This window comes from Sphingobium sp. TCM1, assembly GCF_001650725.1.
Lineage (GTDB): Bacteria > Pseudomonadota > Alphaproteobacteria > Sphingomonadales > Sphingomonadaceae > Sphingobium.
In genome coordinates this window covers 399,540-455,426 of the sequence record NZ_LXVX01000039.1, presented here as the reverse complement: position 1 = coordinate 455,426, position 55,887 = coordinate 399,540, and the positions used below count along the sequence as shown (strand labels likewise).

The 55,887-nt window shown below is 66.9% G+C and carries 55 protein-coding genes and 1 riboswitch (2 of these 56 running past the window's edge); of the genes, 25 read left to right on the top strand and 30 right to left on the bottom strand.

Annotation, left to right across the window (positions count from 1 at the left end; translation table 11 throughout):
* Positions 1-919, bottom strand: partial view of a phage shock protein operon transcriptional activator gene (pspF, locus tag A7Q26_RS22825; protein ID WP_066864965.1) — the 5' portion only. The gene continues 116 nt to the left of window position 1, outside the view; only the first 919 of its 1,035 coding nucleotides appear in the window; it begins with the start codon at positions 917-919; the stop codon falls past the left edge of the window.
* A 183-nt stretch (positions 920-1,102) separates the two neighbouring features.
* Between pspF and A7Q26_RS25760 the strand changes: the two genes are divergently transcribed.
* The 8 genes from A7Q26_RS25760 (at position 1,103) to A7Q26_RS22790 (ending at position 3,973) form a co-directional block, all read left to right on the top strand.
* Positions 1,103-1,276: a hypothetical protein gene (locus A7Q26_RS25760; RefSeq protein ID WP_198163023.1), complete on the top strand. Its 174-nt coding sequence runs from the start codon at positions 1,103-1,105 to the stop codon at positions 1,274-1,276.
* Positions 1,277-1,362: 86 nt separating this feature from the next.
* Positions 1,363-2,031: a phage shock protein PspA gene (gene pspA, locus A7Q26_RS22820; RefSeq protein ID WP_066864962.1), complete on the top strand. Its 669-nt coding sequence runs from the start codon at positions 1,363-1,365 to the stop codon at positions 2,029-2,031.
* A 4-nt stretch (positions 2,032-2,035) separates the two neighbouring features.
* Positions 2,036-2,302: an envelope stress response membrane protein PspB gene (gene pspB, locus A7Q26_RS22815; protein WP_066864960.1), complete on the top strand. Its 267-nt coding sequence runs from the start codon at positions 2,036-2,038 to the stop codon at positions 2,300-2,302.
* 1 nt (position 2,303) lies between these two features.
* Positions 2,304-2,684, top strand: a complete 381-nt coding sequence (gene pspC / locus A7Q26_RS22810) for an envelope stress response membrane protein PspC (RefSeq protein ID WP_066864957.1) — start codon at positions 2,304-2,306, stop codon at positions 2,682-2,684.
* A 38-nt stretch (positions 2,685-2,722) separates the two neighbouring features.
* Positions 2,723-3,013, top strand: a complete 291-nt coding sequence (locus A7Q26_RS22805; RefSeq protein WP_066864954.1) for a hypothetical protein — start codon at positions 2,723-2,725, stop codon at positions 3,011-3,013.
* Positions 3,014-3,042: 29 nt separating this feature from the next.
* Positions 3,043-3,354: a hypothetical protein gene (locus tag A7Q26_RS22800; RefSeq protein WP_066864951.1), complete on the top strand. Its 312-nt coding sequence runs from the start codon at positions 3,043-3,045 to the stop codon at positions 3,352-3,354.
* Positions 3,355-3,393: 39 nt separating this feature from the next.
* Positions 3,394-3,645, top strand: a complete 252-nt coding sequence (locus A7Q26_RS22795) for a hypothetical protein (protein ID WP_066864948.1) — start codon at positions 3,394-3,396, stop codon at positions 3,643-3,645.
* 88 nt (positions 3,646-3,733) lie between these two features.
* Complete coding sequence (locus A7Q26_RS22790) at positions 3,734-3,973, top strand: hypothetical protein (RefSeq protein WP_066864944.1); 240 nt, start codon at positions 3,734-3,736, stop codon at positions 3,971-3,973.
* A gap of 49 nt (positions 3,974-4,022) precedes the next feature.
* Here the strand turns inward: A7Q26_RS22790 and A7Q26_RS22785 are convergent, their stop codons facing one another.
* Both A7Q26_RS22785 and A7Q26_RS22780 read right to left on the bottom strand, forming a co-directional pair.
* On the bottom strand, positions 4,023-5,231 hold the full coding sequence (locus A7Q26_RS22785) for an FAD-dependent monooxygenase (RefSeq protein WP_066864941.1): 1,209 nt from the start codon (positions 5,229-5,231) through the stop codon (positions 4,023-4,025).
* 95 nt (positions 5,232-5,326) lie between these two features.
* The gene (locus tag A7Q26_RS22780) at positions 5,327-6,418 is read right to left on the bottom strand and encodes a branched-chain amino acid aminotransferase (RefSeq protein WP_066864938.1); all 1,092 of its coding nucleotides are present in this window, start codon (positions 6,416-6,418) and stop codon (positions 5,327-5,329) included.
* Between the two features lie 156 nt (positions 6,419-6,574).
* Between A7Q26_RS22780 and A7Q26_RS22775 the strand changes: the two genes are divergently transcribed.
* Together A7Q26_RS22775 and A7Q26_RS22770 are read left to right on the top strand one after the other, a co-directional pair.
* Positions 6,575-7,594: a threonine aldolase family protein gene (locus tag A7Q26_RS22775; protein WP_066865334.1), complete on the top strand. Its 1,020-nt coding sequence runs from the start codon at positions 6,575-6,577 to the stop codon at positions 7,592-7,594.
* A complete protein-coding gene (locus tag A7Q26_RS22770; RefSeq protein WP_066864935.1) occupies positions 7,587-8,483 on the top strand; it encodes a DMT family transporter in 897 nt (298 codons plus the stop codon). Before A7Q26_RS22775 ends, A7Q26_RS22770 begins: the two co-directional genes overlap by 8 nt.
* Here the strand turns inward: A7Q26_RS22770 and A7Q26_RS25755 are convergent.
* The 11 genes from A7Q26_RS25755 to A7Q26_RS22720 all read right to left on the bottom strand — a co-directional run bounded on the left by A7Q26_RS25755 (position 8,480) and on the right by A7Q26_RS22720 (position 16,573).
* The gene (locus tag A7Q26_RS25755) at positions 8,480-8,644 is read right to left on the bottom strand and encodes a hypothetical protein (RefSeq protein WP_198163022.1); all 165 of its coding nucleotides are present in this window, start codon (positions 8,642-8,644) and stop codon (positions 8,480-8,482) included. The genes A7Q26_RS22770 and A7Q26_RS25755 overlap by 4 nt on opposite strands.
* Positions 8,645-8,721: 77 nt before the next feature.
* Positions 8,722-9,519, bottom strand: a complete 798-nt coding sequence (locus A7Q26_RS22765; protein WP_066864932.1) for an NAD(P)-dependent oxidoreductase — start codon at positions 9,517-9,519, stop codon at positions 8,722-8,724.
* Between the two features lie 20 nt (positions 9,520-9,539).
* Positions 9,540-9,899 carry a HesB/IscA family protein gene (locus A7Q26_RS22760; protein WP_066864930.1) on the bottom strand — a complete coding sequence of 120 codons (360 nt, stop codon included), beginning with the start codon at positions 9,897-9,899 and terminating at the stop codon, positions 9,540-9,542.
* Positions 9,899-10,363, bottom strand: coding sequence for an SUF system Fe-S cluster assembly protein (locus tag A7Q26_RS22755; protein WP_066865331.1), 465 nt, complete (start codon positions 10,361-10,363; stop codon positions 9,899-9,901). The genes A7Q26_RS22760 and A7Q26_RS22755 overlap by 1 nt, the downstream gene beginning before the upstream one ends.
* Positions 10,364-10,367: 4 nt before the next feature.
* On the bottom strand, positions 10,368-11,594 hold the full coding sequence (locus tag A7Q26_RS22750; RefSeq protein ID WP_066864927.1) for a cysteine desulfurase: 1,227 nt from the start codon (positions 11,592-11,594) through the stop codon (positions 10,368-10,370).
* Positions 11,591-12,343 (bottom strand): SufD family Fe-S cluster assembly protein, encoded by a 753-nt coding sequence (locus A7Q26_RS22745; protein WP_066864924.1) that lies wholly within the window; start codon positions 12,341-12,343, stop codon positions 11,591-11,593. The genes A7Q26_RS22750 and A7Q26_RS22745 overlap by 4 nt, the downstream gene beginning before the upstream one ends.
* The gene (gene sufC, locus A7Q26_RS22740; protein WP_066864921.1) at positions 12,340-13,086 is read right to left on the bottom strand and encodes a Fe-S cluster assembly ATPase SufC; all 747 of its coding nucleotides are present in this window, start codon (positions 13,084-13,086) and stop codon (positions 12,340-12,342) included. The genes A7Q26_RS22745 and sufC overlap by 4 nt, the downstream gene beginning before the upstream one ends.
* A 4-nt stretch (positions 13,087-13,090) precedes the next feature.
* A complete protein-coding gene (locus A7Q26_RS22735; protein WP_066864918.1) occupies positions 13,091-13,546 on the bottom strand; it encodes a hypothetical protein in 456 nt (151 codons plus the stop codon).
* A 40-nt stretch (positions 13,547-13,586) separates the two neighbouring features.
* The gene (gene sufB, locus A7Q26_RS22730; RefSeq protein ID WP_066864915.1) at positions 13,587-15,071 is read right to left on the bottom strand and encodes a Fe-S cluster assembly protein SufB; all 1,485 of its coding nucleotides are present in this window, start codon (positions 15,069-15,071) and stop codon (positions 13,587-13,589) included.
* Positions 15,068-15,511, bottom strand: coding sequence for an RrF2 family transcriptional regulator (locus A7Q26_RS22725; RefSeq protein WP_066864912.1), 444 nt, complete (start codon positions 15,509-15,511; stop codon positions 15,068-15,070). Before A7Q26_RS22725 ends, sufB begins: the two co-directional genes overlap by 4 nt.
* 117 nt (positions 15,512-15,628) lie before the next feature.
* Entirely contained in the window at positions 15,629-16,573 is a 945-nt protein-coding gene (locus A7Q26_RS22720) for a helix-turn-helix domain-containing protein (RefSeq protein ID WP_066865327.1), read from the bottom strand.
* Between the two features lie 348 nt (positions 16,574-16,921).
* On the opposite strand from A7Q26_RS22720, the gene A7Q26_RS22715 reads away from it, so the two are divergent.
* Together A7Q26_RS22715 and ggt are read left to right on the top strand one after the other, a co-directional pair.
* Positions 16,922-17,974: a quinone-dependent dihydroorotate dehydrogenase gene (locus A7Q26_RS22715; protein ID WP_066864909.1), complete on the top strand. Its 1,053-nt coding sequence runs from the start codon at positions 16,922-16,924 to the stop codon at positions 17,972-17,974.
* Positions 17,975-18,058: 84 nt separating this feature from the next.
* Positions 18,059-19,762: a gamma-glutamyltransferase gene (gene ggt, locus A7Q26_RS22710; protein ID WP_066864906.1), complete on the top strand. Its 1,704-nt coding sequence runs from the start codon at positions 18,059-18,061 to the stop codon at positions 19,760-19,762.
* Positions 19,763-19,844: 82 nt separating this feature from the next.
* Here the strand turns inward: ggt and A7Q26_RS22705 are convergent, their stop codons facing one another.
* On the bottom strand, positions 19,845-22,496 hold the full coding sequence (locus A7Q26_RS22705) for a M1 family metallopeptidase (protein ID WP_066864903.1): 2,652 nt from the start codon (positions 22,494-22,496) through the stop codon (positions 19,845-19,847).
* A 254-nt stretch (positions 22,497-22,750) separates the two neighbouring features.
* Entirely contained in the window at positions 22,751-23,224 is a 474-nt protein-coding gene (queF, locus tag A7Q26_RS22700) for a preQ(1) synthase (RefSeq protein ID WP_066864901.1), read from the bottom strand.
* 88 nt (positions 23,225-23,312) lie between these two features.
* On the opposite strand from queF, the gene A7Q26_RS22695 reads away from it, so the two are divergent.
* From A7Q26_RS22695 to A7Q26_RS22675, 5 genes are all read left to right on the top strand, one after another.
* Complete coding sequence (locus A7Q26_RS22695; RefSeq protein ID WP_066865324.1) at positions 23,313-24,629, top strand: hypothetical protein; 1,317 nt, start codon at positions 23,313-23,315, stop codon at positions 24,627-24,629.
* Positions 24,630-24,795: 166 nt separating this feature from the next.
* Positions 24,796-25,653, top strand: coding sequence for a 3-mercaptopyruvate sulfurtransferase (gene sseA, locus A7Q26_RS22690; RefSeq protein ID WP_066864898.1), 858 nt, complete (start codon positions 24,796-24,798; stop codon positions 25,651-25,653).
* Positions 25,650-26,864, top strand: coding sequence for a cystathionine beta-lyase (metC, locus tag A7Q26_RS22685; RefSeq protein ID WP_066864895.1), 1,215 nt, complete (start codon positions 25,650-25,652; stop codon positions 26,862-26,864). Before sseA ends, metC begins: the two co-directional genes overlap by 4 nt.
* Before the next feature lie 4 nt (positions 26,865-26,868).
* Positions 26,869-28,116: a mechanosensitive ion channel family protein gene (locus A7Q26_RS22680; RefSeq protein WP_066865322.1), complete on the top strand. Its 1,248-nt coding sequence runs from the start codon at positions 26,869-26,871 to the stop codon at positions 28,114-28,116.
* Between the two features lie 45 nt (positions 28,117-28,161).
* Positions 28,162-28,683 (top strand): sterol desaturase family protein, encoded by a 522-nt coding sequence (locus A7Q26_RS22675; protein WP_066864892.1) that lies wholly within the window; start codon positions 28,162-28,164, stop codon positions 28,681-28,683.
* Here A7Q26_RS22675 and A7Q26_RS22670 read toward each other — a convergent pair.
* The 4 genes from A7Q26_RS22670 to acs form a co-directional block, all read right to left on the bottom strand.
* On the bottom strand, positions 28,652-29,149 hold the full coding sequence (locus A7Q26_RS22670) for a hypothetical protein (RefSeq protein WP_066864889.1): 498 nt from the start codon (positions 29,147-29,149) through the stop codon (positions 28,652-28,654). The genes A7Q26_RS22675 and A7Q26_RS22670 overlap by 32 nt on opposite strands.
* A 52-nt stretch (positions 29,150-29,201) precedes the next feature.
* Positions 29,202-29,606: a SufE family protein gene (locus tag A7Q26_RS22665; protein ID WP_066864886.1), complete on the bottom strand. Its 405-nt coding sequence runs from the start codon at positions 29,604-29,606 to the stop codon at positions 29,202-29,204.
* Between the two features lie 43 nt (positions 29,607-29,649).
* Complete coding sequence (locus A7Q26_RS22660; protein WP_066864883.1) at positions 29,650-30,165, bottom strand: cytochrome b; 516 nt, start codon at positions 30,163-30,165, stop codon at positions 29,650-29,652.
* A gap of 98 nt (positions 30,166-30,263) precedes the next feature.
* Entirely contained in the window at positions 30,264-32,207 is a 1,944-nt protein-coding gene (gene acs / locus A7Q26_RS22655) for an acetate--CoA ligase (RefSeq protein ID WP_066864880.1), read from the bottom strand.
* Between the two features lie 184 nt (positions 32,208-32,391).
* Here acs and A7Q26_RS22650 point away from each other — a divergent pair, with 184 nt between their 5' ends.
* Positions 32,392-33,063 (top strand): glutathione S-transferase family protein, encoded by a 672-nt coding sequence (locus tag A7Q26_RS22650; RefSeq protein WP_066864876.1) that lies wholly within the window; start codon positions 32,392-32,394, stop codon positions 33,061-33,063.
* A 20-nt stretch (positions 33,064-33,083) separates the two neighbouring features.
* Here A7Q26_RS22650 and A7Q26_RS22645 read toward each other — a convergent pair whose 3' ends face one another.
* Both A7Q26_RS22645 and A7Q26_RS22640 read right to left on the bottom strand, forming a co-directional pair.
* Positions 33,084-34,241 carry a GGDEF domain-containing protein gene (locus tag A7Q26_RS22645; protein ID WP_066864873.1) on the bottom strand — a complete coding sequence of 386 codons (1,158 nt, stop codon included), beginning with the start codon at positions 34,239-34,241 and terminating at the stop codon, positions 33,084-33,086.
* A gap of 70 nt (positions 34,242-34,311) precedes the next feature.
* Positions 34,312-35,190 (bottom strand): LysR substrate-binding domain-containing protein, encoded by an 879-nt coding sequence (locus tag A7Q26_RS22640; RefSeq protein WP_066864870.1) that lies wholly within the window; start codon positions 35,188-35,190, stop codon positions 34,312-34,314.
* A gap of 336 nt (positions 35,191-35,526) precedes the next feature.
* On the opposite strand from A7Q26_RS22640, the gene A7Q26_RS22635 reads away from it, so the two are divergent.
* The 4 genes from A7Q26_RS22635 (at position 35,527) to A7Q26_RS22620 (ending at position 41,331) form a co-directional block, all read left to right on the top strand.
* Positions 35,527-37,812 (top strand): CDC48 family AAA ATPase, encoded by a 2,286-nt coding sequence (locus A7Q26_RS22635; protein WP_066864867.1) that lies wholly within the window; start codon positions 35,527-35,529, stop codon positions 37,810-37,812.
* A gap of 130 nt (positions 37,813-37,942) precedes the next feature.
* Positions 37,943-38,590, top strand: coding sequence for a class I SAM-dependent methyltransferase (locus tag A7Q26_RS22630; RefSeq protein WP_066864864.1), 648 nt, complete (start codon positions 37,943-37,945; stop codon positions 38,588-38,590).
* A gap of 109 nt (positions 38,591-38,699) precedes the next feature.
* Positions 38,700-39,800: a helix-turn-helix transcriptional regulator gene (locus A7Q26_RS22625; RefSeq protein ID WP_066864861.1), complete on the top strand. Its 1,101-nt coding sequence runs from the start codon at positions 38,700-38,702 to the stop codon at positions 39,798-39,800.
* Between the two features lie 265 nt (positions 39,801-40,065).
* Positions 40,066-41,331, top strand: coding sequence for a glutamate-5-semialdehyde dehydrogenase (locus A7Q26_RS22620; protein ID WP_066864858.1), 1,266 nt, complete (start codon positions 40,066-40,068; stop codon positions 41,329-41,331).
* Positions 41,332-41,358: 27 nt separating this feature from the next.
* Here A7Q26_RS22620 and kdsA read toward each other — a convergent pair whose 3' ends face one another.
* The gene (gene kdsA, locus A7Q26_RS22615; RefSeq protein WP_066864856.1) at positions 41,359-42,195 is read right to left on the bottom strand and encodes a 3-deoxy-8-phosphooctulonate synthase; all 837 of its coding nucleotides are present in this window, start codon (positions 42,193-42,195) and stop codon (positions 41,359-41,361) included.
* 5 nt (positions 42,196-42,200) lie between these two features.
* Positions 42,201-42,494: a hypothetical protein gene (locus tag A7Q26_RS22610; protein WP_066864853.1), complete on the bottom strand. Its 294-nt coding sequence runs from the start codon at positions 42,492-42,494 to the stop codon at positions 42,201-42,203.
* 22 nt (positions 42,495-42,516) lie between these two features.
* Here A7Q26_RS22610 and A7Q26_RS22605 point away from each other — a divergent pair, with 22 nt between their 5' ends.
* Both A7Q26_RS22605 and A7Q26_RS22600 read left to right on the top strand, forming a co-directional pair.
* Positions 42,517-43,650 (top strand): hypothetical protein, encoded by a 1,134-nt coding sequence (locus tag A7Q26_RS22605; protein ID WP_066865319.1) that lies wholly within the window; start codon positions 42,517-42,519, stop codon positions 43,648-43,650.
* Complete coding sequence (locus A7Q26_RS22600; protein ID WP_066864850.1) at positions 43,647-45,017, top strand: cytochrome P450; 1,371 nt, start codon at positions 43,647-43,649, stop codon at positions 45,015-45,017. The genes A7Q26_RS22605 and A7Q26_RS22600 overlap by 4 nt, the downstream gene beginning before the upstream one ends.
* A 61-nt stretch (positions 45,018-45,078) precedes the next feature.
* Here the strand turns inward: A7Q26_RS22600 and A7Q26_RS22595 are convergent, their stop codons facing one another.
* The 6 genes from A7Q26_RS22595 to A7Q26_RS22570 all read right to left on the bottom strand — a co-directional run bounded on the left by A7Q26_RS22595 (position 45,079) and on the right by A7Q26_RS22570 (position 55,091).
* A complete protein-coding gene (locus A7Q26_RS22595; protein ID WP_066864847.1) occupies positions 45,079-45,567 on the bottom strand; it encodes an immunity 26/phosphotriesterase HocA family protein in 489 nt (162 codons plus the stop codon).
* Between the two features lie 190 nt (positions 45,568-45,757).
* On the bottom strand, positions 45,758-46,648 hold the full coding sequence (locus tag A7Q26_RS22590) for a transglutaminase family protein (protein WP_066864844.1): 891 nt from the start codon (positions 46,646-46,648) through the stop codon (positions 45,758-45,760).
* Entirely contained in the window at positions 46,645-49,110 is a 2,466-nt protein-coding gene (locus A7Q26_RS22585; RefSeq protein WP_066864842.1) for a circularly permuted type 2 ATP-grasp protein, read from the bottom strand. Before A7Q26_RS22585 ends, A7Q26_RS22590 begins: the two co-directional genes overlap by 4 nt.
* 10 nt (positions 49,111-49,120) lie before the next feature.
* Positions 49,121-52,495 carry a transglutaminase family protein gene (locus A7Q26_RS22580; RefSeq protein WP_066864839.1) on the bottom strand — a complete coding sequence of 1,125 codons (3,375 nt, stop codon included), beginning with the start codon at positions 52,493-52,495 and terminating at the stop codon, positions 49,121-49,123.
* A 164-nt stretch (positions 52,496-52,659) separates the two neighbouring features.
* A complete protein-coding gene (locus A7Q26_RS22575; RefSeq protein ID WP_066864836.1) occupies positions 52,660-54,783 on the bottom strand; it encodes a prolyl oligopeptidase family serine peptidase in 2,124 nt (707 codons plus the stop codon).
* Positions 54,780-55,091 (bottom strand): hypothetical protein, encoded by a 312-nt coding sequence (locus tag A7Q26_RS22570; protein ID WP_066864833.1) that lies wholly within the window; start codon positions 55,089-55,091, stop codon positions 54,780-54,782. Before A7Q26_RS22570 ends, A7Q26_RS22575 begins: the two co-directional genes overlap by 4 nt.
* Before the next feature lie 37 nt (positions 55,092-55,128).
* Positions 55,129-55,239, top strand: a riboswitch (TPP riboswitch).
* Between the two features lie 37 nt (positions 55,240-55,276).
* Between A7Q26_RS22570 and thiC the strand changes: the two genes are divergently transcribed.
* A protein-coding gene (gene thiC, locus A7Q26_RS22565) for a phosphomethylpyrimidine synthase ThiC (RefSeq protein ID WP_269747281.1) crosses the window boundary here: on the top strand, positions 55,277-55,887 show its 5' portion. It continues 1,321 nt past the right edge of the window; only the first 611 of its 1,932 coding nucleotides appear in the window; the start codon lies at positions 55,277-55,279; its stop codon lies beyond the right edge, outside the window.

Below are 55,887 nucleotides of genomic sequence, written 5' to 3'. Positions count from 1 at the left end.
TGATCGCCGCCTCATGCGCGTCCACGGCCATGCGCAGGTCGGTGATCTCCTCGAACAGCGTCGCCGGTGTCGACGGCGCGGGAGCGGCGGGGGCGTTGCCGGCGCACGGCTCCGCCACCGACCGGGGCATCAGCGGCCTGGGCTTCCAGGGTGAGGCGAAGGGGTCGAAAGTCAGGCGGCTGATCGGCCGCGTCGGCTCGTCCCAGCGATAGACCGCGCGCTCCACCACATTGCGCAGCTCGCGCACATTGCCGGGCCAGCCATGACCCTCCAGCTCCGCCGCGCAGGCCGGCGTGAAGCCGGGCCATTGCGGCCAGTTGAGTTCCGCCGCCATGCGTCGCCCGAAATGGTCGGCCAGCACCGCGACATCGCCCTCGCGGGCGCGCAGCGGCGGCAGGGTGATGACCTCGAAGCTCAGCCGGTCGAGCAGGTCGGGGCGGAAGCGCCCGGCATCGGCCGCCGCCGGCAGATCCTCGTTGGTGGCCGCGACGATACGCACGTCGACTGTGACCGGCCGCGACGCGCCGATCCGCGTCACTTCCCCATATTCGATCACGCGCAGCAACCGTTCCTGCGCGGCCATCGACAGCGTGCCCAGTTCGTCGAGGAACAAGGTGCCGCCGTCGGCCTCCTCGAACCGGCCGGGCCGCGCCCGGTTGGCGCCGGTGAAGGCGCCCTGTTCATGGCCGAACAGCTCCGCCTCGATCAGCGTCTCGGGCAAGGCGGCACAGTTCATGACGATCAACGGCTCGCCCCAGCGCGGGCTGAGATGATGCAGGCGCTCGGCGATCAGCTCCTTGCCGGTCCCGCGCTCGCCGATCACCAGCACCGGCCGGTTGAGTTCGGCCGCGCGGCCGGCCTGCTCGACGGCGTCGAGAAAGGCGAAGCTCTGGCCGACGAACTGCGTATTTTTCTCCATGTGCCAACTTATGGTGAAATTTCCCACCTCTTGGCAAGCGTCATATCGCCGCGCGCCTGTCAGATGACCGAAAAATGAACGAAATCCGCCAATTTTAGAAATTGGCACGGCCCCTGCATAGCTATGGGCAATCCGCAACGAAATGCGGAACCACATGAAGGCCAAGGTTCAGGGAGTAAGATAATGGAACATCAGACCAACAGCGTTCGCGAAATCGGCCAGCTGATGTCGGTCGCCATCGCAGCCGTCCTGTTCGGATCGACCATGATCCTCTCGGCGGTCGGTCCGGCCCGCGCCAGCGAAACCCCGGTGCTCGCGACGCAAGACACCCCCGCGAGCCTGCGCTATCTTGCGTAGGGATCGCATACCCCCGGCCGGGGCGGGACTGCCCCCTCTCGCCCGCCCCGGCACTTGATAACGAGATACGACCAGGAGTAGTTGAAATGGGTATTTTCTCCCGCACCCGCGACATCATCGCCGCCAATGTCACCGACCTGCTCGACAAGGCGGAAGACCCGGCGAAGATGATCCGCATGATCATCCTCGAAATGGAGGAGACGCTGGTCGAGGTCCGCGCGTCCGCCGCCCGCACCATCGCCGACCAGAAGGAGATGCGCCGCCATATCGCCAAGCTCAATGCCTTGCAGGAGAGCTGGACCGAGAAGGCGCAGCTGGCGCTGAGCAAGGATCGCGAGGATCTGGCCAAGGCCGCCCTGGTCGAACGACAGAAGGCCGCCGACATGGCCGAACAGCTCAACCACGAGATCGAGACGCTGGACGACGCGCTCAAGGCGTCGGAGGAAGACATCGCCAAGCTCCAGGGCAAGCTGCGCGAAGCCCGCGCCCGCCAGAACAGCCTGGTCACGCGGATGCAGAGCGCCGAGAACCGGCTGCGCGTGCGCGAGGCCTATGCCGGCGAGAAGGTGAACGAAGCCTTTGCCCGCTTCGACATGCTCGAACGCCGCGTCGACATGGCCGAAGGCCGCGCCGATGCGATGAGCCTGGGCCAGCAGCCCAAGACGCTGGAGGAAGAGATTGCGGAATTGAAGTCGGCCGACAAGGTCGATGCCGATCTTGCCGCGCTCAAGGCCAGCATGAACAAGGGAGCCTGATCCCATGGAAGAGATTCTCATCCCCATCGTCGCGATCACGACGCTCTTCATCGGGATGCCCTGGCTGATCTTCCACTACATCACCAAGTGGAAGCAGGCGCCCAAGATCACCGACGAGGATGAGAAGCTGCTCGACGAGCTGCACCTTCTCGCCCGTCGCCTGGAAGAACGGCTCCAGACGGTCGAACGGATCGTCGCCGCCGACAATCCCGATTTCCGTCCGCAGCGTCCTTCCAGCGACGACGCCTACGAATTCGACCGGAGGAACTGACATGACCGCCCGCCGCACCAAATTTTATCTCGACAAGGCCAATGGCAAATGGATGGGCGTCTGCGCCGGCATTGCCGACTATACCGGGATCGACGTGGTCTGGGTCCGGGTCGGGGCGGTGCTCATCACCCTGATGGGCGCCTTCCCCTGGTCGCTGATCGCCTATTTCGCCGCCGCCTATTTCGCCGACAACAAGCCATCGGGCCTCTATGCGGATCGCGACGACGAGAAATTCTGGCAGGGCGTTCGCACCAACCCGACGCGCTCCACCCGCGATGTCCGCTCCAAGTTCCGCGACATCGACCGTCGCCTGGCCGACATCGAAATCTATTATACCAGCCGCAACACCCGCCTGGCCGACGAGATCGACAGCCTGCGCTGATCGCTGCATCGGGGCGGCATAACAGGGGAGAGACAGTCATGAATTTCGGTGGTCCCTTCTTCGTCCTCGCCATCATCGCCATGTCGACGCTGGGCTGGATGTTCACCACCTGGGTCCGCGCCCGCCACGGCTATCCGGTCGAAAATGAATGGACCGGCACCGTTCATCGAACGGACCCTGACGCCGGTCGAAAAATCGACCTTCTTTCAAACGAAAACGAAAAGCTGACCGGCCGAATCAGCCGCCTGGAGGAACGCATCGCCGTGCTGGAACGGATCGCCACCGATCCTGCCACCCGCACGGCGCGCGAAATCGAGGAACTGCGCTGACGCGCGGCCGAGCCAAGGGAGTATAGACGATGTTTCCATTCGAAGCCTTCGCGCCGGTCGCTGTCATCGTCGGATCGCTGGCGGTCGGCGGCTGGATCTTCACCACCTGGCTGCGCATCAAGTATGGCTATCCGCTGGAAAACAGCTGGGGGAAGGCGATCTATCCGCAGAAAAATGAGGAAATGGTCGAGCGCATCAAGCTGCTGAGCCAGGAAAATGCCCAGCTGCGCGCCGAGATCGGATCGATGAAGGACCGGCTCGCCGTGGTCGAACGCATCGTCACCGACGAAAGCCACCAGCTCAACCGCGAAATCGAACGGCTGCGCGGCCCGGCCAACTAAGGCCCGAGACGCCAGCGCGCCAACAGGGAGACAAGAGACATGAACCCGTTTGAAATGGTCGTCGCGATCGTCGCGATCACCGCCATCGCCAGCGTCATCCGCGCCAAATATGGCGTCGTGCGTCGGCACAAGGGCGAAGATTTCATCCAGCGTGGGCCGGACCCGGAAGCGGAAAGGCTGCGCGCGGAAGTGAAGGCGCTCAAGGATCGCGTGGCCGTGCTGGAGCGGCTGGCGACGGACGGCTCCACCGCGCTGGAGCGGGAATTCGAAAAGCTCCGCGACCGCGATTGAGCATTTTCAGAAGGGCTGCGCAGCAGTCCTTCGGTTCGAAAATGCGACTATAAACGACTTTCGCGCTCGTTTGGACAGGGAGGCATTCATGCAGGACCCCTATCTCTATATCACGCTGGCGGCGACCAGCCTGGCTGGCCTGGCCATCATCGCCTTCGCTGGCCTTCGCGGCTGGAACGGCTGGCTGGAACTCAAGCGCGCCGAACTGGTCCGCTACGGCCATGGCGACGAATCGGCGCCCCCATCGGCCGCCGCCCGGATCGAGGTCGCCGACCTCAAGGAACGCATCCGCAAGCTGGAAGCCATCGCGGCCGGCGTCGATCTCTGAACCATCGCACGGGGCGCCGTCAGGTCGCCCCGTGTGCAGGCCTGTCGTTTCAGACCATCTCGCCCGACAATAGGCGGGGCAGCGCGCCGGACTGGCCCCGTGCCTCGGCCATGAAGCGATGCTTGAGTAGCGACGTGCGCTGCACCGCCGCCAGGCCGGCCCGGCGCACCAATGAGGGCAGCTTGCCCGGCACGTCGAACAGGCGAACCAGCCCGTCCATCGCCACGCTGGTCATCATCGCATCCAGCCCGCGCCAGCGCTGGTAGCGCGCCAGCAACTGCGCGTCGCCGGGATCGAGGCCCAGCCGCATCCCCTCCACCAGCACCTCGACCAGCGCCGCGACATCGCGGAAGCCCAGGTTCAGCCCCTGCCCCGCGATGGGGTGGATGGCATGGGCGCTGTCGCCGACCAGCGCCAGGCGCGTGTCGGTGATCCGCGCGGCATGGTGAAAGCCCAGCGGATAGGAAGAGCGAGGCCCCGCCAGCCGGATTTCGCCCAGAAAGCCGCCGATCCGCTTCTGCGCTTCGGCCAGCCAGGCGCGCTCGGACAATTTCATCATCGCCGGCGCCTGCCCGGTCGGCACGGTCCATACCACGGCGGATCGGGTGCCCGGCAGCATTGGCAGCAACGCGAAGGGACCGCCGACATAGAAAATCTCGTAGGCGGTATTGGCGTGCGGCACCTCATGGTCGATCGCCGTCACCATCGCGGTATGCTTGTATTGCCAGCGCGTCGTGGTGATGCCGGCCGCCTCGCGCGTCGGGCTGTTGCGCCCTTCGGCAGCGACCAGCAGCGCGCCCTCGATCGTCGCGCCGCTCGCCAGCGTCAGCGTGACGCCGTCGGCATTGCGGTCGACATGGACGGCGCGGTCGGGCTGGAAGCGGGTGAGATTCTTCGCCTCGGCCGCGGTCTGCGCCAGCGCGATGCGCAGGTCGCGATTGGGGAACATCGTCCCCATCACCCCGTCATCCGCATCCGGCGCGAAGTCGAGCGCGCCCGGCTCCAGCCCGTCGCTCACCCAGATGCGGTCGATCGGGCAGCCCTTGCCCTCCAGATGCCGGGCCACGCCGATGGCGCTCAGCATCGCGTGGCTGGTCGAACTGATGGCGGAAACGCGCCCGTCGAAACCGGCGGCAGTGGTATCCACCGGATCGGCCGGATCGATCACGGCGCAGCGCACGCCATGGCCGGAAAGAGCGATGCCCAGGGTCAGGCCGACCAGCCCGCCCCCCAATATCACGACGTCGAAGCGTTCCATGGCCGCCTTTCTAGGCGCTTGGGATCGGATTGGGAAGTCGGCGCTTGCCGCGACCATATCGCGTCATCCCCGCTTTCGCGGGTGACGACGGGATATTACAGCTTGCGCACCCAGCCCGCCGGATCGGCCACAATGCCACGCTGGATGCCGGTCAACTCGGCGCGCAGGCTTTCCGTCACCAGTCCGCCATCGCCATTGCCGATGGTGAAGTCTCCGCTGCTGCTCTTGACCGTGCCGATCGGCGTCACCACCGCCGCCGTGCCGCAGGCGAAGGCTTCGCGCAGCTTGCCGCTGGTGGCGTCCTCGCGCCACTGCGCGAAGCTGTAGAGCTCCTCGCGCACCTCAATCCCCTTGGCGCGGGCGAGGGTGATGATCGAATTGCGGGTGATGCCGGGCAGGATGGTGCCGCTCAGCGGCGGGGTGACGATCGACCCGTCCTCCATCACGAAGAAGACGTTCATGCCGCCCAGTTCCTCGACCCACTTGTTCTCGGCCGCGTCCAGGAACACGACCTGGTCGCAGCCCTGCTTGGTCGCTTCCTTCTGCGCGACCAGCGACGCGGCATAATTGCCGCCGCATTTGGCCGCGCCCGTGCCGCCGCGCGCCGCCCGGGTATAATGTTCCGACACCCACAGGGTGACGGCCTTCTTGCCGCCCTTGAAATAGGCGCCGGCGGGCGAGGCGATGACGCAGAAAATATATTCGTTCGACGGACGCACGCCCAGGAACGCCTCGCTCGCGAACAGGAAGGGGCGCAGATACAAGCTGCCCTCACCGCCCGGAATCCAGTCGGCGTCGATCTTCACCAGTTCCTCGACCGCTTCCAGGAACAGATCTTCGGGGATGGCAGGCATCGCCATGCGCTCGGCCGATTCGGCGAAGCGGCGGGCATTTTCCTCCGGGCGGAACATGGCGATGCTGCCATCCTCCAGCCGGTATGCCTTCATCCCCTCGAAGATTTCCTGCGCATAATGGAGCACGGCGCAGGCGGGATCGAGCTGGAAGGGCGCGCGCGGCTCCACCTTGTGGCTGTGCCAGCCCTGTCCCTCGGTATAGCGGATCGTCACCATATGGTCGGTGAAAAGCCGGCCGAAACCGGGATCCTCGAGCAGCACGGCGCGCTCGTTCGCCGCCACAGCCTGGCTGTTGCGGGTGACGGTGAAGCGCGACTTCTGCTCGACGGCCATGGTGAGTCTCCTTGTTCTGGCTCGGAAGGGGCGCCTATGTCACAGTGCGGCTCCCGAAACAATGGGTCATATATGCTGACCCATTTTGTTGCGGCAGGGCCAGCCGGGCGACGCTGGCCTCTTCCCGCGCCCCGGCTGCCTCGCTATCGCTGCGCCATGTATTTCTTCTCCGACAACGCCACGCCGATCTGCCCCGAAGTGATGGCCGCAATCGCTGCCGCCGACCATGAAGATCATGGCTATGACGGCGACGCCTGGAGCGCGCGGCTGGACGGCGCCTTCTCGGCGCTGTTCGAAACGCCGGTGCGGGCGCTGTGGCTGTCCACCGGCACGGCAGCAAACAGCATCGCGCTCGCCACCCTCTGCCCACCCTATGGCGGCGTGCTCTGCCATGAGGAGGCCCATATCGTCGTCGACGAATGTGGCGCGCCGGGTTTCTTCACCCATGGCGCGACCCTGATGCCGCTGCCGGGCGCTGGCGCGAAGCTGACGCCCGAGGCGGTGACGGAGCGGCTGAAGACGATCCGTCCCGACGTGCATCAGGTACCGGCGCGCGCGATCAGCATCACCAACGCCACCGAATATGGGCTGGGCTATGCGCCGGACGAGGTCGCGGCGCTGGGCGAGGTCGCGAAGGCGCATGGCCTCAGCGTCCACATGGACGGCGCGCGCTTCGCCAATGCGGTGGCGCACCGGGGGTGTGCGCCTGCGGATCTGACCTGGCGCGCGGGCGTGGATGCGCTCAGCTTCGGCTGCGTCAAGAATGGCGGCATGATCGGCGAGGCGCTGCTCTTCTTCGGCGCGCAGGCCGATGCCCGCGCAGCCGAAGCAACGCGTTGGCGCAAGCGTTCGGGTCATCTCATGTCCAAGGGCCGCTATCTCGCCGCGCAGATACTCGCCATGGTCGAAGGCGACCTGTGGCTGCGCAACGCCCGCGCCGCCAATGGCGCGGCGCAGGCGCTGGCGGAAGGGGCGACTGGACGGCTGATGCACCCGGTCGAGGCCAATGAGCTGTTCGTGCGGCTCACGGCGGCGCAAGCGGCGCAGCTGCGCGCGCAGGGGTTCGGCTTCTACGACTGGGGCGAGGGCGCGGCCCGTCTCGTCACCAACTGGTCGCAGGACGCGGCCAGCGTCGCCCCGCTGGCGCAGGCGTTGAAAGCGCTCGACGATGGCTGAACCGTCCAGGGGCGGCGTCGCGGTCCCCTTCATCCTCGTCACCCTGATCTGGAGTTCGACCTGGATCGTCATCCGCGACCAGATCGGCTCGGTCCCGGCCAGCTGGTCAGTCTGCTACCGGTTCCTGCTCGCCGGCGTCGCCATGGCGGCTTTCGCCCGGTGGCGCGGTATCCGGCTGGGGATCGGGCGGAGCGGCATCCTCTACGCCGCGCTGCTGGGCCTTGCCCAATTCGTCCTCAACTTCAACTTCGTCTACCGGGCGGAGCATTATCTGACGTCGGGCGTGGTCGCGGTGGTCTATGCGATGCTGCTGATCCCCAATTCGATCCTCGCCTTCCTGATCTTCCGCCAGCCCGTCGGTCGCGCCTTCATCGGCGGCTCGGTCGTCGCGGTGGCGGGCATCATCCTGATGCTGCTCCACGAATATCACGTGGCGACGGTCAGCCCCGACATGGTGCTACTGGGCGCGGGGTTCGCGCTCGCGGGCCTCATGAGCGCATCGGCCGCCAATGTGATGCAGGGCATGGAGATCGCCAGGCGCCTGCCGATGGTCGCGGTGCTGGCCTGGGCGATGCTGATTGGCGCAGGCGTGGACGCGCTGTTCGCCTTCGCGACGGTCGGGCCGCCGCAGTTCGACATGCGCTGGGGCTATGTCGCGGGTATCGGCTGGCTGGCGCTGGCCGGGTCGGTCGTGACCTTCCCGCTCTATTTCACGCTGATCCAGAGGATGGGCGCGGGCCGCGCGGCCTATACCAGCGTGTTGATCCCGGTGATCGCCATGCTGATCTCCACCGTGGTGGAGGGCTATCGCTGGTCGGCGCTCGCCTTCGCGGGCGCGCTGCTGGCGATTGCCGGCATGGGGATCGCGCTGCGATCGAAGGCTGCCTAACGGGCGCCCGGCTGGTAGCGCAGCTTGGCGGCATTGACCTTGTCGATCAGGCTGGCGATCGGCTCGTGCGATGCCGCCCCGCGGCCGGGCGCGCCCAGATCATTCATCCGGTGGCTGAGCGCGGAAAAGGCGCGGTCGATCTGGCTGTCGATGCGGGTCATGGAGCATCCCTCGTGAAGCGATACCTCCCTTCTCGATCCGTCCGGTTAACAAGCCGTAAACCATGCGACAAAGGGAATCAGGCGCAGGCGCGCAACCCGTCGCGATAGGTCGGATAGCGTAGCGACCAGCCGAGCAGCCGTTTCGCCCGCCCGTTCGCGACCCGGCGGTTTTCCGCATAGAAGGACCGCGCCATCGGCGAAAGGCGAGCCTCCTCCAGCGTCAGCAGCGGCGGAAGGGGCTGGCCCAGCATGGCGCAGGCCTCCTCAATCAGTCGGTTCTGCGCGCAGGGCAGGTCGTCCGACAGATTGTAGACGCCGGGTGGCCCCTGGCGGATCGACGCGACCACCCCCGACACGATGTCGTCGACATGGGCGCGGCTGAATATCTGGTCGGGCAGGTCGATGCGATGGGCGCGCCCCTCGCGCACCCGGTCGAGCGCCGAGCGGCCGGGGCCGTAGATGCCGGGCAGCCGGAAGCGGCGCATGTCGGATCGCAGCGCGCCCCAATGGGCATCGGCCTGAGTCCGGGCGGCGCGGCGTCCCAGGCCGACCGGGCTGGATTCATCCACCCAGGCACCCGCCGCATCGCCATAGACGCCGGTGGAGGAAAGATAGCCGCTCCAGATTGCGGGCGCAGCGGCGATGGCGGCGCCATAGCGGGCCAGCACGGGATCGGCATCGCCCTCGGGTGGGACGGAGGAGAGGATATGGCTGGCCTGGGCGATCGCGGCGCGGACCGCGCCATCATCGTCAAACGCGATCATGTCGGCATCGGCGCTCCGGCGGACGCCGGAGATGTGCCAGCCCTCTTCACCCAAACGGGCGGCGAGCCGCGATGCAGTGTAACCCATGCCGATTATGAGCATGTGGGGCATGGTCGATCGCCCGCCGGAAATCAGACCGTGAAGCTCTCGCCGCAGCCGCAACTGCCCTTGGCATTGGGATTGTTGAAGACGAAGCCGGCGGTGAAATCATCTTCCACCCAGTTCATGGTCGACCCGACCAGATAGAGTACCGAAGCGCCGTCGATATACAGCACGCCGCCGGGCGTCTCGATCTTCTCGTCGAACTTGGCTTCCTGCGTCACATAGTCGACCGAATAGGCAAGGCCCGAACAGCCGCGCTTGGGGGTCGACAGCTTGACGCCGATCGTCCCTTCGGGTGCCTGTGCCATCAGGTCGGCGATGCGCGCCTGCGCGCTCGGCGTCAGGATGACGGCGGCGGGACGGGCACGGGTCTTGGTCTCGGTGGTCATCAGAGCATTCCCAGTTCCAGTTTCGCCTCGTCGCTCATCTTCTGCGGGTCCCATGGCGGATCCCAGACCAGATTCACCTCGACATCGCCGACGCCGGGCACCGCGCCGACGCGCAGTTCGACTTCGCCGGGCATGGATTCGGCGACCGGGCAATGGGGCGTGGTCAGCGTCATGGTGACGACGGCATGACCGTCCTCCGTCACGTCGACGCCGTAGATCAGGCCCAGATCATAGATATTCACCGGGATTTCCGGGTCGAAAATCTCCTTCAGCGCATCGATGATGCCGTCATAGAGATTGCCGCCAGGCTCGCCCGCAGGCGTCTCGGCCGGCTTGTGCGCCAGAAACCCGTCCAGATAGTCGCGCTGGCGCGGCGTGGCCTCCGCGACATCGTCCACGCGCGCCTTGGGCGGCGTCTCGACCGCGTCCACCTCTTCCACCAGTATCTTCCGCTCTTCGCTCATATGGTCAGTCATTGGCGAAAATCTTCCTCACACGCTCCAGACCGCGCACCAGCGCATCCACGTCGCTCTCGTCGCTATAGATGCCGAAGCTGGCCCGCGCGGTCGCCTCGACGCCCAGATGCCGCATCAGCGGCTGGGCGCAATGATGCCCCGCCCGGATCGCGACGCCCGTTTCGTCCAATATGGTGCCGACATCGTGCGGATGCACCCCCTCGACCTCGAAGGAGAGGATGCCGGCCGAATCTTCCGGTCCGAACAGGCGCACGCTGTTCAGGCTTTCCAGCGCCCCGCGCGCCTTGGCCACCAGCGCAGATTCATGCGCGTGGATGGCGTCCAGCCCGATCGCCTGCACATAGTCGATCGCGGCGGAAAGCCCGACGACGCCGGTGATATGCGGCGTTCCCGCCTCGAATCGGGTCGGCGCGGGGGCGTAGGTAGTCTTTTCGAACGTGACCTTGTCGATCATTGACCCGCCGCCCTGATAGGGCGGCATGGCGTCGAGCAGTTCCTTGCGGCCCCACAACACGCCGATGCCGGTCGGGCCATAGAGCTTGTGCGCGGAAAAGACGTAGAAGTCGCAGTCCAGCGCCTGCACGTCGACGGCCAGGCGCGGCACCGCCTGGCAGCCATCGATCAGGATCTTCGCGCCGACCATATGGGCGATGTCGGCGGCGCGGCGGCAATCGAGCACGCTGCCCAGCACATTGGACACATGGGCGAGCGCCACCATGCGGTGCTGCGGCGTGATCATCGCCCGCATTGCGTCCAGGTCGATCCGGCCATCCTGCGTCAGCGGTACGACGTCGATCGCCGCGCCCACTTTCTCCGCCACCAGCAGCCACGGCACGATATTGCTGTGATGCTCCAGCGTGGAGAGGAGGATGCGGTCGCCCGCCTTGAGCTGCGTCCCTGCCCAGCTTTGCGCGACCAGGTTGATCCCCTCGGTCGCGCCGCGCACATAGATGATCTCGCTGTCCGACGCCGCGCCGATGAAGGTCGCCACCTTGCGGCGGGCGGCTTCATAAGCGAGCGTCATGTTCGCCGACCGCTCGTAGACGCCGCGATGGACCGTCGCATAATCCGGCCCATAGGCCCGCGCGATCGCGTCGATCACGGCATTGGGCTTCTGCGCGGTGGCGGCGCTGTCCAGATAGTGCCAGTCGCCCCCATCCCCATTCAAAAGGCCGGGGAAATCGTCCCGCAACCGCAGCCCTGAAGCGAGATCGGTCATACCAGCGCCTCCAGCTTGGCGATCGCGGCGGCTTCGAGCATCTCCTTGACCGCGACGTCCGCCACATCGTCGAACACGCCCGCGACGAAGGAGCGCAACAGCAGCGTCTTGGCTGTCGCCGGGTCCATGCCGCGCGATGCCATGTAGAACAACGCCGCCTTGTCCAGTTCGCCCACGGTCGCGCCATGCGCGCATTTCACGTCGTCGGCGTAGATTTCCAGCTCCGGCTTGGCGTTGGCCGTCGCGGTGCGATCCAGCAGCATGGCCTTGACCGACTGGAAGGCGTCGGTCCGCTGCGCGTCGCGCGCGACGTTGATGCTGCCGAGGTAACTGCCCGTGGCGCGCTGCCCCAGGATCGACCGGATGGTCTGTCCGCTGGTCGAATCGGGCTTGGCATGGGTGACGCTGGTGATGATCTCCAGCACCTGGTCGCCGCCGCCGATGATCGCGCCGTTCAGCTCGAAATGCGCGTTGCTCCCCAGCGTGACGGTAAAGGTCACACGCCCCAGCTTGCCGCCGATATTGAGCAGATGGAAATCGCAGCGCGCGCCGTCCGCAATCGTGATGACATAGTCATGCACCGCCGCCGCGCCATCGGCCGCGTCCTGCAACAGGTGATGGCGCGCGCTGTCGCCCTCCGCCACGTCGATCCGTGTCGGCGCGGGCGTCGGCCAGATGGCGGCTACAGCCTCCACATCGCTATAGCGCCAGGCTTCATCCTTGCGCGTCGGAAGAGCCAATGCGTTCACGCCGCAACCACTTCGGCATAGCCTTCGCGTTCCAGCTCCAGCGCCAGTTCGGGACCGCCCGACTTCACGATCCGCCCGGCCGCCAGCACATGCACGTAGTCCGGCTTCACATAGTCGAGCAGGCGCTGATAATGGGTGATGAGCAGCACCGCCTTGTCGGGCTTGCGCATGATCGCGTTGATCCCCGCGCCCACGATCTTCAATGCGTCGATGTCGAGGCCGCTGTCCGTCTCGTCCAGGATCGCCAGCCTGGGATCGAGAATGCCCATCTGCACCATTTCGGCGCGCTTCTTCTCGCCGCCCGAAAAGCCGACATTCACCGGTCGCTTCAGCATCTCCATGTCGAGGCCGAGCAGCGCGGCCTTTTCCTTGGCCAGCCGGATGAACTCGCCGCCGTTCAGTTCCTTTTCGCCCCGCGCGCGCCGCTGCGAATTGAGGCTTTCGCGCAGGAATTGCAGGTTGGACACGCCGGGAATCTCGACCGGGTACTGGAAGCCCAGGAACAGGCCGGCCGCGGCGCGCTCGTGCGGCTCCATCCCGAACAGATCGGCCCCCTCGAAGGTCGCGCTGCCGCCCGTCACGTCATAATTGGGACGGCCGCCCAGCGTATAGGCCAACGTCGACTTGCCCGCGCCGTTCGGCCCCATGATCGCGTGGATTTCTCCCGCGTTGATCCGGAGCGACAGGCCCTTGAGGATCGCCTTGCCGTCGATTTCGTTGGTGAGGTTGTCGATCGTCAGCATCAAATTATCCCTCATGCGCGCGCTGGAGCGTCCGCGCGGTCCAGAAAGCCATGTCGCGCACGTCGCCCGGCGCGGGGAACAGCGTGTCGATATGGCGCTTGATCGGCATATAGGGCCACCAGTCGGCGTCGGGTTCCGGCGCGCCCTTTTCCAGCAGCGCGACGACGAACTCGCTGACCGGCCCCATGCGGGCCAGGTTGGGCGCCTTCGCCTTGTGGAACGCCTTGTCCTTTCGCAATTTCTCGGTGAAAGCCACGTCGCCTGCTTCCAGCGCCGCACGGCTCTCCGCCTCGAACGCGTCGAGATCGCCGAAATCCTTGACGGCGCGGGCCTGCAATTCGCCCTCTTCCAGCTCATAATCCTCGGTCAGGATGCGGATCGCGGCGGTCCATGACTGGCCATTGCCGACATCCTCCGCGAAATCCGCGAGGGCATCCTGAATATCGTCTTCGTCGCTCAATTTTCCGTCCTTGATCCTGTTTGCGGGGCTGCGCTGCGCGTCAGCCCACCGATCCTTCGAGAGAAATCCCCAGCAGCTTCTGCGCCTCGACGGCGAACTCCATCGGCAGTTGCTGCAACACCTCCCGCGCAAAGCCGTTGACGATCAGCGATACCGCGCTTTCCTGATCCAGCCCGCGCTGCATCGCGTAGAACAGCTGATCGTCGCTGATCTTGCTGGTCGTGGCTTCATGCTCGATCTGCGCCGAGGGATTGCGCACCTCGATATAGGGCACGGTATGCGCGCCGCACTGGTCGCCCAGCAGCAGGCTGTCGCACTGGGTGAAGTTGCGCACCCCTTCCGCGCCCGGCGCCACGCGCACCAGCCCGCGATAGGTGTTGTTGCTGCGGCCCGCCGAAATCCCCTTCGACACGATGGTCGAACGCGACCCCTTGCCGTTATGGATCATCTTGGTGCCGGTATCGGCCTGTTGCAGATTGTTGGTCAGCGCGACGGAATAAAACTCCCCGACGCTGTTCTCGCCGTTCAGCACGCAGGACGGATATTTCCAGGTGATGGCGCTGCCCGTCTCCACCTGGGTCCAGCTGACCTTGCTGTTGCGCCCCTGGCAGAGTGCGCGCTTGGTCACGAAATTATAGATGCCGCCCTTGCCGTCCGCGTCGCCCGGATACCAGTTCTGGACGGTCGAATATTTGATCTCGGCATCATCCAGCGCCACCAGTTCCACGACGGCGGCGTGCAGCTGGTTCTCGTCGCGCATCGGCGCAGTGCAGCCCTCCAGATAGGAAACATAGCTGCCCTCGTCCGCGACGATCAGGGTGCGCTCGAACTGCCCCGTATTCTCCGCATTGATGCGGAAATAGGTGCTCAGTTCCATCGGGCAGCGCACGCCCTTGGGGATGTAGACGAAGGTGCCGTCGGAAAAGACCGCGCAGTTCAAGGTGGCGAAATAATTGTCGTGCATCGGCACGACCTTGCCCAGCCACTTCTTCACGAGGTCGGGATATTCACGCACCGCTTCGCTGATCGAACGGAAGATGACGCCGGCTTCCTCCAGCTCCTTGCGGAAGGTGGTGGCAACGGACACCGAATCGAACACCGCGTCGACCGCGACCTTACGGCTGCCCTTCACCCCGGCCAGCATTTCCTGCTCGGCGATGGGGATGCCCAGCTTCTGATAGGTCGCCAATATCTCGGGGTCGACCTCGTCCAGCGAATTCAGCTCCGCCTTCTTCTTCGGCTCGGCGTAATAATAGGCGTCCTGATAATCGATCGGCGGGATGTTGAGCTTGGCCCAGTCGGGCGACTCCATCTTCTGCCACATGGCAAAGGCCTTCAGCCGCCATTCCAGCAGCCATTCCGGCTCCTTCTTCTTGGCGGAGATGAAGCGGACCGTGTCCTCGTTCAGCCCCTTGGGCGCGAAATCCTGCTCGATGGCGGACGACCAGCCATGTTCGTAGGTCGAAGCGCGCTCGGCCGCGTCATGCGCTTCCTGGTTCCGTATGGTGGTGGTCTCTTCGGTCATGCCATTTCTCGTGTCAGGCTGGCGATGGTGACGCCCGCGAGCGCCTCGCGGATCGCATTGTTCGCCACATTCATGTGCGGGCGCACGCGGCAGTCCTGCTCCAGCGAGCAGTCATGGGCGCCATGGTCGGCGCAGGCCGTCATGGCGATGGGGCCTTCCACCGCCTCCACCACATCGGCCAGCGTGATCGCTGCGGGCGGACGCGACAGCCGCACGCCCCCGCCGGTGCCCCGGCTCGATTCGAGCAGACCGGCGGCCGACAGGCGGCTCACCAGCTTCTGCGCGGTGGGCAGGGGTATGCCGGTTTCGGCCGACAGGGTGGTCGCGTTCATCTTCGGCTGTCGGTCGTGATGCGCCGGATCGAGCCCGGCGTGGCCGCAATGGCGCGCGGCGGCGGACATCAGCACGACCGCATAATCAGCGAAGCTCGACAGTCTCATGTCGTGTCACGCGCCCTTGCAAATTGCGAACCATTCTCAAATCGGACCGATTCCATCCGATTGGGCGCATGTGGTCCGCCAGGCGCAGTTAATCAAGGTATTTCTGCTTGGGGACGCTCAACTCAAACGATTGAGCACCGCCACGTCGCCGCCCAGGGATCGGCGCAGCAGGGTCAGCTGGGCCACGGCCGTCGGCTCGGTCTGCAACTGGTGCGGGGTCAGGCCGATGAAATGCTTGATCTCGCGGATGAAGTGCGACTGGTCATAGAAGCCCGCCTCCTCGCACAATTGCTGCCAGCTGTCGCCGTCCAGGGCGATTCGCGCCGAACAGCGCAGCGCGCGATATTTGCGCGCCAGCAGCTTGGGCGGGGCGCCATAATATTTGTTGGTCAGCCGGGCGAGCTGGCGCGCCGACAGGGACGTGGTTTCCACTAATGTCTCGATCCGCGGCGATCCTTCGTCCATCAGCCAGGCGTCGACCGCCGCCAGCAGCGCCCAGGTCGCCTTGCGCACCGGCTTGACCAGCCGGCCCAGCTCCTTCCAGCACAGGGTTGCCATCTCTTCCGCCTCGGCATCGTCCATGGTCCGCAACCGGTCGAGCAGCGCGGCATGGGCGGGGCCGCGTTCCGCCGCGAGGTCGCACAGGCGATCGGCCAGGGTGCTGGCGTCCCCGCCATGCAGCGACAACCACCCGGCGGGCAACAGCGAGACGCCCAGCACCCGCGCCTGTCCTTCCAGCACGAAGCGGGTCGCCCCCATGGTCGGTCCCAGCAGGCAGACGTCCGGCGTCGCCATCACCCCGCCATCCTGGAAATGATAATCCCCGCCGCCCGCGATCATGAAACGCAGCTGCGGCACGTCGGCGCGGGTGGCGTCGGCATAATGGTCGGCGGTGACGGTGAAGAGGTAGAGCGAACCGAAATAGGCGCGCAGATGTTCGGGCGGCGCGAAGTAACGAAGCCGCACCGGCCCCTGCGCGGCTGCGACCGTGTAGGAAAGCGGTCCCCTTTCGTCCGGCAGAGCGACGTTGCTCCCCGGCTTGCTGGTCTTGTGCAACCCCATATTTTCACCCCAGGCCGCGACTATGCGCCAATTCTGCCGGGACGCAAGCGACAGGATTGAAAAAGCGCATTTTTCATGCCTCTTTTCCCTGCCGAAAAAAATGACCCGGCGGTTCATCACCGCCGGGTCAGGAAAAGGTCTCATCGGCCATTGGCCTAAGAGCCTTCGGGTCGCAAGCTGGGTTTACGCCCGAATCAGTGAAATTTTATTGGATGGATCGGACATTTCTCCGTCCGAAACGGTCTCATTCATGACGTTTCCTGTCATGAAATGTCATAAGCCGACGGCTGTGATGCTTCTGCCACAGTGACTCGACGGACGGTCGCGCCGCTGGCATAGCGCCGCCCCATGTCCTATCGCCTGATCCGCCCCCTTCTCTTCGCGCTCGACGCCGAACGCGCCCATAATCTGTCGATCGCCGCGCTGCGCATGATGCCCACGCCGGCGCCGCTTCGGGCCGATCCGATGCTCGAAACGACGGTGGCGGGCATCCGTTTCCCCAATCCGGTCGGACTGGCGGCGGGCTATGACAAGGATGGCCGGGTCGCGCACAAGATGCATGGCCTGGGCTTCGGTTTCGCCGAGCTGGGCACGCTGACGCCGCTGGCCCAGCCGGGCAATCCGCAGCCGCGCCTGTTCCGACTGGTGGAGGACCGCGCCGTCATCAACCGCTTCGGCTTCAACAATGGAGGTCAGGGCGCTGCGGCCGACCGGATCGCGCGCTATCGCCGTCCGGCGGGGGAGGGGCCGGTGATCGGCATCAATATCGGCGCGAACAAGGATGCGACGGCCGCCGGGCGCGGCATTGCCGACTATGTGACGGGCGTCACCTGCATGGCGCCGCTGGCCGACTATCTGACGGTCAACATCTCCTCCCCCAATACGCCGGGCCTGCGCGCCTTGCAGGGCCGCGCCGCGCTTGACGACCTGCTGGGGGCGGTCATGGCGGCGCGCGGCGGCGACACCACGCCGATCTTCCTGAAAGTCGCCCCCGACCTCGAGCCCGCCGATGTCGAGGATATCGCCGCCGCCTGTGTCGACCATCGGGTCGACGCGCTGATCGTGTCCAACACGACCATCACCCGCCCGGCGCTGCGGTCGGCCCATGCGGGGGAGGCAGGCGGCCTGTCCGGCGCGCCGCTGACCGACCTGTCGCACGCACGGCTCCGGGATTTTCGCCGTCTTCTGGGGACGCGACTGCCGCTGATCGGCGTCGGCGGCATTGCCACCGGCGGCCAGGCCTATGCCCGCATCCGCGCCGGGGCGTCGCTGGTTCAGCTCTACAGCGCGCTGGTCTATGAAGGCCCCTATCTCGCGAAGCGCATCAATGCCGAGCTGAAGGCGCTGATGGCGCGCGATGGCGTCAGCGGCATCGCCGATCTGGTCGGCGTCGACGCCTGAAGCCCGCGCTGATCGGGTCTGCCGGCCATAACCCCGGTCTATCATGGGGTTGCGAAGCGCCGTCGCGGCGATAGGGTGCCGGCCATGACCTCCCGCCTGAACGGCCTGCTGGCCCCCTTCGCCCTCATTGCCCTGCTCCCTGCCGCCGCCGCTTCCGCGCGTGATCCGGTATCGACCAACGCCACCGTCTCGGCCGCCGACCCGCGCGCCGCGCAGGCGGGGCAGGAAATCCTGCGCAAGGGCGGCAGCGCGACGGACGCGGCGATCGCCATGATGCTGGCGCTCAACGTCGTGGAGCCGCACAATAGCGGCATCGGCGGCGGTGGGTTCCTGATGCACCATGACGGCGCGACCGGCCTGCTGGAATCGATCGACGGCCGCGAAACCGCCCCCGCCGCCGCGCGGCCCGACCGCTTCATCGGTCCCGACGGCCAGGTGATGCCGTTCCGCCAGGCCTGGCCGGGCGGCTATTCGGTCGGCGTGCCGGGCAATCTGCGGCTCGCCTGGGACGCGCACCGGAAATGGGGCAAGCTGCCCTGGGCGGACCTGTTCCAGCCCGCGATCCGCTACGCCGAGGAAGGCTTCGAGGTGCGCGAGCGGCTCGACACCGCCATGCGCGCGGTCGCCGCCGTGTGGGCCGACTTCCCCGACATCCAGTCTTATTTCTGGATCGACGGCAAGCCCGCGCCCAAGGGCACGATCCTCAAGAACCCGGCGCTCGCTGCCCTGTTCAGGCGGGTCGCGGCGGAGGGGCCGGACGCCTTCTACACCGGGGAGAACGCCAGGCTGCTCGCCGCCGCCGTCACCAACGCGCCGAAAAATCCGGTGCCGATGACGGAAGCGGACATCGCCGCCTATCAGGCGAAGCCGCGCAAGCCCGTCTGCGGCAAATATCGCGTCTATACGGTGTGCGGCATGGGGCCGGTGTCGTCGGGCGGCGTCACCGTGCTGGAAATTCTCGGCATGGTGGAGCGCTTCCCGCTCGCCCAATGGGGCAAGGACGATCCGCGCTCCTGGCATGTGATCGGCGAAGCGATGCAGCTCGCCTATGCCGATCGCGACACCTGGCTCGGCGATCCCGATTTCGTCCCGGTGCCGGTCAGCGGCATGATCGACCCGGCCTATCTCCGGCAGCGATCCTCGCTGATCCGCCTCAACAAGGCGCTGACCGCCTACACACCCGGCACGCCGCCCGGCGCGCAGCCGCGCACCACCTCGCTGCCCCAGCCCGAAAGCGGCACCAGCCATTTCGTCGCCGTGGATCATGACGGCGACATCGCCGCCTGGACCTCCACCATCGAAAGCTTCTTCGGCAGCCAGCTGGTGGCGAACGGCGTCATCCTCAACAATGAGCTGACCGATTTCAGCCTGACCCCGGAAAAGGACGGCAAGCCCGTCGCCAACCGGGTGGAACCGGGCAAGCGGCCGCTCTCCTCCATGTCGCCGACGATCGTCTATGATGACAAGGGCACTCCCATCTTCACCGTGGGCGCGGCGGGCGGCAAGACCATCATCATGCAGGTGGCCAAGGCGCTGATCGCCCATTTCGACTGGGGCCTGTCGGCGCAGGATGCGATCGCCCACGGCCTGATCTTCTTCAACGGCGACGGGCTGGTGCTGGAACAGGGCACCTCGCTGGAGGCGATGAAGGCGCCGCTGGAAAAGCTGGGCCACCGCGTGACCGTCAGCCGCCTCGGCCTCAAGGCCAATGCGGCGGAGCGCATGGCGGACGGTCGCTGGGTCGGCGCCGCCGATCCGCGCAGCCCCGGCGTATCGTTGCAGGAATGATTTTCGCGATGACGAACTGATCTGGCTCGATAATATCCAGCCAGAAAGGGCGGCCTTGCGAGCCGCCCTGTTCCGTTTCCGCCTACTTCTTCGCCGCGAACCAGGCGGCGAGCGGCGCCTTCAGCCGGCCGCGCGTCTCGATCCGCGTCTTGATCGCGGCGATCGACCGGTCGACCACCTTGCGCGATTCGGGCGTCAGATATTGGGTGGCATAGGCGTCCAGCTTCGTCACCATCGCCGGGTCCGCCGATCCGCCGCCCAGTCGGGCAAGCGCCTGGCTGCGCGCCGACACGTCGATCAGCGCCTCATATTGCGCGCGGTGCGCCAGCACATAGTCCACCGCCAGCATCGGATGCTCTGCGCCGACCTGGCTGATGATCGCGGCGCTGGTGGTCTTGCCCGGCTCGTCGGTAAGCGCAAGGTCGAGCGCCCGCGCGCCCAGCTTCGCGTCCTTCGCTCCGCCCAGCAGCGCATAGAGGCTGCTCTTCTCCAGGTCGGTCTTCGCGCCCTTCGCCATGGCGCGCAGCCTGTCCCAGGTCGCCTGGTCGGCATTCTTCGCGATGATCGCCAGCCAGACATTGCGCAGCGGCCCGTCGAGCGCGGCGGGATCGGTCGCCAGCGCGGCGAAGCGGCGATTGGCTTCGGCCACCACCGCCTTGTCGCCCATGTCGCCCAGCGTCGACACCAGCGCCGATCGCAGCACCGGCGCCTGCGGGCCTTCCCCGGCCTTCGCGTCATAGCCGATCGACGACAGCACCGGGCCGAGCTTGGCCGAGGCATAGGCCGCGACCCGCGCCTGCGCTGCCGGGTCGCTTTCCAGCATGTCATGCGCGCTGCCCAGATAGCCGGGCACTTCGGCCAGCACGGCCGGGCTGGCCGATGCCGGCACCGCGTCCACCAGGTCGAGCGCCAGTCCGATCGGCTGGTATCCGCCGAGGCCCAGCTGGAAATTGTCCGCCAGCAGCCCGGTCTGGTCGATGCTGGCGAGCTTGGTGAAGTCCCTGGCCAGCGCCTTCACATCGGCCTGCGGATAGAGCGAGCGATAATAGCCCGTCTGCCCGGCATTGACGACATAGGCGCCGCAGCCCGGCAGCGTCATCTGCCTCTTGCCCTGGAGGATCAGCCGCTGCGCCGTGCCGCCCACGGTCTGCGCCATCACCGGCACGTTCCACGACAGCGGCGCCTTGTCCTTATTGTCGCGGCTGAACTCGCTCTGGCTCAGCGTCAGCAGCATATTGCCGCCCTGGCACTGGGCGCTCTCCACCTTGACCAGCGGGATGCCGGGCTTGCTGGTGAAGTCATGCGCGATCGACACCAGCCCCTTGGCGCCGGCGCCCTCGACCGCCTTCCACAGGTCGTCGGTGACGGTGTTGCCATAGGCGTGCGCCTTCATATAGCTGCGGATGCCGTTCTTCCACGTCTCCTCGCCGGCATAGCCTTCCAGCATGGTGATGACGGCCTCGCCCTTCTGGTAGGTGATGGCGTCGAACGCCTGGTTCACCTGGTCGACGGTCGTGATCTTCTGCACCACGGGGTGGGTGGTAGCGAGCGAATCGAGGCTCATCGCCGCCTCGCGCCCGTCGACGCGGGTCAGCAGCATCTCCCATTGCGGTTGCAGCTTGTCGCTGACCTTGGTCGCCATCCAGCTGGCGAAGCCCTCGTTCAGCCACAGATCATCCCACCAGGCCATGGTGACGAGGTCGCCGAACCACTGGTGCGCCATTTCATGCGCGACCGTTTCGTAGATGCGGCGCTTGGTCGCTTCGGACGTGAAGCGCGGGTCGACCAGCAGCGCGCGCTCGAAAGTGAAGATCGCGCCCCAATTCTCCATCGCGCTGAAGAACTGGCTCTGGCCCGGCCCGGCCACATTGTCGAGCTTGGGCAGGGGGTAGGGGGTGCCGAAATAATCGTTGAACCAGGGCAGGATCGCGGCGGACGCATCCAGTGCCAGCCGGGCCTTGCCCGTATTGCCCTTGCCGGTGATGACGCCGACTTCGGTCGCCCCCGACATCTTGGTCGCGCGCTCCAGTTCGCCCAGGCCGAAGAAGAGCAGGTAGGAGGACATTTTGGGGGACGTGCCGAAGGTCACGCGCGTCTTGCCGCCGCCCAGATCGGTCGAGGACTTGACCGGCATGTTGCCGACCGCCAGCTCGCCGGTGGGGATGACGGCGGAGAGGTCGAACGTGGCCTTGTAGCTCGGCTCGTCCCAGCTCGGCACGAAGCGGCGGGCGTCGGGCGCCTCGAACTGGGTGAAGAGCGCGCGCTTCGCCGCGCCCGCATTGTCGGTATAGTCGAGCGCGAACAGGCCGTTCGCCTGCTGGTTGATGATGCCGGCATAGACGATGTCCAGCCGGTACGCGCCGGGCGCGATCGGCTTGCCGAAGTCCATCGTCACGGTCTGCGCTTCTGCATCGACTTTCGCGCTGCCCTTGATCGGCTTGCCCTTCGCCGGGGTCAGCATGACCGAGGAGATGGTCAGGTCGGCGGCGTTCAGCACCAGCGCGGGCAGTTGCTGGCTGACGGTGACGTCCATCGCCGCCTTGCCGGTGAATTTCAGGTTCGCCGCATCGGGCGTCACTTCGATCGCATAATGGCTGGGCGCCGCGCCGCGCGGCAGCTGGGTGGTGATGCCGGCGCCGGGGCCGGCGGGCGCGGTGCCCTGGGCCAGCGCGGGGGTGGCCAGGGCCAGCGGGGCGGCCGCGATCAGCAGCGGCAGGATTTTCTGGAAGGACATAGGCTTTGGGACTCCGACACGTCTGGTGCGCTACGATACACTATCTCGCGCGCGATGAACGCGGGATCAACCGTTTCGCCCCACCGGTCAAGCGATGGGCATCGGCGCCAATGTCGTTGGTCGAACCCTGTTGCCCGTTCGTCAAACAGGCGACGCGGATGCCGGACCCCCTAAATTCCACCGTCACCCTGGCCTCGAGCCGGGGTTCCGCTTCTTCAGGGGGAAGGGTCAGTCTCGACGCCTGCGGCGGGGGGTCATCCCCGCCCGCGATAGCCCGGCACATCCTGCGGCGGCAGCCACAGGCCCGCGGGCGGCTCGCCCGATTGCCAGAACACGTCGATCGGGATGCCGCCGCGCGGATACCAATAGCCGCCGATCCGCAGCCAGAGGGGCTGCATCTCTTCGAACAGCCGCTCGCCGATGCCCACGGTGCAATCCTCGTGGAAGGCGGCATGGTTGCGGAAGGCGCCCAGGAACAGCTTCAATGACTTCGATTCGACGATCGTCGCGCCGGGCGCATAGTCGATCACCAGATGGGCGAAGTCGGGCTGCCCTGTCACCGGGCAGAGCGAGGTGAATTCGGGCGCGGTGAAGCGCACCAGATAGGGTTTGCCGGGCCGCGGATTGGGCACATAATCCAGCACCGCGTCTTCCGGCCGGGCGGGCAGCGCGCTGGTCTGGCCCAGATGCAGGGTCAGATGCGGGGGTTGTGTGGGAAGGTCAGTCATGCCGCGCCATCTACGCCATCGCACGCCTGATGTCATCGGTCGGCATCATTCACTTGCGGTTCATCGACGCTTGTGCCTTGGCAGCGCCATGGGGATCCTTGTTCGTCCGTTGCTTTTCGCCGCGCCGCTGATGCTGGCCGCGCCCGTCCATGCCCAGCAGACGCCGGAGCCGACCCCCGGCTTCCAGCTGCCCCCGACCGGCACCGCGCCTGCACCCGATCCCGACCGCCAGGGGCCGGAACTGGACGTCTATCGCGATCAGCCGCGCAGCGCGCCGCCCGTGGTTGCGCCGACGGTCGTCGCCCCGCCCGTTCCGGTACGGTCCGCGCCGACGCCCACCCCGACGCCCGCGCGCCCCGCGCCCGAACAGCCCAGCGCCGCGCCGCCGCCCCGGCGCGAGGCGCCCGCGCCCGTTCAGCCGACGCCGGCCCAGGCGGAGCCGACTAGACCCGCCGGATCGGCGGACGATGCGGCGCCGCCCGCCGCGCCGTCGCAGCCGCTTCCCACGCCTGCCGCCAATGCGGTGGAGGCGCCTGAACCGGCTGCGCCCGCACCCGTCGCGGCGGAATCGGGGAGCAACCTGCCCTGGATCATCGGCGGCCTGGTCGCGCTCCTCGCGCTCGCGGCCTTCCTGCTGCTGCGTCGCCGCCGCCCGGTGGAAGAAGTGGAAGAGGTGTTTGTCCAGCCGGCGCCCTTGCCCGCGGACCTCCCGCCGTCCGCCCCGGAACCGATCGCAGCGCCCGCGCCGGTGGAGGCCGCGCGCCCGCCCATATCGGCCACGATGCCCTCGACTCCCACGGCGCCCGACCCGGCCCCCGCAGCCGCAGCGCTCGCCGCAGATCCGGTCGCTGAACCGCTCGCCGCGTCGGCCACTGCCGCCGCCGAACGCCCCTGGCTCGACATGGACATGGCGGTCAGCCAGGCGCGCTATTCGCTGATGGGCCTCACCATCGCCTACAGCCTCATCCTCCACAATCGCGGCGACCGCGCGGCGCAGGACATCCTGATCCGCGGCGTCGTCGGCAATGCCGGCGCGCAGCAGCAGGCGCTGCTCCAGGGCTTCTTCTCCGGGCAGGACGGCTTGCCGCTGCACAGCGCGGTCTCGATCGCGCCGGGCGAGACGCGCCAGCTGACCGGCGAACTGCGCCTGTCGCCGGACCAGATCGTGCCGGTGGAGATGGGCCAGCGCAGCCTGCTCATCCCGCTCGCCGCCTTCGATCTGGCCTATCGCTGGGAATCGCCGGAGGGCGAGCCGATGGGCCATGGCCGCACCGCCCGCGCCTTCATCGTCGGCCAGGAACAGGAACCGCCCGCCGATCGCCTCGCGCCGCTGCGCCTCGACCAGGGGCCGCGCCAATATCGCCGTCCCGCCGCGCGCGCGGCGGCCGAACTGGCGCCGACCTGACGCCTTGGAGCCGTCCAGGCTGAGCGTGTCGAATTCCTTGCTGTCTTCAGAAGAAAGAGGAATGCCGTTGACTGTCGCCGCCCCTCGGGTCGACAGGCTCGGGCCGAACGGATTATAGCCTTTCTCGACGCCTTCGACGACACCGAGGGACGCTGAAGGGAGCCGCATGACCATCTTCGTTTCCACCGACTGGCTTGCGGGCGAACTCGGCAGGCCCGATCTCGTCATCCTGGACGCCAGCCTCTTCCTGCCCGGCACCCCGCGCGACCCGCGCGCCGAATATGCGGCGGCCCATATCCCCGGCGCCGCCTATCTCGACCTGCCCGGCCTCAGCGATCCCGACGATCCGACGCCCGGCATGTTGCCGCCCGACGCCATGATGACACGGCATATGCAGGCGCTGGGCGTCAATGCCGACAGCCGCATCATCGTCTATGACAACAGCCCGACCCACAGCGCCGCGCGCGGCTGGTGGATGATGCGCGTCTATGGTCTCGGCGCCGACCAAGGCATGAGCGCCGCGATCCTCGACGGCGGCCTGCCCAAATGGATCGCGGAAGGCCGCCCGGTCGAAAGCGGCGTCCCGGCCCCCGCGCCCGGCAACGCGATCGCCCGGCTCGATCGCGCGCAGGTCCGCACAAAGGCCGACATTCTCGCCAATCTCGACAGCGGGGAGGCCCAGTTGCTCGACGCGCGCGGCGCGGGCCGCTTCACCGGCGCGGAGGCCGAACCGCGGCCCGGCATGGCGTCCGGCCATATTCCCGGCAGCCGCAACATTCCCTCCTCCGCCTTCTTCACCGCTGGCCATGTCATGAAGCAGGGCGATGAACTGCGCCGTCTGTTCTTGGAAGCGGGCACCGATTTCGGCCGGCCGATCATCGCCACCTGCGGCAGCGGGGTGACGGCGGCGATCATCCTCGCCGGCCTCGAATCGCTCGGCAAGACCGACGTCAGCCTCTATGATGGCAGCTGGTCCGAATGGGGCTTCGACCCCGCCACGCCCAAGGCCACGGGCGCCGCATGACGGACGATCGGCGCAAGCCCCTCACCAAACTCGCCCAGGCCGGCCGCAAGCCCGAATGGACCGGGATGCCGGGGCAGCCCGGCGGCATCGTCAGCCCGCCGGTCTGGCGCGCCTCGACCATCCTCTATGACGATGTCGCCCATTTGCGGCAGGCGGCGGGCCGCAGCACCCATGAACGCCTCTTCTACGGGCGGAAGGGCACGCCGACCGCCTGGAGCTTGGCCGACGCGCTCACCGAAATGGAGCCGGGGGCGGAGGGGACGATGCTCTTCCCCTCGGGCGTGGCGGCGATCGCCTGCGCGCTGATGGCGGTGCTCAAGCCCGGCGACCGGCTGCTGATGGTCGACAGCGCCTATGACCCGACCCGCAATTTCTGCGACCATCTCCTGAAAAGTTACGGTATCGAAACGATCTATTATGATCCCGCGACTGTCCAGTTCGATGTCCATCTTGCGTCCGGGCCGATCCGGGCGATCTTTCTGGAAAGTCCCGGCAGCCTGACCTTCGAGGTGCAGGACATCCCCGCCATCACCGCCTGGGCCAGGGCGAACGGGGTCGTGACCCTGCTCGACAATACCTGGGCGACGCCGCTCTATTTCCCGGCCATGGCCCATGGCGTGGACATCTCGATCCTCGCCTGCACCAAATATATCGTCGGTCATTCGGACGTGATGATGGGCAGCGTCACCGCCACCTCCGACTGGTTCGCGAAGCTGCGCCAGACCGCCTATCTGTTCGGCCAGATGACCAGCCCCGACGATGCCTGGCTGGCCTCGCGCGGGCTGCGCACGCTCGGCATCCGGCTGCAACAGCATCAGGACAGCGCGCTCGCCATCGCCCGCTGGCTGAAGGACCAGCCGGACGTCGCCCGCGTGCTGCATCCCGCGCTGCCCGACTGCCCCGGCCATGCCCAGTGGCAACGCGATTTCAGCGGCTCCACCGGCCTCTTCAGCTTCATCCTGCGGGGCGGGGACGAAACGGCGCGCGCCGCCCTCATCGACGGCCTCGCCCATTTCGGCATCGGCTACAGCTGGGGCGGCTTTGAAAGTCTCGCCCTCCCGGTCGATCCGGCCCGCTACCGCAGCGCCACAAGCTGGCAGGCGGAAGGCCCGGTGGTCCGCCTCCATATCGGCCTCGAAGACCCGGCGGACCTGATCGCGGACCTTGATGCCGGCCTTGCCCGCTTCCGCGCGGCGCGCGACGGGGGCTGACGCGATGATGCCGGGCCTGGCCGATCTGCTGCGCCGACTGCCCGGCGATCCCGACATCGTCCAGCCGCTTCTGGCGCTGGCGCTCGCCCTCCTGCTCTACGCCGCCGCCTGGGGCCTTGCCCGGTCGATCGCACCGCGCCTGCGCCGCAGCCTGCCGCCGCTGGGCGATGCGCTGGCCGGCCATGTCCGCGCCATCACCCTCCATGGCATCGCCGCGCTGCTGCTGGCGCTGGGCCTCGTCTTCTTCCCGACCGGCTCGCTCGGGCATCTGGTCATGGGCGTCGCGCTGGGCGCGGTGGTGGCGCTGCTCGCCACCCATGTGCTGCGCGGCCTCGCCATCCCGCGCTGGGCCGTCGCGCCGCTCGCGCTCATCCTCTTCATCCTGATCGTGTCGGGCAGCGGCGGCGGGATCGCGCCGGTGGGCGAGATGCTCGACCGGGTGGGCATCAATCTCGGCAAGCGGCGCATCACCCTGCTCGGCCTGTTGTCGATCGCCGCCACCTGCGTCGCGCTGTTCGCCGCCGTGCGCCTCGCCAATCGCGTCATCGGCCGCTCGATCCAGAAGACCGACGGGTTCGACCCGACCCAGAAGCTGCTGGCGCAGAAACTTGCCACGATCGTCGTGGTGGTCGCCGCCTTCTTCATCGGCATCGACCTGCTCTCGATCGATCTCACCGCCTTCGCCGTCTTTTCCGGCGCGCTCGGCCTCGCCATCGGTTTCGGCCTGCAAAAGACCTTCGGCAACCTGATCGCCGGCATCATCCTGCTGATGGACCGGTCGATCAAGCCGGGGGACGTCATCGTCGTCGGCGACAGTTTCGGCTGGGTCAACAAGATCGGCGTGCGCGCCGTCTCCGTCATCACCCGCGACGGCAAGGAACATCTGATTCCCAACGAGAATCTGATGACCCAGGAGGTGGAGAACTGGTCCTATTCCGACCGCAACGTCCGCGTCCGCATCCCCGTCGGCATCAGCTTCGACAGCGATCTCACGCTCGCCCAGCAACTGATGCTCCAGGCGGCGCAGGACAGCCCGCGCGTGCTGCGCAATCCCAAGCCCAATGTCTGGCTCACCGGCTTCGGCGAAAGCCGCGTGGAGCATGACATCCTCGTCTGGATCAGCGATCCCGAAGGTGGCGTGGGCAATGTGAAGTCCGACGTTCTGGGCCGCGTGTGGCATCTGTTTCGCGACAATGGCATCACCATCCCCTATCCGCAGCGGGTCGTCCACCGGCCGCCCGACACTCCGTGACATAACGGAGTCGCGCTCGCCGCCGCGCGTGACTATATCGGGGCCATGTCGCCCATTTCCCTCCTGCTGGTCTTCGTCGTCACCGTCGCTGCGATGGAAGGCTTCGCCTATGTCATGCACCGCTGGGTCATGCACGGACCAGGCTGGTTCCTGCACGCCAGCCATCATCGCCCCCGGACCGGGTGGTTCGAGGCCAATGATCTCTATTTCGTGATCTTCGCCCTGCCGTCCATCCTGCTGCTGCTGGGCGGGGTGCAGTGGGGCTGGGGCGACTGGGCGACGGCGTGCGGCGCGGGGATCGCCGCCTATGGCGCCATCTATCTGGGATTCCACGACATCATCGTCCACCAGCGGGTCAGGCATCGCTATGTCGCCCGCTCGCGCTACATGAAGCGCATCGTCCAGGCCCACCGCCTGCACCATGCCGTGGAGACGAAGGCGGGGACGGTCAGCTTCGGCTTCCTGGTCGCGCCCCATCCCGCCGCGCTCAAGCGCGAACTGGCCCGCCGCCATCGCGCCGGGGTGCGCGCGCCGGCTACTTCGGCAGATCCAGCCCTGCGACATTGAAGCGGAAGGGCGTCGTCTCGTCCTTCGGCCCGGTCGCCAGGTCGATCGTCACGGCCCGCGACGCCGCGATCATCTCATAGGCTTTCTGCGACGGCGGGATCTCGATCCCGTCATCGCTTGTGGTCAGCCGGCCCTTCCAGCGGTGCGGCTTGCCGTCGTCGCCCGTCGCGTCGACGGCGCAATCCGACATGTCGCAGCGGAAGGGCGCCCCGACCAGCTTCACCGTCACGATCTTCTCGCCATTGCTCATCGGCTGGACCAGCAGGACGGAAAAGGTGTCGGACGCGGTCATGGTCTGCACGGCGTTGGCGCTGCCGATATAGGCCAGCTTCGCCTTGGCGCCCGGCCCGCCTTCATATTTCCAGACCTGGCCGATCTGGTCGCGCTGGGTCGGCCCTTCCGTCTTTTCACCGGACGAGCAGGCTCCCAGCAGGCCGATCATGGCCAGGGCGATGATGTGACGCATGGTCTCTGTCTCCTTGTCGAAGGAGAAGAACGCACCGGCCGTGAAGTCGGTTTCAGCTGTAGCGGGCAGCGGTCTCGCGGATCAGCGCGATCATGTTGGGGATGCCCTGGGTCCGGTTGGAACTCAGCTGGTTGCGAAGGTCGAAGGGCGCCAGCGCCGCTTCGATGTCGGTCGCGGCGATCTCCGCCGGGGCGCGATCCTGCACCGTCAGCAGCACCAGCGCGATGATCCCCTTGGTGATCGCGGCATTGCTGTCCGCCAGGAAATGCAGCCTGCCATCCGCCAGCACCGTGGGATAGACCCATACCGCCGCCGAGCAGCCGCGCACCAGCGTCGCGTCGGTCTTGAGCGCGTCGGGCATCGGCTCCAGCGCCCGCCCCAGGTCGATCAGCAGACGATAGCGGTCGTCCGCGTCGAGAAAGGCATAGTCGTCCTGGAGATCGGCAAGGTCGGTCATGGCCGCCCATATAGGCGGATATGCGCGCGGTGGAAGCCCAAACCTATCCCAGCATCCGCCGCAATATATCGTCCTTCAGCACGAAATGGTGGCGCAGCGCCGCGCCGACATGCAGCGCGATCAGCACCACCCACAGCCAGGGCAGCAGTTCATGCGCCTCGCTCGACACGCCCACGATCGCATCGCCCTTCGCCACCGCGAATTTGGGCACGTCGAACAGGAAGAACCAGTTGAGCGGCCGCGTTCCGGCCGACGTCATGACCCATCCCGACAGCGGCAGGATCAGCATCAGCGCATAGAAGGCGACATGGGTCAGGTGGGCCGCGCCCTTCTCCCATCCGGGCATCGCCGCCGGCAGCGGGGGCGTCCGGTGGGTCAGGCGCCAGCCGATCCGCACCAGCGTCAGCGCCAGCACGGTCAGGCCGATCGACTTGTGAACCGGCATGACCGCCCAGTCCTTGGGCAGCGCGTCATGGGCGAAGCCCAGCCCCAGATTGAGCAGGATCAGGACGGCGATGGCCCAGTGCAGGGCGCGGGCGACAGACGTGTATCGGACCAAGGGCTGCTCCTCCCGAAAAAGTCATGGCCATCGCTAACCGATGGCCATGACCTGCATCTGAACGGATCGCCGTCACCGCCGATCGGTTTTGCGCTCGATCAAGCCTGACGATTGGCGACCAGATTATCCACTACCGACGGGTCGGCCAGCGTGCTGGTATCTCCTAGCGCCTGCGCCGACACTTCGCCTTCCGCAATCTTACGGAGGATGCGGCGCATGATCTTGCCCGACCGCGTCTTGGGCAGGCCCGGCGCGAACTGGATCGCGTCGGGCGTGGCGATCGGGCCGATCTCGTTGCGGACCCACTGGACCAGCGTCTTGCGCAGCGCGTCATTCGCTTCCTCGCCGCTGTTCAGCGTCACATAGGCGTAGATGCCCTGGCCCTTGATGTCGTGCGGGAAGCCGACCACCGCTGCCTCCGCCACGCTTTCGTGCAGCACCAGCGCGCTTTCGACCTCGGCCGTGCCCATGCGGTGGCCCGACACGTTGATGACGTCGTCAACCCGCCCGGTGATCCAGTAATAGCCGTCGGCATCGCGCCGCGCGCCGTCGCCGGTCGTATATTTGCCGGGGAAGGTGGTGAAATAGGTCTGGAAAAATCGCTCATGATCGCCCCAGACTGTCCGCATCTGCCCCGGCCAGCTCTGCGCGATGACCAGATTGCCCTCCGTCGCGCCGTCCAGCACCTTGCCCTCGCCATCGACGATCTGCGGCACCACGCCCGGCATCGGCAGGGTCGCGGAGCCGGGCTTGAGGTCGGTCGCGCCCGGTGTCGGTGCGATCATCGCCGCGCCCGTTTCGGTCTGCCACCAGGTATCGATGATCGGGCAGCGATCCTCGCCCACGACATGATGATACCAGCGCCAGGCTTCCGGGTTGATCGGCTCGCCCACCGTGCCGAGCAGGCGCAGCGACTTGCGGCTGGTCGAATGGACGAATTCGTCGCCTTCCTTCATCAGCGCGCGCAGCGCCGTGGGAGCGGTGAAGATGGTCTGCACCTGGTGCCGGTCGACCACTTCCCAGATGCGGGCCGGCGTCGGGTAATTGGGCACGCCTTCATACATCAGCGTCGTCGCCCCATTCGCCAGCGGGCCATAGACGATATAGCTGTGGCCCGTGACCCAGCCGATGTCCGCCGCGCACCAGTAGATGTCGCCGGGCCGATAGTCGAAGCACAGTTCATGCGTGAGGGCAGCCCAGAGCAGATAGCCGCCGGTGGTGTGCAGCACGCCCTTGGGCTTTCCGGTGGAGCCGGAGGTGTAGAGGATGAACAGCGGGTCTTCCGCGTTCATCGGCTCGGGCGGGCAATCGGCGTCGACCCCGGCTGCTTCCTCGTGCAGCCACAGGTCGCGGCCATCCTTCATCGTCACCGCGCCGCCGGTGGCCTTGACCACGATGACCTTCTTCACGCTCGGGCATTCGCGCAGCGCCGCGTCGACATTGGTCTTGAGCGGCACCGCCTTGCCGCCGCGTCGCCCCTCGTCGGCGGTGACGACCAGGCTCGAATCGCAATCCTGGATGCGGCCCGCCAGCGCTTCGGGCGAAAAGCCACCGAACACGACGCTGTGGATCGCCCCGATGCGCGCGCAGGCGAGCAGGGCGAAGGCGGCCTCCGGGATCATCGGCAGGTAGATGGTGATCCGGTCGCCCTTTTTCGCGCCCGCACCCTTCAGCACATTGGCAAAGCGGCAGACCTCGGCATGGACCTGGGCATAAGTATAACGGCGCGGCTCGGCCTCGGGCGAATCGGGTTCCCAGATGATCGCGGTCTGGTCGCCCCGTTCGGCCAGATGCCGGTCGATGCAGTTGGCGCTGACGTTGAGCACGCCGTCGGCAAACCATTTCACGCCGAAGTCCGCCTCGGCGAAGCTGCTCTCATTGGTCTTCGTCGGCGGCGTCACCCAGTCCAGGCGCTGCGCGCGTTCCAGCCAATAGGCATGGGCGTCGTCAATCGAACGGGCATAATCGGCTTCCCGCGCCGCACGATCCATCAGCGAGCCAGTGGCCCAGCTGTCCGGCACCGGGAAGAAATCGTCAGACATCAGGCATCCTTTCCATGGCGAAACTGTTTTCGCAGCTTCTTCACTTCTCAACTTAGCGCGATCGGGCGCGAGGTCCATGCCGTTTGATGTCGTTCTTTGGGAGAATATCGCCGAAGCTGGCCTCTTTCATTTCCGCAATTTGCCGCTTCCCCGAAAGGCGGGTCGCGCCTAACAGGAATCGTCTATGTGGCTTCTCTATCAATTCCCGCTCTGTCCCTTTTCCCGCAAGGTCCGGCTTCTCCTCGGCGAGAAGGGGGTCGGCTATGATCTGGTGCGCGAATCTCCATGGGCGATGCGCGACGAATTTCTCGATCTGAACCCGGCCGGCACCACGCCGGTCATGGTCGATCAGGAACGCGGCATCACGCTGATCGACAGCCAGGCGATGTGCGAATATTTCGAGGAAACGGTGGAGAAATTCCCGCTCATCTCCGGCACGGCCGCGGGCCGGGCGGAAGTGCGGCGGCTGACCGCCTTCTTCGACCAGAATTTCTACGGCGATGTCGTCGGCCCGCTGCTGCACGAACGGATGAAGAAGCGGCTGGTGGAGCGCGCCTCACCTGACGCCCGCGTCCTGCGCGAGGCGATGAAGCGCGCCAACGTCCATATGGACTATATGGATTATCTGCTCGACCATCGCAGCTGGATGGCGGGCGGAACGCTCAGCCTGGCCGACATCGCGGCGGCGGCGCATCTGTCGGTCGCCGACTATCTGGGCGGCATCGACTGGGCGGGGCATGAGCCGGTCCGGCGTTGGTATGCGGGTTTCAAGTCGCGCCCGTCCTTCCGCCCCCTGCTGTCGGAGCGGATGGAGGTCATCACCCCGCCGCCCCATTATGAAAAGCCGGATTTCTAACGCAAAGACGGCCCGAAGGCTCAGTCGGTTTCCGCCGCCAGATAGACCCGGTTGCGGCCATGTTCCTTGGCCAGGTAGAGCGCCCGGTCGGCGGCCTTGAGCGCGGCGCGCGGGTCTTCATAGGCCAGCACATTGGCCACCCCGGCGGAAAAGCTGACCCGTTCCATCCGCTCGCCATTGGTGCGGTTGACCAGGCTGCGATTGGCCAGATCCTCGCGCACCCCATCGACCGCCTCGCAGGTTTCGGCAGCGGTCTTGCCGCGGAACAGCATGACGAACTCCTCGCCGCCGTGACGGGCGACATGGCAGCGGTCGTTGGATATCTTGGCCAGCAGCCCGGCGACGAACTTGAGCACTCGGTCGCCCGTGTCATGGCCGTGCGTGTCGTTGATATTCTTGAAATGATCGATGTCGCAGAAGGCGACCGACAGCGCTTCCTGCCCGGCCTGCGCCTGGACCAGCTCCTCGCGCAGAACCGCCTCGAATGCGCGGCGGTTGGGCAGGCCGGTCAGATGGTCATGCTCGGCCGCGCGGCGGGCGCTTTCCAGGCTGGATTTCAGCGCCTGGGTCTGTTTCTGATTCTCGCGCAGCTGGCTTTCGACCTGCCGCGTCTTTTCGACCATCGACCGGGTGAGGCCCACCAGGCGGGCCAGCACAGGCTCATTGTCGCGGCCGGCGACCAGATCCTTGGCCTGTTCCTGCAACGCGGCGCCATAGTCCTTGGCGGAATTGCGCGATTCATGCATCAGGCCGGTGAACTGGCTCAGATTCTCCTCGACCTTGTCGAGCATCGTCGCCAGCGATTCGGGTGTGACCTCGTCGGCGCGCTGTTCGGCGGCAAGCGATTCGATCCAGCCGTTGGTGATCTTGCCCCGTTCCATCATCACGGCGCGGATCGCCTTTTCGACGCCGATGTTCGCGCCCGTCAGATAATCCAGCGCGACGCTGAAGTTGACCGGCGTCAGGTCCAGGTCGTGGGCGAACAGGAAATCGCCGATGTCGGCATAGAGCTGGCGGCGCCGGTTGACCTCCCGGTTGGCCGCCCCGCCGGTGCGGGGGCGCTGTTCCATCTCGGCCTCCGGCTCGTCGGACTTGCCGGAAAAGCCCCTGGCCCAGCGCGCCAGCCGATCGGTCAGCCCATGTTGCGGGCTCGCGGATGAAGATATTGCCCCAGTCATGTCCGCTAGAACGACGGCTGCGTAACAAGGTTAAGGGCGCGCCCACAAAGAATCGCGGGCGCAACGAAACTCATATGTCCGCCGCCACCAGCCAGTCGCGGAAGATGCGTACCGATCGGGTCTGGAGCGCGCGGGGGCGGCAGACGAAAAAGTAGCGATAGGGGCTCTCGACATGGATCGGGAACAGCCGCACCAGCCGGGGATCGCCCGATTGCTCGAAATGGCTGGCGTGCATCACCGCTACGCCCAGCCCCTGCGCCGCGGCCTCCAGCATCAGCTGGCCCGAATCATAATTGTCGACCGCCAGCGGTTGCAGGTCGGGCAGGCCGGCCGCCTCCTTCCACGCATCGAACGACAGCGCCATGTCGCGGTGAAGCAATATGGTCTGCTGCGCCAGCTCCTCGGGCGACTTGAGCGCTTGAGGGCCTTCGAGCAGCTGACGCCGCCCGATCAGATAGACTTCCTCATGGTCCAGCTCATGGGCGTAGAGCGCCGGGTCGATATCCTTCGACAGCACGATCGCCGCGTCCAGCCCTTCGCCCAGCCGCGCCACCGCATGGGGCGTCGTTTCGATGTCGATATGGAGCTGCGGATGCTGTTGGCGCAGCTGCCCCAGATGGGGAAAGAGCCGCTGCGTCGCGAACAGCGGCATCACCGCCAGCCGCAGGCGCAGCTGGTTGCCACCGCTCTGGATATTCTCCAGCGCCTGCGACAGCGAATCGAGCGCGGGCGCGATGTCGTCCAGCAGCCGTTGCCCGTCGGCGTTGATTTCCAGCGCCTGATGCTTGCGGTCGAACAGCGGCCGGCCGATGAACCGTTCCAGCGCCTGGACGCGGCGGCTGAGCGCGGGCGTTGAGAGCGCAAGTTCTTCCGCCGCCGCCTTCACCGAGCCAAGGCGGGCAACCTGAACAAAGGCCTCCAGGGCCGTTAGGGGCGGCAATCTGCGCATAATCCGTCAAAATTCCGAAGCCGATCCGCTGCGCCGCGTCAATTCTCTTTATCGAACGGCGCGCGTTCCGGTTCCAAGCATCCTCTGCGCAATGAGCAGGAAAAAGCGGAAAATGGCAAGATGCATTTTTTGCAACTTGGGGGATTATTTCGCACTTGCAAAAAACTACACCGCAGCGCACATAAAAGGGGCCTTTCAGGCATCCTCTCCTAAAACTTTTCGGGCTGGCCTTCGGGTCGGCCCTTTTTTTGTTCCTTGTTCCCCCGGCACCGGGGTCTTTCCGTTGGCCTCGGCGTTTCCTATCTCGTTACGGAAGGACAAAGACGGGGATGGCTCGTGGCCGATCAGGAAACAACAGGACGCAGGATACAGGTCGCCAATGCGCGGCCGGAGGACGCAGGGCGCGGTCTGGCGCGATTGCCGCTCGCGGTTATGGCCGAACTGCACCTCAGTGAAGGCGATGTCATCGAGATCGCCGGCAAGCGGACCACACCCGCGCGGGTCGTGCGTCCCTACAAGGAAGATGAGGGGCTGGACGTGCTTCGGCTCGACGGCCTGCAACGCGCCAATGCCGGCGTGGGGTCGGGGGATTTCGTTCATATCGAGAAAACCGAGTCCCGTCCGGCCCAGCGGGTGGTCTTCGCACCTGCACAAAACAACCTCCGGCTCCAGGGCAATCCGGACGCTCTGAAGCGCGTTTTCTTCCAGCGCCCTCTGGCCGCCGGCGATGTCGTCGCGACCGCCGGGCAGCAGCAGGTGCCGCCGGGCGACATGCCGCCCCAGTTGCGCCAGATGCTCGCGGCACCTGCCTATGCCTTGCAGGAAATCCGCCTGATCGTCGTGTCGACCACGCCCAAGGGGGTGGTCCATATCGACACCGAGACGGAGGTGGAACTGCGCGCCGAATATGAGGAGCCGCGCGAATCCCGCCGCGCCGATGTCACCTATGACGATGTCGGCGGCATGGCCGACACGATTGACCAGCTGCGCGAGATGGTCGAACTGCCGCTGCGCTATCCCGAACTGTTCGAGCGGCTGGGGGTCGATCCGCCCAAGGGCGTGCTGCTCCACGGCCCGCCGGGCACCGGCAAGACACGCCTTGCCCGCGCCGTCGCCAATGAATCCGAAGCCGAATTCTTCCTCATCAACGGGCCGGAGATCATGGGCTCGGCCTATGGCGAGTCGGAAAAGAAGCTGCGCGAGATTTTCGAGGAAGCGGCCAAGGCCGCGCCGTCGATCCTGTTCATCGACGAGATCGATTCGATCGCGCCGAAGCGGGGCAATGTGACCGGCGAGACGGAAAAGCGCCTCGTCGCCCAGTTGCTGACCCTGATGGACGGGCTGGAGCCGCGCACCAACCTCGTCGTCATCGCGGCGACCAACCGGCCGGAGGCGATCGACGAGGCGCTGCGCCGTCCCGGTCGTTTCGACCGCGAGATCGTGGTGGGGGTTCCCGACGATCGCGGCCGGCGCGAGATTCTGGGCATCCACACGCGCGGTATGCCGCTGGGCGACCGTGTCGACCTGGGCGAGCTGGCCCGCATGACCTATGGCTTCGTCGGCGCCGACCTCGCCGCCCTCACCCGCGAGGCGGCGATCGAGGCGGTGCGCCGCTTCATGCCGCGCCTCAATCTGGAAGAGGGCACGATCCCGCCCGACGTGCTGGAGGAACTCTCCGTCACGCGGGAGGATTTCATGGCCGCGATCAAGCGCGTCCAGCCGTCGGCCATGCGCGAGGTGATGGTGCAGGCGCCCAATATCGGCTGGGCCGACATTGGCGGCCTCGACGATGCGCAGATGCGCCTCAAGGAAGGGGTGGAACTGCCGCTCAAGGATCCGGACGCCTTCCGCCGCATCGGCATCCGCCCGGCCAAGGGCTTCCTGCTCTATGGTCCGCCCGGCACCGGCAAGACCCTGCTGGCCAAGGCGGTGGCGCGGGAGGCGCAGGCCAATTTCATCGCCACCAAGTCGAGCGATCTCCTTTCCAAATGGTATGGCGAAAGCGAGCAGCAGATCGCCCGCCTGTTCGCCCGCGCGCGGCAGGTGGCGCCCACGGTCATCTTCATCGACGAACTGGACAGCCTGGTGCCCGCGCGCGGCGGCGGCCTGGGCGAGCCGGCGGTGACGGAGCGGGTGGTCAATACCATCCTCGCCGAGATGGACGGGCTGGAGGAATTGCAGTCTGTGGTCGTCATCGGCGCGACCAACCGGCCCACGCTGGTCGATCCGGCGCTGCTGCGCCCCGGCCGCTTCGACGAGCTGATCTATGTGCCAGTCCCCGACGAGGCCGGGCGCCGGCATATCCTCTCCATCCACACCAAGAAGATGCCGCTCGCCGGCGATGTCGACCTGGCCGTTCTGGCGAAGCGGACCGAACGCTTCACCGGCGCCGATCTCGAAGACCTCTCGCGTCGCGCCGGCCTCATCGCGCTGCGCCAGTCACTGTCGGTGGAAGCGGTCACCATGGCTCATTTCGAAGCGGCGCTGGAGGAAACCCGGGCGTCCGTCACGCCGGAAATGGAGCGGGAATATGAGCAGATCCAGGCGACGCTGAAGCAGAATGCGATGCAGGTCGATCCGATCGGTTTCGTCTCGCCGGGGATGCTGCGAAAGCGGGAGTGACCCGGCTGCCCGGACGGCGGATTGAACCCATCCGCCGTCCGCGCGTTCCCGCCTCATGGCACGCAAAGCCGCTTGCCAGCGGCCACCAATTTTGCGACGCCAAAACCGACAGTCACACAGGCGGATATTGATGGCCTCCATTCCCTTCAAAGATAAGAAGAAATCGGTTGCGACGCGCGGCAGGGCCGCTTCCTTCCTCAGCCAGTGGGGCATGTTCTTCCGCCAGTTCGTGAAGCATCCGGGCATGATCGGCTCGGTCATTCCCTCCTCGCAGACGCTGGTCGACACGATGCTTGACCAGGTCGACTGGAAGCGGACCCGGCTGTTCGTCGAATATGGACCGGGCGTGGGTACCTTCACCCGTCCGATCCTCGACCGGATGCATCCGGACGCAATCCTGCTGGCGATCGATCTCAACCTGGATTTCGTCGCCTTCCTGGAGGCCCAGATCGACGATCCGCGCCTGCGCGTGGTCCATGGGTCGGCCGCCGACGTGCGCCGCTTCATCCGCGAGGCGGGGCATCATCAGGCGGACTATGTGTTGTCGGGCATCCCCTTTTCCACGCTGCCCGATGGCGTGGGCGCGGCGATCTGCGCCGAAACCCGCGCGGCGCTGCGGCCGGGCGGCGAATTCCTGATCTATCAATATTCGCGCTATGTCCGGCGCCTGCTCGACCCGCTGTTCGGCGCGGTCAGCGACCGGCTGGAGTGGCGCAACATTCCGCCGTGCCGGATGATTCGCGCGGTGAAGGAGGAAATTCTCGCCCAGGCGGCGTGATTTGCTGATCCAGATCAGCCTTTCGATCAATTTAACCATCTGATCCCGCACATCAATTGACTCCGGCCCCCGCTTGCGCGACGCACAGGCGGGGCATTGGGGACAGGCGATGGCATCATCCGCCATGAAGAATGAGGGGTGGGCGGACATTTTCCTGTCCGCCGCGCTCGAACCGCATCTTTGGGCGGATGCGATACAGCAAATGGCGCAGGCTACGGGATCGCGCCATGGCCAGCTTATCGGCTTCGGGCCGGGCGCGGCCGACTTCAACTGGATCAGCGACATCGACCAGAGCGTGTTCGCCAGGACGGCGGCCATCGACCAGGGCGCGCCCGACCTCAATTTCCGCGTCGCGGCTGATCGCCTGCCGGACCGGCCGGACATCGTGCATGAGGCGCATTATGACGTCGCCCGCCAGGCCCTGCGCGCGGACGACTATCTCGACCTTTGTTCGGACTTCGACATTTTCGACGGATGCCAGACACGGCTGCTGGCCGACGCGTCGTCGATGATCGGTCTGGCCCTGCTGCGCGACAGCAAGGACGGCCGCACCAGCCCGGAGCAGCGCGATCTCTTCGCCGCTATCGCCGGCCATGCCCGCACCGCCGTCCGGCTCCAGCAGGCGATCGAGCAACAGGGTTTCGCCCTGCTGGCCGGGACGTTCGAGGCGCTGGATCGGGCCTGCTGGCTGCTCGACGGCACCGGTCGGGTCGGCGGCATGACGCCGCGCGCCGAAACGCTGCTGGCTGGCAGCCGGCTGCGCGTCACCGACGGCTGGCTGGCGAGCGACCGGGCCGACGAAAGCCGCGCCATCCTGCGGTCGATGCGCCGGGTGATCGAGCCTTCCGACCAGCCGGCCGATCCGGTGCCGCTTGCCGATGACAGCGGCGGGGTGGCCATTCTCCTCGAATTCTACCCACTGCCCGCGCGCCCCTGGTCGCTGCCCTTCGCGCCGCGAGCGATCGCGCTGGCGCGGGTGAGCGCGGCGACCGACCGGCATGTGCAACTGCTGATGCGGACCTTCCGCCTGACGCGGGCGGAGGCGGACATCGCGATCCGGCTGGCGGCGGGCCAGAACCGGCGGGAAATTGCGGTGGCGCGCAGCGTCTCGACCGAAACGCTCAAGGTCCAGTTGCGCAGCATCTATGACAAGACCGGGTGCAGCCGCGAAGCCCAGCTGGTACGGCTGGTCGGCCTGATCATTCATTAGGCGCATTTGTCGCTCGACCTTGATCGACATCAAGGAAAAACGGCCAGGATTTTTTAACCTTACCCCTGCCGGGGTATGCGCGCCGCCGCTCGGCCCGCTAGCACTGGTCCATGGCAGCTTCGCCTGCCCGCTGGCGGCCGGATCATATGCGACCCGTGATCCGGTCGCTGGCAACCCTGGTTGCGCCGGCCCGCGCCCATCACGCCCCTTTGGCTTCCCCCGCTTTCATGCTAAGCCGCCGCCCGATTGGATGGCGAGACCCTTGATGAACGACCTGACCCAGACTCCCGAGATGCTGATCGCGATGCTCGGCGCGCGTGCGCGCGGCGCCGCCGCCATGATCGCGCGGGCCAGCGACGCGCAAAAGGCCGATGCGCTCCGCCTCGCCGCGCAGGCGCTTCGGGATCAGGCTCCGGCAATCATCGCCGCCAATGCCCGCGACATGGAAAATGCCGCGGCCAATGGCCTGTCGCCCGCCATGCTCGACCGGTTGAAGCTGGACGAGGACCGGATCGCCGGGGCTGCGGCCGGCGTGGAGCAGGTCGCCAGCCTCGCCAATCCGCTCGGCAGCGTGATCGACACGCAGGTCCGCCCCAACGGGCTGGAGCTGTCGCGCGTGCGGGTGCCGCTCGGCGTGATCGGCATCATCTATGAAAGCCGTCCCAATGTGACCGCCGACGCCGCTGCCCTCTGCCTGCGCGCGGGCAATGCCGTCATCCTGCGCGGCGGCAGCGAGGCGAAGGAAAGCAACCGTGCCATCCACGCCGCCATGATCGAGGGCATCGTCGCCGCCGGCCTGCCCGCCGACGTCGTCCAGTTGGTCCCGACGACCGATCGCGCGGCGGTGGGCGCGCTGCTCAAGGCGTCGGAGTTCGTCGACCTGATCGTGCCGCGCGGCGGCAAGAGCCTGGTCGCGCGCGTGCAGGAAGAGGCGCGCGTGCCCGTGCTGGCCCATCTCGACGGCATCAACCACAGCTATGTCGATGGCGCGGCCGACCCCGCCATGGCGGAAAAGCTGGTGGTCAATGCCAAGATGCGTCGCACCGGCATCTGCGGATCGACCGAGACGGTCCTGATCGACCGCGCTTATGGTTCGGCCCCCGCGCTGGTGCAGGCTCTGCTCGACGCCAGGTGCGAAGTGCGCGGCGACGAAGCCGTGCAGGCGATGGACGCTCGCGTGAAGCCGGCTTCCGACGAGGATTGGGACACGGAATATCTCGACGCCATCGTGTCGATCCGTATCGTGGATGGCGTGGAGGAGGCGATCGCCCATATCGCCGCCCATGCCAGCCATCATACCGACGCGATCATCACCGAGGATCCGGCGGTCGCGGACCATTTCCTGGGCGCCGTCGACAGCGCGATCGTGATGTGGAACGCCTCCACCCAGTTCGCCGACGGCGGCGAGTTCGGGCTGGGCGCGGAAATCGGCATCTCCACCGGCCGCCTCCACGCGCGCGGCCCGGTAGCGCTCGAAGGGCTCACCACCTACAAGTGGATCGTCCGCGGCACGGGGCAGACGCGGCCGTAAAGCGCTCGGAGATTGCGGTGAGGGGGCTTACCCCTTCACCACCCCGTCGATCGCCTTCAGCGTCGCCAGCATCGGCCCGACCCACGCCAGCGGCAGCATCACCGGCCCGTCCGACGGCGCATTGTCCGGGTCGTCATGCGCCTCGGCGAAGATCGCCGCGACCCCCGCCGCCACCGCGCTGCGCGCCAGCAGCGGCGCGAACTCGCGCTGCCCGCCCGAAGCCGAGCCGAGGCCGCCGGGCTGCTGCACCGAATGGGTGGCGTCGAAGACGACGGGGTAGCCGGTCTGCGCCATGGTCGGCAGCGCCCGCATGTCGCTGACCAATGTATTGTAGCCGAAACTCGCGCCCCGCTCGGTCAACAGGATGCGCTCATTGCCGGTGGAGGCGACCTTCTGCGCCACCGCCGCCATGTCCCAGGGGGCCAGGAACTGCCCCTTCTTGACGTTGATGACCGCGCCGGTCCGTCCGGCCGCGATCAGCAGGTCGGTCTGGCGGCAGAGGAAGGCGGGGATCTGGAGAATGTCCACCGCCTGAGCCGCCGCCTCCACCTGCTCCGGCCCGTGAATGTCGGTCAGCACCGGACAGCCCAGCGCCGCCTTCACGTCGGCAAGGATCGCCAGCCCCGCGTCGATCCCCACGCCGCGCCGGCCCGACACCGACGTGCGGTTCGCCTTGTCGAAGCTGCTCTTGAAGATGAAGGGCACGCCCGCCTTGCCTGCCGCCGTCGCCAGCGCGTCGGCCATGAACAGCGCATGGTCGCGGCTCTCGATCTGGCAGGGGCCGGAAATCAGGACGAAGGGCAGGTCGTTGCCGATGCGGATCGGGCCGACGGTCACATATTTTTGCGGGACGGGATCGCTCATGCCGCTCACTTGGGCGCTTTGGCGAAGCGGCGCAACAATTGTCCGCGCCACAGCCCCTTGCCGGGGTGATAATTCCAGCAGAACCAGCCGAACGCCAGGCAGGCGAGCAGCGAGGGCAGGGCCATCGGATCGCCATTGGCCTTCATGTGGCGATAAAAGGCCATGTCCGCGCGCCATCGGTCGCGCTCGCTGCCGCCGCCATTGATGCCGTACATATTGTCATGCTTCCGGCAACCGACATTGCGGTTGTATTTGCGGTGGTCGATGAAATAGCAGTAATCGCGTTCGGGCGTGGTCATGCGCGCGATTAGGGCGATGCTGTTGGAAAAGTTCAAGCGTAAAGTCTTCTATCTCGGCGGTTTCGACCCACGCGGCGTGCGCTTCTACCACCAGCTCTATCGCGAGCAGGCGGCGCGCCATGCCGCGCTGACCGGGGATGCGATCATGGTCAGCGGCCGGCAGGCCGGACCGGCGGGCGCGGCCGTCTCCGCCCTCTGGCGGGTCGAAAGCCCGGCCGCCGGGGTGGAGACCGACTATGAATATCTCCGCTGGGAGGATCTGATCGGCAAGGTCTGGATCCGCAATCCGCTGAGCCTCGCCTGGCGCGCCGCGCGCGCCTATGCGGGGCACGCCCGCCACATGGATTTCCGCCGGATGCGCCGCCTGCGCAAGGGACCGGTCATCACCATCCTCTATCCGCCGATCCTGGCGGTGCTGATCCCGCTGCTGCTGGCGCTGGTTCCGGCGCTCCTCCTCTCGTTGCTGCTGCCCTTCTGGGTCGGCGCGCTGGCCGGCATCGTCGTCAGCGCGCTGCTGTCGGGTCGCATCCTCGCCAAGCTGGTCGTGCCCTGGCTGCTGCGGTTCATGACCTATCATGGCGCGCTGGCGGCGGAGGGGCCGGGCGAGGCGCTGGACGACAGGCTAGACCGCTTCGCCGCCCGCATCGCGGAGCAACTGGACGGCGACTGGGACGAGGTGCAGATCGTCACCCACAGCGCCGGCACGATCCTGGGAATGCGCCTGCTGCGCCGCCTGCTCGCGCTGCGCGGCGGGAGCCTGCCCGACCATGTCGTGCTGCTCGGCCTGGGGCAGGTGGTGCCGGTCATCGGCCTGCGTCGCGACGCCGCCTGGTATCATGACGATCTGCGCGCGCTCGCGGACCGGCATTTCCGCTATGTCGACATCAGCTCGCCGCCCGACGGCGCCGCCTATTACAACGTCAATCCGTTCCGGCTTGTCGCGGATCGCCATGCCGCCCGCGTCGACATGCTATCGCCGCGCTTCCATCTCTTCTACAGGCCGGAAAATTATCATGGCGGCTGGTCCAACAAATATGAGGCGCATTTCGACTATCTGCGCGTGGGCGACCGCCTCTCCCCGCTCGACTTCATCAGCCTGACCGCAGGCCGCCGCACCGTCGACGACGCCGTCGCCGCCTTCAGGATGATCCCGTGACCAATCTCTTCACGCCGCCCTATCCCCGGCCGCCGCGCAGCAAGCGCGGCCTCGTCAAGCGCTTCCTGCGCGGCTGGCACAGCTGGATTCATGTGCTCTTCGACAAGAGCTATACGATGAAGATGGGGGAGATCCGCCTGCCCAGCCGGACCATGTATATCGCCAACGAACTGACCCTCGTGGACCAGATACTGCGCGGCGGCACCGCTTTCCCCAAGCATAGCGAACTGGTCCGCAATCTCGACCCGCTGATCGGCAATTCGGTCTTTTCCGCCAATGGCGCGGATTGGGAAAGCCAGCGCGCGATGGTGAACCCGGCCTTCGCCCATACCGCGCTCGGCCGGTCGATGCCGCTGATGGTCGCGGCGGCCGACGATCTGCTCGCCCGGATCGACGCGGCGGACCGCAACGCGCCGGTCGACATCGACCCGATGATGACCCATGTCGCCGCCGACATCATCTTCCGCACGCTCTTTTCGCAGACGCTGGATGCCGATCGTTCCAACATCATCCACACCGCCTTCGGCCAGTTCCAGCGGCTCGCCCACAGCGCCTCGATGCTGCGTCTCTACGGCATCCCCGCGGGCTGGTTCGAGCGACGGTCGAAAAAGCCCGCCCGCGCCATCCATGACGTGTTCCGCCCGATCGTCGAGGCCCGCTACGAAGCCTTCCACGCGCGCGGAGAGACGCAGCAGCGCGACATCCTCCAGTCACTGATCGAGGTAAAGCATCCCGAAACCGGCGTCCATTTCACTTGCGAACAGGTGATGGAGCAGGTGTCGACCATCTTCCTTGCCGGCCATGAGACATCGGCCAGTACCATGACCTGGGCGCTCTACATGCTGGCCGAATGCGCCCATATCCAGGACCGCGTCCGCGCCGAGGTGGCGGGGGTGGCGGGTGACGCCCCGCTGACCGGCGCGATGCTCAAGGACATGGGCCAGGTCCGCAACATCTTCAAGGAAACGCTGCGCCTTTATCCGCCCGTCTCCTTCTTCCCGCGCGAAGTCACCTGCCCCATGCCGATGCGCGACAAGCAGCTGGAGACCGGCGCGATGCTGGTGGTCGCCCCCTGGCTGACCCAGCGCAACAAGGACAACTGGGCCTGTCCCCACAGCTTCGATCCCGACCGGTTCGACGATCCCGCCAATGCCGACATGGCGAAGCAGGCCTGGTTCCCCTTCGGCCGCGGCCCTCGCGTCTGCGTCGGCGCGGGCTTCGCGCAGCAGGAGGTGATGACCGTCATCGCCTCGGTCGTCCGCCGCTACCGCCTCACCGTTCCCACGGGCTTCAAGCCCGAACCCATCAGCCGCCTCACCATCCGCCCAAGGACCGGGATGCCGCTGCTGTTCGAGCGGGTGGACTGACTGGAAGCGACCATTTGTTGCCTTTCGCCTCGCTGAACCCCGGTCCGCAAAGCGGACGCTTTTAAGGTATCGCCGCAACGTTAATCTGAAGACTTTCGGTCCACTTGCTTGTCCTTCCGTCGTAATGGTTCCGCAGCCGATCTTCGATGTGTTCCGGCTCCCACACAGCGGCGCATTCTAGGGCTTCACATTCCGCAAGGCTCGCGGCTCGTTCCCAGTTCGTATTTGCGAAGGAGGAATGATAGAGCGCCAAACGGCCCGTGATCGCATCCTGCTTATAGAAGAAGGGTTCCTCTTGGTTCTCCGGCGCAAGTGCTGCTCGCCCGACTACCGACCAACGCCCCCGCGTAATCGCATGGTTTGCTACCCACAGGCGGAACAGGGTCGGTAGACCGCCAATCTCCTCGGGTGTCAGATTGTTCGCAAAACAACCTTCGAAGAATATGATGAGTGGTTCAGCCGCGACCTGAGCATAGGAACGTCGGCCATCGTCCAGATCGATTGTAAGGAGATCGCCTTCGCGGCGGCGGACATTCTTAGGAAGCTTCATAGTTCGAGCTATCCGAAAAATGCCCTCGATATGCAATGTCGGCAATAGCGGGTTGGCACCTCAGAACCCGACTTTCCGCTATCCACCCTATTTTGTCATTCCCGCGCAGGCGGGAACCCATCTCCTGACCTTGCGTCCAGCGCGGCGTTGGGGAGATGGATCCCGGCCTGTGCTGGGATGACCGCGGCGATCAGGCGACATTCTCCTCTTCCGGCGCGACATCGACCATCACCGACAGGCTCTGCCCCGCCCCCCCGACGAACAGGCCATCCATGGGCGCTACATCGGCATAATCGCGCCCCATCGCCACGAACAGATGCCCGTCGCCGGTGATGCAGCCATTGGTCGGATCGAAGCCGATCCACCCGCGCGTCGGCCCGCACCACAGCATCACCCAGGCATGCATGGCGTCCGCCCCCACCAGCCTGGGCATCCCCGGCGGCGGCAGGGTGCGCAGATAGCCGCTGACATAGGCGGCGGGCAGCCCCGCCAGCCGGAGCGCGACCACCATCATATGGGCGAAATCCTGGCACACGCCATGGCGCGCGGCGAAGGCGTCGGCGACCGGGGTGCCCGCGTCGGTGACGCCGGGCTGATAGGCGAACTCCGCCCGGATGCGCCGCGCCAGGTCCAGCCCGGCGGCGATTACCGGCCGGTCGGGCGCCAGCTCCGCGCCGGACCATGCCCCGACCTGCGCCAGCAGCGGGGTGCGCGCCGAAGCGTAGAGATAATGGGCCGGCGCGGCCGGCCCCATGTCGCGGTCCGCCAGCGCCGCCTGCGCCACCGCGCCGATCGTCGGATCATCCGCCTGCGGCTCGATCGCGCCGCCCTGCACCCCGGCGCGGAAGCGGCTTTCGATCGCCAGCTGGCGGATCGGGCTTTCGATCACCAGTCGCGCGACATGCACGGGCCAGCCGCCGGGCCGCGATTCGACCATGGTCGGCGCGGGATCGACCTCCAGCGCATAGTCCGACGTCCATTGCCCCGGCCAGGGCGCGGGCTTCAGCCGCAGGTTGAAACGGGCCAGCCGCACCGGGGCGGCATAATGGATAATGGTCCGGTGCCGGACATGGTAGATCATGCGAGAATGTCCGCGCTCTCGGTCTTGCGAACCTGAAGGAAATAGCGCTGGCCGATCGCATCGGACAGGCCCAGCAGCCGGCTTTCGGCGTCGGCGATGTCGGCTTGCGTCAGCATGTCGCCGGTCAGCGGCGCCAGCCGCGCCACCAGCGCATCGGCCAGCCGTCGCGGCTCTTCCGGCATCCCGTCGGCGCGCAGCGTCGGCAGGGCGGCGACATGCTCGGCCAGCCGCAGCGCCTGCCAGGCGATGGCGCGGGGGTTGACCGGCTCAAGCGCCAGCAGGTCGCGCACCGGGGCCAGCGCCGGCCCGGTCAGATAGCGGGTGCGATAGCTGATCTGGCTGTCCATCAGGTCGAGCAGCACGGTCAGGTCGTCGTCCGACGCCTGGTCGTTGCCGAACAGGCCGATCAGGCGACAGCCATTGATCGCCCGCTCCATCCGCCGGCCCATGTCGTGGAAGCGCCAGCCGTCGGTGCGCCCCATATTCTCCGCCGCCAGCCCCGCCAGCGCCGAAATCCGCTCGATCATCCGCGACGATGCATCGAGCAACGTCTCCGTGACCGCCCCGTCGAAGGCGGGGAGGGGCAGGCGCACCAGCCGCCAGAAATCGCTCGCCAGCCGGTCGCGCAGTCCCTCGCCGATATTGGCGACCACGCCCATCAGCGCACGCACGCTTCCCGGTTGCCGCGCGTCGCCCAGCGCCGTGGCGCACAGCGGGCCGACCGCCGTGCCGACCGATCCGGCACTGCCCGGCACCGCGCCCCACAGCGCCAGCTGCGCCACCAGCCGGGCCATGGTGGGGCTGGCCAGCGAGGGGCCAAGGTCCGCCTCGATCGACCCGCCGGCGATGGCGCGGATCAGGCGCAGCGTCATTTCCGCCCGCTCGATATAGCGGCCCAGCCAGAAGAGATTGTCCGCCGCCTTCGCTGGCAACATGCCGCCGATCCGCCGGATCGCGGGTGTGCCGCCGCCCAGCAGGCTGTCGGGCGGGGCCGGCTTGCTGTCGATCACGCACATGTCCGCCGACATGTCGCCCTGGCCCATCAGAGCGGCGCGAATGTCGCCATGGCCCGCCAGCCGCGCGAAGGCGCCGGGCATCACCCGCCACTGGCCCGCGCCGTCGCGCGCCACGAAGATGCGCAGCGTGAAGGGCAGGGGCGCCAGCCGCCCGTCGATCACCGCCGGCGTGGTGGACAATTTCACCAGCTCCTGACCGACATAGTCCATCGGCCGCCGCGCCATCGCCTCCAGCAGCGCCGCGCGCTGCGCCGCGTCCAGCGACGCGCCGGGAATGAAATGCTTGCCCGGCAGTCCGGCGACATCCTGGTCGAAGGCGGACCCGACCACCAGCGTGTCGAGCCGTGCGCGCACATGGTCGCGCTCGCGCTTCTGGCCGCACCACCAGGTGGCGATATTGGGCAGGATCAGCTCCGCCCCCAGCACGGCCTTCGCCAGCTGCGGCAGGAAAGCGGCGAAGGCGCGCGATTCGATCACCCCCGCGCCCGGCCAGTTGCTGACCATCAGCCCGCCGCGCGCGCAGGCGTCATACAGGTCGGCCACGCCGATCCGCGACTTGTTGTCGAACGCCAGCGGATCGAGGAAGCGGCTGTCCATCCAGCGCCACAGGCCATCGACCCGCTTCAGACCCTGGATCGTCCGCACGAACAGCCGCCCGTCCGACACGATCAGGTCGTCGCCCTCGACCAGCATCAGGCCCAGATAGCGGGCCAGATGCGCCTGTTCGGCATAGCTCTGGTTGAAGCGTCCCGGCGTCAGCAGCCCGATGCGCGGGTCGGACCGCGCGCAGTCGGCCGCCAGCCCCCGCCGCAGTTCGGAAAAGAAGGGGGCCAGCCGCCGCGTGTTCATCGCACCGAGCAGGTCGCCGGTGGCGCGCGAGAGCGCCAGCCGGTTTTCCAGCGCATAGCCGACGCCGACGGGCGTGCGTACCCGGTCGGCCAGCACCCGCCATTCGCCATTGGGACCGCGCCCGATGTCGGCAGCGTAGAAATGGAGATGATGGCCGCGCGGCGGCGGCGTGCCGGTCATCACCCGCCAATAATGGGGGCTGCCGGTGACGATGCTGGCCGGCAGCTTGCCCTCGCGCACCAGCGACTGGGTGGAATAGATGTCGGCGATCACCCGTTCCAGCAGCTGCGCGCGCTGGGTCAGGCCGCTTTCGATATGCGCCCATTCCCTGGCGCCGATCAGCAGCGGCACCGGGCCGAGCGGCCAGTCGCGTTCCTGCTCGTCGCCGGTCAGGCGAAAGGCGAGGCCCAGGTCCAGCGCCTGCCGCGCGACATGGTCGGCCAGCGTCGCGGGATCGCCCTTCGCCTGGGTCGAAAGCCGCGCCAGCATGGCGCGCCAATGCGCCGCCATCTCCGGCGATGCGCCCGCGAACAGGTCGCCGGTCGGCGCGGCGGCCAGATAGGCGTCGGCCCAGTCTAGTCGGGTTTCGGTATCCACCGGATCACCCTTAGCCGCCCGGATGCCGGAACCGCAAATCGAGCGTCATCGGAAATTCGCCGGGCGTTTCGGCGGCCGGCATCTCGACCGGCCCCGGCGTATGGCCATGATCCTGGAACCGCGCCTTGCGCCGCGATTCCGCCTCATATCCGTTGACCGGCAGCGTGTCGTAGTTGCGCCCGCCCGGATGCGCGACATGATAGACGCAGCCGCCCAGCGAACGGCCGCTCCAGCTGTCTAGTATGTCGAACGTCAGCGGCGCATTGACCGGCAGGTTGGGGTGCAGGCAATTGGCCGGCGCCCACGCCTTGTAACGGACGCCGCCCACGCCTTCGCCCGGCACCGCCGTGGCCGACATCGGCACCTGCCGGCCGTTGCAGGCGACGATATGCCGCCCCGCGACCAGCCCCGTCGCGCGCACCTGCAACCGCTCGGTCGAACTGTCGACATAGCGCACCGTGCCGCCGATCGCGCCGGTCTCGCCCAGCACGTTCCAGGGTTCCAGCGCATGGGTGATCTCCAGCCCCACGCCGCCCGCATCCACCGTGCCATGAATGGGGAAGCGGAACTGGCGCTGCGCCTCGAACCAGTTGGGATCGAACGCATAGCCCGCCCCTTTCAGGTCGCCCAGCACTTCCAGGAAATCGGCCCAGACGAAATGGGGCAGCATGAACCGGTCGTGCAGCGCCGTGCCCCAGCGCACCAGCCCGCCCTGTTGCGGCTGGCGCCAGAACCAGGCGGTGAGCGCGCGGATCAGCAATTGCTGGGCCAGGCTCATCCGCGCCTCGGGCGGCATTTCGAAGCCGCGAAACTCCAGCAGCCCCAGCCGCCCGGTCGGCCCGTCGGGGGAGAACATCTTGTCGATGCAGATTTCGGTACGGTGGGTGTTGCCGGTCACGTCGACCAGCAGGTTGCGCAGCAGCCGGTCGACCAGCCAGGGCGGCGGCAGCCGGTCCACGCCCTCCTTCATCGGATCGGGCACCTGCGCCAGCGCGATCTCCAGCTCGTACAGGCCGTCATGCCGCGCCTCGTCGATGCGTGGCGCCTGGCTCGTCGGCCCGATGCACAGGCCTGAGAACAGGTAGGAGAGCGAGGGATGCCGTTGCCAGTAGAGGACGAAGCTCTTGAGCAGGTCGGGCCGCCGGATGAAGGGCGAATCATCCAGGCTCGGCCCGCCCAGAACGATATGATTGCCCCCGCCGGTCCCGACCGACCGGCCGTCGACCATGAACTTGTCGGCGGTCAGCTGGCATTCGCGCGCGGCGGCATAGAGGCGCTCGGTAATATCGACCGTCTCGTTCCAGCTGCCGGCGGGATGGACGTTGACCTCGATCACGCCGGGATCGGGCGTGGCCTTGAGCACATTCAGGCGCGGGTCGGGGGGCGGGGCATAGCCTTCGATCCGCACCGGGATACGGGTCGTCTCGGCCACCGCCTCGACCTGCGCGATCAGCTCCAGATAATCTTCCAGCGCCTCGACCGGCGGCAGGAAGACCGACAGATAATGGCCGCGCGGCTCGACCGTGATGGCGGTACGCACCGCGCCCTCGATCAGCACCTGCTCGACCCGCTCCTGCCGCGCGGCGCCGCCCTCGACATCACCGACCCGCTGCACCGCCTGGGCCATGGCCTGCGCCTGGACCTCCTCGCGCGTCGCCGGCTCGGTCACCTGCGCGCGATAGTCGGGCAATGGCCCGCGCGGCTCGCTGGTGTCGCGCGGATGGATATAGGGATAGTCGGACGGCGGCACATAGGGCAGCGACCCCAGCGGCAGGCGGTACCCCAGCGCCGAATCCCCCGGCACCGCGAACAGCCTGCCCCGGCGCAGCTGCCAGATCTCGCTCTGCCAGCGCGGCGTGGCGACCTGGCTCTGCCAGCGCTGCACCGGCAGCACATAGCCCACCGGCTGGTCCAGCCCGCGCTCGAACGCCTTGACCATCCGCGCCCGCGCCTCGGGATCGCTGATCTCGGGCGCTTCCGGGCTGGTGTTGATCGGCAGTTCCGCTTCCTTGACCGCCCACACCGCCGGGTCTTCATAGACGGCGTGGGTATAGTCGGCGGAAAAGCCCATATTGCCGGCAAGGGCGGCGAGGAAAGCCTGCGCATCCGCCGCGCTCACCGCGCGCGCCCCTTCCGGCGGCTCGTCATTGGCGATCAGCGCCGCGTCGCGCCACAGCGGCACGCCATCCTTGCGCCAATAGACCGCATAGGCCCAGCGCGGCAGGCTTTCGCCCGGATACCATTTGCCCTGCCCATGGTGCAGCAGGCCGCCCGGCGCGAAGTCGTCACGCAGCTTGCGGATCAGCCGGTCGGCGAAGGCCGCCTTGGTCGGCCCCACCGCATCGCCATTCCATTCACCCGCATCGCCGCCATCCTCCGCGACGAAGGTCGGCTCGCCCCCGGTGGTCAGGCGCACGTCCTGGCGCTCCAAATCGGCGTCCACCTGCGCGCCCAGCGCCATCACCGCGTCCCAGCGGGCGTCGGTGAAGGGCTTGGTGATCCGCACCGCCTCGGCGATGCGCGACACGCTCATGGCGAAATTGAAGTCGACCTCGGCCGGCTCGGCCATGCCGCTGATCGGCGCGGCGGAGCGATAATGGGGCGTGGCGCAGAGCGGGATATGGCCCTCGCCCGCGAACATGCCGCTGGTCGCGTCCAGCGCCACCCAGCCCGCGCCCGGCACATAGGCCTCGGCCCAGGCATGGAGGTCCACCACGTCCTGCGTCACGCCCTTGGGACCGTCCAGCGGCTCGACGTCCGCGACCAGCTGGATGGAATAGCCCGACACGAACCGCGCGGCGAAGCCCAGCCGGCGGAGCAGCTGCACCAGCAGCCAGGCCGAATCGCGGCACGACCCCGTGCCGATGTCCAGCGTCTCCTCCGGGCTTTGCACGCCCGCTTCCATGCGGATGACATAGCCGACCCGCTGTTGCAGCCGCCGGTTCACCTCCACCAGGAAATCGACGGTGCGGCTGGTGCGCCCGTCATATTCGGCCACCAGCGCGTCGAACAGCGGCCCCTGATCCTCCAGGTCGAAATAGGCGGCCAGGTCGGTCCGGAGCTGCTCGTCATAGGCGAAGGGATAGTCCTCCGCATAAGGCTCGACGAAGAAGTCGAAGGGATTGATGATGTCGAGGTCGGCGAGCAGGTCGACCTGGATGGAGAAATGATCGACCGGCTCGGGAAAGACGATCCGCGCCAGCCAGTTGCCGTGCGGGTCCTGCTGCCAGTTGAGGAAATGGCCCGCCGGTTCGATCTTCAGCGCATAATTGGGCACCTTGGTCCGGCTGTGCGGCGCGGGACGGAGGCGGATGACCTGCGGGCCGAGCCGGATCGGACGGCTGTAGCGGTAGGCGGTGAGGTGGTGCAGCGCGGCCTTGAGCATATGCCGATCAAACGCCACCCCTTGCTGCAATGCAACAGCAATCGGCGTGCGGGGCAGAAGATTCCTCTCCGACATGATCCCCCCCTCGAAGGGAAGGGGGACTGCCGAAGGCGGTGGAGGGGGCCGAACTACCTCGGCGTGCCCTTTCCGTCAGGCCGTAGGGCTCATTGCTCCTCCAGCCTCTGGCTGAAATAGACCATCTGCATCGCCTGCAACCGCGCGCCCTGCTCGATGTCGGCGTCGCCTGCATGGCCGCCGGCCGTGTCCTCGTAGAAATGATAGGGGATGCCATAGTCCTTCAGCCGCGCGGCGAACTTGCGGGCATGTTGCGGCCCGACGCGGTCGTCCTTGGTCGTCGTCCAGATATAGGGGGTGGGATATTTCACCCCCTTGCGGATATTGGCATAGGGCGAAATCGTCTCCAGAAACGCCTTTTCCTCCGGCACCGACACGCTGCCATATTCATCGACCCAGGATGCCCCGGCCGCGATCTGCTCGTACCGGATCATGTCGAGCAACGGCACCTGGATCACCACCCCGTTCCACAGCTCGGGATGCTGGTTGAACGCGACCCCCATCAACAGCCCGCCATTGGACCCGCCATAAATGCCGAATTTCCTGGGGCTGGACAGTTTCCGCGCGAAAATATCCTGCGCCACCGCCGCGAAATCATCATAGATGATCTGGCGCTTGGTTTTCAGCCCCGCCTCATGCCAGGCCGGGCCGAACTCGCCGCCGCCCCGGATATTGGCGAGCACGAAGCTGTTGCCCCGCTCCAGCCACAGCTTGCCGGTGATCGCGGCGTAGCTGGGCGTCATCGGCACCTCGAAGCCGCCATAGGCGGTCATGATCGTCGGCGTGGACCCATCCTTCTTCATGTCCTTCCGGTGGACGATGAAATAGGGGATTTTCGTGCCGTCGGTCGACGTCGCCTCATACTGCTCGACCACAAGGCCCGTCGCATCGAAGCGCGCCGGCATCGCTTTCACCTGAACAGGCTTGGGATCGGCCGCATCCATCGCCCAGAGGGTCGTCGGCGCCAGGAAACCGGCGACCGACAGATAGGCCGTGTCGCTCTTGTCGGTCGCGCTCGCGATGGAGATGGTGGCATTGTCGGGCAGCGCCACCGGCCTGCTGGTCCAGCCCGCCGCGCCCCCATCTACCTTCTTGGGTGTCAGCACCTGCACCCGCCCGCGCACATTGTCGTTGATCGCCAGGATCACATGGCCCTTCGTCGCCGTCACGCCGTCGATCGACTGGCGCGCATCGGGCGCGAACAGGATGTGCGGCTTCAGCACCTCGCCCGACTGCAGCGCCTTGAGCGGCACGGCGGCCAGAGCGCCCGCAGGCACGGTCATACCACCGCTCGTCCACGCTTCGCTCGTCTGGATCAGCACCTGCCCATCGACCATGCCCTGCACATTGCTCTTGGTCGGCAGCGGCAGCCTCTTCACGCCGCCATCCGTCACCAGATAGGTCTCGTTGCCGAAGAAGGTGACGCCGCGATAGAGGAAGGCCGCCCGGTTGCCCGATCCGTCGGTCAGGATGATCGGATAGGTGCCGACCTGATCGCTGGCCTCGCCGCGATACACCTCCTCCGCCGCCGACAGCGCCGCGCCGCGCTTCAATGTCTTCATGACGAAGGGATAGCCCGACTTGGTCATGGACCCTTCGCCCCAGTCGCGCGCGATCAGGAGCGTGTCCTGGTCCAGCCAGTCCACATTCTGCTTGGAGGTGGGAATATCGAACCCGCCCTTGACGAACTGGCCCGTCTCCAGGTCGAACTCGCGCAGCGTGACGGCATCCTCGCCGCCATCGGACAGGTTGACGAGCACCAGCCGCTCCTCGGGATCGAGGATGGTCGCGCCCTTCCACACCCATTTCCTGCCTTCCGCCTTCGACAGCGCGTCCAGGTCCAGCACCGTCGTCCAGCGCGGCGCGTCGGTCGCATAATCGGCTTCGCTCGTGTAGCGCCAGATGCCCTGCGGATGATCGGCGTCGCGCCAGAAATTATAGATGCGGCCATGGACCAGCATCGGCATGGCGATCCGGTCCTTGGCCGACGCGATGGCCAGGGCATCGCTGTAATAACCGGCATAGCGCGGATCATTCCGGAAGGCGGCGACCGTCGCCTTGTTCTCCGCCTCCACCCACTGCATCGCGCGCGGGCCGGTCCAGTCCTCCAGCCATACGAACGGATCGTCGGCGGCATCGGAGGGCGGGGAGGGCGGCGCACCGGCGCCGGTCAGCAGGGCAGCGGAAACCAAGCTCAAAATCCTTTTCTTCATGTCCGTCCGGTCCCCCCGCCCATCATCCGACCCCGCCGGTAACGGCGCCGCAGCAGCGCGCCCGCCGCCAGCAAGGGTAACGCCGCCAGCATCAGGACGATCCCGATCAGGCTGGGCGACCATCCGAAGATCGCGTGGACACCGAAGGCCGAGGGCGCCATCAGCGCCAGGAAGCCCGCCGTCAGCAGCCACAATCCCCAGCGCCGCGGCCGCACCGCCACCATCCGCATCTCGTGCCGCAGCGCCTTGCGCCCGGCCCTGGTGGACAGATCGGGTCGCGAAAGATCGGGGCGGGGATGATCCGACATAGATGCTGGACCTTGTGCCGTTTCGCCCCTATCCTGTCCAGCATCCCCGGGGGACCGTCCACAGACGGTTGAGAGGCGGCTGATGTGGCTGCGACCCGCTGAACCTGATCCGGTTGACACCGGCGTAGGGAGGGAGCGCGCCTTGACACCGCCCGCACTCTCTTTCCGCCCGAAGGAGAGTTATGATGGCAGACGTTGATTCCTTGATTGAGCGGGCTTCGGCTGGAAGCGCCGCGGGCCGCGCCGAAATGCGCGTTACCACCGGCCCCATTCGCGGCTCGCGCAAGATTCATGTCGGCCCGCTCCGCGTCGCCATGCGCGAAATCGACCTCGAACCCTCCAGCGGCGAGCCGCCGGTCCGCGTCTATGACACGTCCGGTCCCTATACCGATCCCGACGCCCGCATCGACATCATGGCGGGCCTCCCCGCTCTGCGCCGCGACTGGATCATGGCGCGTGGCGATGTCGAGGCATATGACGCGCGGGAGATCAAGCCGGAGGATAATGGCCTTAAAGGCCCGGACCGCTCGGCCGGGGTCCAGCCCTTCCCCAATGTGGTGAAGCGCCCGCTGCGTGCGAAGGCCGGCGGCAACGTGTCGCAGATGCACTATGCCCGCCGGGGCATCATCACGCCGGAAATGGAATATGTGGCCGAGCGCGAAAATCTCGGCCGCGCCCGCCTCGCTTCCTATGTCCGCGACGGCGAAAGCTGGGGCGCCTCCATCCCTGACTATGTGACCCCGGAATTCGTCCGCGACGAAGTGGCGCGCGGCCGCGCCATCATCCCGTCCAACAT

Bases quoted from the DNA above. Each gene is read 5' to 3' on its own strand.
- A7Q26_RS22595 (WP_066864847.1), bottom strand. From the start codon at position 45,567: ATGAAGCTTCCTAAGAATGTCCGCCGCCGCGAAGGCGATCTCCTTACA.
- A7Q26_RS22715 (WP_066864909.1), top strand. From the start codon at position 16,922: ATGTCCTATCGCCTGATCCGCCCCCTTCTCTTCGCGCTCGACGCCGAA.
- sseA (WP_066864898.1), top strand. From the start codon at position 24,796: ATGACCATCTTCGTTTCCACCGACTGGCTTGCGGGCGAACTCGGCAGG.
- A7Q26_RS22695 (WP_066865324.1), top strand. From the start codon at position 23,313: ATGGGGATCCTTGTTCGTCCGTTGCTTTTCGCCGCGCCGCTGATGCTG.
- A7Q26_RS22625 (WP_066864861.1), top strand. From the start codon at position 38,700: ATGGCATCATCCGCCATGAAGAATGAGGGGTGGGCGGACATTTTCCTG.
- A7Q26_RS22790 (WP_066864944.1), top strand. From the start codon at position 3,734: ATGCAGGACCCCTATCTCTATATCACGCTGGCGGCGACCAGCCTGGCT.
- A7Q26_RS22775 (WP_066865334.1), top strand. From the start codon at position 6,575: ATGTATTTCTTCTCCGACAACGCCACGCCGATCTGCCCCGAAGTGATG.
- A7Q26_RS22580 (WP_066864839.1), bottom strand. From the start codon at position 52,495: ATGCTCAAGGCCGCGCTGCACCACCTCACCGCCTACCGCTACAGCCGT.
- pspB (WP_066864960.1), top strand. From the start codon at position 2,036: ATGGAAGAGATTCTCATCCCCATCGTCGCGATCACGACGCTCTTCATC.
- A7Q26_RS25760 (WP_198163023.1), top strand. From the start codon at position 1,103: ATGGAACATCAGACCAACAGCGTTCGCGAAATCGGCCAGCTGATGTCG.
- A7Q26_RS22755 (WP_066865331.1), bottom strand. From the start codon at position 10,363: ATGAGCGAAGAGCGGAAGATACTGGTGGAAGAGGTGGACGCGGTCGAG.
- A7Q26_RS22720 (WP_066865327.1), bottom strand. From the start codon at position 16,573: ATGGGGTTGCACAAGACCAGCAAGCCGGGGAGCAACGTCGCTCTGCCG.
- A7Q26_RS22680 (WP_066865322.1), top strand. From the start codon at position 26,869: ATGATGCCGGGCCTGGCCGATCTGCTGCGCCGACTGCCCGGCGATCCC.
- A7Q26_RS22630 (WP_066864864.1), top strand. From the start codon at position 37,943: ATGGCCTCCATTCCCTTCAAAGATAAGAAGAAATCGGTTGCGACGCGC.
- A7Q26_RS22770 (WP_066864935.1), top strand. From the start codon at position 7,587: ATGGCTGAACCGTCCAGGGGCGGCGTCGCGGTCCCCTTCATCCTCGTC.
- kdsA (WP_066864856.1), bottom strand. From the start codon at position 42,195: ATGAGCGATCCCGTCCCGCAAAAATATGTGACCGTCGGCCCGATCCGC.
- A7Q26_RS22575 (WP_066864836.1), bottom strand. From the start codon at position 54,783: ATGAAGAAAAGGATTTTGAGCTTGGTTTCCGCTGCCCTGCTGACCGGC.
- A7Q26_RS25755 (WP_198163022.1), bottom strand. From the start codon at position 8,644: ATGACCCGCATCGACAGCCAGATCGACCGCGCCTTTTCCGCGCTCAGC.
- A7Q26_RS22610 (WP_066864853.1), bottom strand. From the start codon at position 42,494: ATGACCACGCCCGAACGCGATTACTGCTATTTCATCGACCACCGCAAA.
- A7Q26_RS22640 (WP_066864870.1), bottom strand. From the start codon at position 35,190: ATGCGCAGATTGCCGCCCCTAACGGCCCTGGAGGCCTTTGTTCAGGTT.
- acs (WP_066864880.1), bottom strand. From the start codon at position 32,207: ATGTCTGACGATTTCTTCCCGGTGCCGGACAGCTGGGCCACTGGCTCG.
- A7Q26_RS22805 (WP_066864954.1), top strand. From the start codon at position 2,723: ATGAATTTCGGTGGTCCCTTCTTCGTCCTCGCCATCATCGCCATGTCG.
- A7Q26_RS22650 (WP_066864876.1), top strand. From the start codon at position 32,392: ATGTGGCTTCTCTATCAATTCCCGCTCTGTCCCTTTTCCCGCAAGGTC.
- A7Q26_RS22590 (WP_066864844.1), bottom strand. From the start codon at position 46,648: ATGATCTACCATGTCCGGCACCGGACCATTATCCATTATGCCGCCCCG.
- A7Q26_RS22750 (WP_066864927.1), bottom strand. From the start codon at position 11,594: ATGACCGATCTCGCTTCAGGGCTGCGGTTGCGGGACGATTTCCCCGGC.
- ggt (WP_066864906.1), top strand. From the start codon at position 18,059: ATGACCTCCCGCCTGAACGGCCTGCTGGCCCCCTTCGCCCTCATTGCC.
- A7Q26_RS22670 (WP_066864889.1), bottom strand. From the start codon at position 29,149: ATGCGTCACATCATCGCCCTGGCCATGATCGGCCTGCTGGGAGCCTGC.
- A7Q26_RS22620 (WP_066864858.1), top strand. From the start codon at position 40,066: ATGAACGACCTGACCCAGACTCCCGAGATGCTGATCGCGATGCTCGGC.
- A7Q26_RS22705 (WP_066864903.1), bottom strand. From the start codon at position 22,496: ATGTCCTTCCAGAAAATCCTGCCGCTGCTGATCGCGGCCGCCCCGCTG.
- A7Q26_RS22760 (WP_066864930.1), bottom strand. From the start codon at position 9,899: ATGACCACCGAGACCAAGACCCGTGCCCGTCCCGCCGCCGTCATCCTG.
- A7Q26_RS22785 (WP_066864941.1), bottom strand. From the start codon at position 5,231: ATGGAACGCTTCGACGTCGTGATATTGGGGGGCGGGCTGGTCGGCCTG.
- sufB (WP_066864915.1), bottom strand. From the start codon at position 15,071: ATGACCGAAGAGACCACCACCATACGGAACCAGGAAGCGCATGACGCG.
- A7Q26_RS22765 (WP_066864932.1), bottom strand. From the start codon at position 9,519: ATGCCCCACATGCTCATAATCGGCATGGGTTACACTGCATCGCGGCTC.
- A7Q26_RS22795 (WP_066864948.1), top strand. From the start codon at position 3,394: ATGAACCCGTTTGAAATGGTCGTCGCGATCGTCGCGATCACCGCCATC.
- A7Q26_RS22645 (WP_066864873.1), bottom strand. From the start codon at position 34,241: ATGACTGGGGCAATATCTTCATCCGCGAGCCCGCAACATGGGCTGACC.
- queF (WP_066864901.1), bottom strand. From the start codon at position 23,224: ATGACTGACCTTCCCACACAACCCCCGCATCTGACCCTGCATCTGGGC.
- A7Q26_RS22780 (WP_066864938.1), bottom strand. From the start codon at position 6,418: ATGGCCGTCGAGCAGAAGTCGCGCTTCACCGTCACCCGCAACAGCCAG.
- A7Q26_RS22800 (WP_066864951.1), top strand. From the start codon at position 3,043: ATGTTTCCATTCGAAGCCTTCGCGCCGGTCGCTGTCATCGTCGGATCG.
- pspC (WP_066864957.1), top strand. From the start codon at position 2,304: ATGACCGCCCGCCGCACCAAATTTTATCTCGACAAGGCCAATGGCAAA.
- A7Q26_RS22570 (WP_066864833.1), bottom strand. From the start codon at position 55,091: ATGTCGGATCATCCCCGCCCCGATCTTTCGCGACCCGATCTGTCCACC.
- pspA (WP_066864962.1), top strand. From the start codon at position 1,363: ATGGGTATTTTCTCCCGCACCCGCGACATCATCGCCGCCAATGTCACC.
- A7Q26_RS22665 (WP_066864886.1), bottom strand. From the start codon at position 29,606: ATGACCGACCTTGCCGATCTCCAGGACGACTATGCCTTTCTCGACGCG.
- metC (WP_066864895.1), top strand. From the start codon at position 25,650: ATGACGGACGATCGGCGCAAGCCCCTCACCAAACTCGCCCAGGCCGGC.
- sufC (WP_066864921.1), bottom strand. From the start codon at position 13,086: ATGCTGACGATCGACAACCTCACCAACGAAATCGACGGCAAGGCGATC.
- A7Q26_RS22675 (WP_066864892.1), top strand. From the start codon at position 28,162: ATGTCGCCCATTTCCCTCCTGCTGGTCTTCGTCGTCACCGTCGCTGCG.
- A7Q26_RS22725 (WP_066864912.1), bottom strand. From the start codon at position 15,511: ATGAGACTGTCGAGCTTCGCTGATTATGCGGTCGTGCTGATGTCCGCC.